Raw genomic sequence first — 57671 nt, 5'->3', positions numbered from 1 at the left:
TCTGTTTGCTGCTCTGCTCGGCGATGGCTGGTGGGATGCGCTGGCCTGGCTTGGCATGGGTATCTCGGCTGTGCTGAGCATCCGTGGCTTGCTGGCGCGCAGCGGTCAAGAACAGCAGAGCAAAGCAAAGATTGCGGACGTGCAGGACGCTGGCTAGTCTGTAGCGCTGTCTCATTCGAGGAGCACCCATGTCCACGCCGACCATGACGTTGTACTTCAACAAAGCCTCACCGTTCGCACGCAAGGTGGTCATCCTGCTGCATGAAACCGGTCAGCTGGACAGAGTCACGCTTCAGGAAACCGTTTTGACCCCCGTCAATCCGGTTGCTGAACTCAACGATGACAACCCTGCGGGCAAGATCCCCGCCTTGCGTCTGGCCGACGGCAATGTGATCCACGATAGCCGGGTGATCCTCGACTACCTCGACCACCAGCACGTGGGTAACCCGTTGATCCCCCGCGACGGTTCGGCACGCTGGCGGCGTCTGACTCTGGCCTCGTTGGCGGATGCGTTATTGGATGCCGCATTGCTGATTCGCTACGAACAGGCGCTGCGTCCTGAAGAGAAACACTGGGATGTGTGGCTGGATAACCAGCAGGAAAAGATCGAACGCACCCTCAACTATTTCGAGCAGGACGCGATCACTGAACTCAGCTCGGCGTTCGACGTGGCCGCCATCAGCGTCGCGTCCGCCCTAGGCTACATCGACTTCCGCCAGCCGGATCTGGCTTGGCGCAGCCGCTACCCGCGCCTGGCTAACTGGTATTTCGAAGTCAGCGAACGCCCGTCCATGCGGGCGACCCAGCCTTCGGTTTAACAGCCGTAGAAGCTGAGTAACCAGCGAATCTGTGGGAGCAAGCTTGCTTGCGAAGGCGGTGCTCCGGGCGCAGATGATGTCTCGCCGCTGATTGCCCCTTCGCGAGCAAGCTCGCTCCCACGGGGGCATGGTTGTATGCACGGGTCTGAATGATCTGCACGATGCTCGTGCGCTCCTACAGGGGATCGCGTCCACCGGCGCCATCGATCACTTTGCGATAAAACGCCCACTCTTTCTCCAGCGCATCGGCCTGGTTCGTTGCCTTGCGGAAGCCGTGGCGTTCGTCGGGGTAGAAGTGGCCTTCAGCGTGGATGCCTCTGGCGCGCAAAGCTGCAAGCATGGCCCGGGTTTGTTCGGGCACGACCACAGCGTCCAGTTCGCCCTGAAAGAAGATAACCGGCACCCGAATCTGCCCCGCATGTAGCAGCGGAGTTCGGGCTTGGTAACGTTCGATGTCCACGACGGGATCGCCAATCAGCCAGTCCAGGTAGTCGCTTTCGAACTTGTGCGTCGCAGCGCCCAGGGCAATCGGGTCGCTGACGCCATACAGGCTGGCACCGGCGCGGAATACATTGTGGAAAGCCAGGGCGCACAAAGTGGTGTAACCGCCAGCGCTACCACCGCGAATGAATGTCTGATCCGGATTGATCAAACCACGCTTGGCCAGATGATCGACCACCGCACAGGCGTCTTCCACATCCGCCACACCCCAATTCAGATGCAGGCTTTGCCGATAAGCACGACCGTAACCGGTGCTGCCGCGATAGTTGAGGTCGGCGACCGCGAAGCCGCGTTGGGTCCAGTATTGAATCTTCGGGTCGAGCACCGGATAGCAGGCGGAGGTCGGGCCGCCGTGGATGAAGACCACCAGCGGTGGCTGTTCAATTCCATTCATCGCGGGATAGAAATAGCCGTGAGCTTCGCCTTCGCCACTTTTATAACGCAGCGTTTGCGGGCGGCTGATGCGCTCTGGTGGGAGCGGCGCGATGCCTCCGGCCAGCACTTGAACGCTGTGATCACTGCGGCTGATCACCAGCACCGCCGAAGGACTCGTCGCTGAAGCCGCGATGCAATAGATGAATTGATCATCGACTGCCAGGCTACGGAAACGGCTGTACTCGCCGCTGAAATCTTCCAGCGTGCCATGGCTGTCACGGATGCCCAGCACGCCGCCGCCGTCTTGCGACCAGGTGGCAAGGTAGGCACCATGCTGCAACGGCACCCAACTACCACCACCCAATTGCCAGGGTGCTGGCGCATGGTCCGCGTCGGCCGCCTTGAGGTGGGTCAGGCCAAACGAGCCTTCAACGCAGGGTTGCCAGTAACCGCCCTGATCGCTCAGGCAGTACAGGCGTCCCGATGCATCGAAACGTGCTTGCTGGATGGATTCTTCTTCTCGGTCGCCTGCCAGACAGCGCGGCTCGGACCAGCCACCGCTGGCCTGGCGTTTGCTGCTCATCAACAACGTGCTGGTCCACGGCTGGTGCGGCTTTTGCCATTCGATCCAGGCCAGACGCTGGCCATCCGGGCTCATGGTGGGCGAAGCATAAAAATCCGCACCTCTGGCCAGCAGCAGGCGCTTGCCATTGGCAGCGTCAATACTGACCAGCTGGTGATTGTCCTTGTCCTCTTCAACCGCGAGGACCTGCCCGTTGGCAAAGACCAGATCCCCGTAGCGTTTTTTGCCTGTGGTGATAGCTTCCGGCAAGCCTTCTTCTTCGAGCTCGTCCCAGATCAGGGGCTGACGATAAAGCTGCTGATCACTTTCGTTGACGAACACCAAGGCATCGTCGGTCAGACAGAAAGATCCGCCGCCGTATTCATAAACCCGGCTGCGCACGCTGAAGCCTTCAGGCGTCAGGCAGGTCTTTTTGTCTTCGAACCAGCGCCAGATTCGGCTCGCGCCATCCTCCGGCCGATATTCATTCCAGAACAAACCCAACGGGCTGACCGCCAGCTCGGCGAAATCAACGCCGGCGGCGACCGCCTGGGCTGCGGTGAAGGTGTCAGGATTTGGCGATGAGGCGCGAGTTTCGGTCATTGCGAAAGGCCAGCTGCTCAATGGTTTGAGTAGCATACTCGGCTTCTTCTCGCGCCTGAACAATCATCCCGTGATGAGGCGATTTGCTGCACACCGGGTCGGCATTCGCGGCATCTCCGGTGAGCATGAACGCCTGGCAACGGCAGCCGCCGAAGTCCTTCTCTTTCTCATCACACGAGCGGCATGGTTCGGGCATCCAGTCATAACCACGGAAGCGGTTGAAGCCGAACGAGTCGTACCAGATGTGCTGCATCGTATGTTCGCGCACATTGGGAAACTGCACCGGCATCTGTCGCGCGCCGTGGCAGGGCAGGGCGGTGCCATCCGGCGTCACGGTGAGGAAGATGCTGCCCCAACCGTTCATGCAGGCTTTCGGGCGCTCTTCGTAATAATCGGGGGTGACGAAGATCAGCTTGCACGGGTGATTGTCGGCAGTGAGTTTGTCGCGGTATTCGTTGGTGACCCGTTCGGCGCGCACCAGTTGGTCTTTGGTGGGCAACAGGCCTTCGCGGTTCAGGTGCGCCCAGCCATAGAACTGACAGGTTGCCAGCTCCACGAAGTCCGCTTCGAGGGCGATGCAAAGCTCGATGATTTTGTCGATCTTGTCGATGTTGTGCCGATGGGTAACGAAGTTCAGGACCATCGGGTAGCCGTGCTTTTTCACCGCGCGAGCCATTTCCAGCTTTTGTGCGAAGGCTTTTTTCGAGCCGGCGAGCATGTTGTTCACTTGCTCGTCGCTGGCCTGGAAGCTGATCTGGATGTGATCGAGACCGGCTTCCTTGAAGTCGATGATTTTCTGTTCGGTGAGGCCGATGCCGGAGGTGATCAGGTTGGTGTAATAACCCAGACGCCGCGCTTCGGCGATCAGCTCGGCCAGGTCCTGACGCACCAGCGGTTCGCCACCGGAAAACCCGATCTGCGCCGCGCCCATCTGCCGGGCTTCGCGCATCACCTTGAACCACTGCTCGGTGGTCAACTCCTGGCCCTGTTTGGCAAAGTCCAAAGGATTGGAGCAATACGGGCATTGCAGCGGGCAGCGATAAGTCAGCTCGGCCAGCAGCCAAAGCGGCAGGCCGACCTCGGGCTTGGGCGGAATCTTTATGGCTGACTCGACAGGCGTCGGCTCAGACAAGGTCGATCCAGTGTTCGGCACGGGCCACCTCCATGAATTGCTCGACGTCTGCGCCGAGTTCGGGGAAACCCGGAAACTGTTCGCTCAACGCCTCAATGATTGCGGCGACGCTGCGCTGGCCATCAATCAGGCCGCCAATGGCGCTGGCGCTCTCGTTGAGTTTGATCATGCCTTCGGGGTAGAGCAGCACATGGCCGTTCTGCGCCGGTTCGAACTGGAAGCGATAGCCGCGGCGCCAGGTCGGGACTGTTTGTCGATCGAAGCTCATAGGGCGATCCCCTTATGCCAGACACGTTGGTCGGTCACGCTGTGATAAGGCGGGCGGTTCAGCTCGTAAGCCATGCTCATGGCATCCAGCATGCTCCACAAAATGTCGAGTTTGAACTGCAGGATTTCCAGCATCCGCTGCTGGCCTTCGTAAGTGGTGTAGTGCTGCAGAGTGATCGCCAGCCCATGCTCTACATCGCGACGGGCCTGACCGAGGCGGGTACGGAAGTATTCGTAACCGGCGGGATCGATCCACGGGTAATGCTGCGGCCAGCTGTCCAGGCGCGACTGGTGGATCTGCGGAGCGAACAGCTCGGTCAGCGAGCTGCTGGCCGCTTCCTGCCAATTGGCGCGGCGGGCGAAGTTCACGTAGGCATCCACGGCAAAACGCACGCCGGGCAGAACCAGCTCTTGAGAGCGCAGCTGATCCGGGTCGAGACCAACGGCCTGACCCAGGCGCAGCCAGGCCTCGATGCCGCCGTCTTCACCGGGGGCGCCGTCGTGATCCAGCAGGCGCTGAATCCATTCCCGACGGATTTCACGATCCGGGCAATTGGCCAGAATCGCCGCATCTTTCAGGGGGATGTTCACCTGATAGTAAAAGCGGTTGGCGACCCAGCCCTGAATCTGCTCGCGGGTCGCACGGCCTTCATACATCGCCACGTGGTACGGGTGATAGATGTGGTAATACGCGCCCTTGGCACGCAAGGCCTGTTCGAATTCAGCGGGGGACAGCGGCGTTGCTTCGCTCATGTCGGCTCCTGGTTAAAATGGCACGGTCCTGTGGGAGCGAGCTTGCTCGCGAAGGGGCCGGTACATTCGACACATTTCTGCGTTTGATACGCCGTCTTCGCGAGCAAGCTCGCTCCCACAGGTAGACATCATTGCTCGCTAAAGCTCAATACTCATCCCATCAAACGCCACTTCGACGTTACGCCGTGCCAGTTCTGCGCGTTCGGGGGAGTCTTCGTCGAGGATCGGGTTGGTGTTGTTGATGTGGATAAGCACCTTGCGCTGCTCGGGCAGGCGTTCCAGCACTTCGAGCATGCCGCCGGGGCCGTTCTGGGCCAGGTGGCCCATTTCCGTGCCGGTGCGAGTGCCGACGCCACGGCGCTGCATTTCGTCGTCGTCCCACATCGTGCCATCCACCAGAAGGCAGTCTGCGGCCACCATCTTCTCCATCAGCGCGTCATCGACCTTGCCCAGCCCTGGCGCATAGAACAGCTTGCCGCCGGTCTTGAGGTCTTCGACCATCAGGCCAATGTTGTCGCCCGGATGCGGGTCGAAACGATGTGGCGAATAGGGCGGTGCGGCGCTGCGCAGCGGGAAGGGCGTGAAACGCAGATTCGGGCAGGCCGGTATCACAAAGCTGCCTTCCAGTTCGATACGGTTCCAGTTCAGGCCGCCGTTCCAGTGCTTGAGCATGGTGAACAGCGGGAAGCCGGTGCTCAGGTCTTCGTGAACCATGTCGGTACACCAGACCTGATGCGGGCAGCCCTCGCGCAGGCTGAGCAAACCCGTGGTGTGATCAATCTGGCTGTCCATCAGGATGATGGCGCTGATCCCGGTATCGCGCAGCGCCCGGCCCGGTTGCATAGGGCCGAAACCCGCGAGTTGCGCACGGATGTCCGGCGAGGCATTGCACAGCACCCAATTGACGCCATCGTCGGAGATCGCGATGGACGACTGGGTCCGCGCGTGGGCGCGCAGGCTGCCGTCACGGAAACCGGCGCAGTTCGCGCAATTGCAGTTCCATTGGGGGAAACCGCCACCTGCGGCGGAACCTAGAATCTGGATATACATGTCAGCTCCAACGGCGAGGCCTGATGCGTGGCGTTCTAAAAAAAAGAAGTGTCATAACCATAAAAAAAGCCCCGGCGAACCGAGGCTTTGCACCGCGTTGTCATCAACGGCTTGCGAAGTACATGGTGACTTCGAAACCGATACGCAGATCAGTGTAAGCAGGTTTAGTCCACATAAAAGACTCCTTCTGGGTGATTGCAGCGGTGAGTGGTAAATCGTTAGTACCCCTGCGAGGCGATACGTTCGATGGTTAGGCAGCTATGTTACTTAATTTAACAATTCCTGACTGTCGGATTCATGAACAAAGCTTTTGCAGCTTTGGTAATGATCACGGGTTCGCCCAAGGGTTTCCAAGGCTGTTGGTCAGGCACAGCCAGCCACCGGCCGCAGTGTTGAGGCTAGCAAGGGCGTTGGATAAATCGGCTGCTTGCAGGCGACCTAGCGCTTGCATCAGGCGGGGCAGATAGTCGGCGTCCCGACCTGCCAGACGCGCCTGCCAGAACAATTCTGCGGCGCTGGCGTTATCCATGCCGTTGGTATCCAGCTGGGCGATCAGCGCTGTGGTTTGCGCGCTGAGATCGGCTTCTTCGAGCAATCTGGGCAGTTCGCCCAGAAACCCTTCAATGTGGCGAACCAGCGCCTCGGCCGACGCACTGGGCGACTGGACGCCAAATAGCAAACCGGACTGCCCGGCAATCTGTCGGAAACCGCTGAACACTGCGTAACCCAATTGAAGCTCGACCCGCAGGCGTTGATAAAACGGCCCTTGCACCAGCTGCGCTAGCAGTCGCCAGATCGCTTCGTCGGCGATGGACGAAGTCGGGGTCGAGCAGAACAGCAGGACTGCGTTTTCCGACGAATCCGAGTGTTCGGCCTGCCAGTGTTTTCCAGCGGCCAAGGTTTTGACCTGCATCGGTCGTGCGTCTGTTACGCCCGGTGTCTTGTTCAGAGCGGCATCGCAGTTCAACGATCCCGAGATGAAGCTTATCCAGCGGGTCGAGGCCCAGAGGCGTGTTATGTCGGTTATTTCTGCGCCCGCTTCGGCACTCAGATAGCGGTCTGGCAGGACTTTAAGCAGCTGGCGTATTGGGATCAGTGGCGGTTCGAAATTGTGCCCGCTCTGGGGCTCATCGTCCGGGCGGTTCAGCAGTGCAAATACATGCTCCAGAATGTCCGGAATGGGGGCTGCAATACCGCATAGCTTCAACTGCCAGTAATTGCCATAAGCCGTGAACGCCAGATCGACCCCTGCTTGTTTTGCATCGGCCGTCAGTTGTCGCAGGCTTTGCTCAATCCTTTGCCACAGGGCGGGTTGTGGATATTGCAGCTGCCAGCGCAGGTACACAGCGCCTTCAGTACCGTCGCTTACTGCGCTGAGGAAGGGATTGGGTTTGGGTAATTGCCAGTCGATCGTTGCCGTTTGCGTTTCGGGTTGCAGATGTTCAAGCAATGCAGTCAGCGCCACGCAGCCTTGGGCGGACAGGCCTAGCGGCAGCGTCCGCGCATAATGATGGGCCAAGTCCAGCGGCCCGGCGGTCTCCAGGCGGCGTTGGGAAAGGCGGTTGTATTCGGTGCGCAGGGTAGGCCAGGTGGTTTTGAAGAATTGGAACCAGTCCAGAATCGGCGTCGACGCTATCGCGGGCAAGCGCGCTCCTACAGAAGCTCGCATTTCATCTGTAGGAGCGCGCTTGCCCGCGATAGCGGTTTTATTGGCGACGCTAATTAAAGCCTGCCCCGCAAACTGATAAACCACCTCGGCCTTCAGCGCCCCAACCCCCTCTGCACGGCTGCCATTGATGGCATGGCACAAAAACGCCACGGCCTCATCAGCACCCGCCGGCAGACCTTCGAATGCAAAAAGATCACATGGCATCACGGACCCGCGCTCAATCAGCCTCGGCGGGCTATCTTGCTCGACCTTCTCCCCCGCAGCGAAATACCCGCCATAACCCGTCGCCAACGCCCGCAATTCTTCCAGCGATTGCGGCCCGGACAGACACAAGGTCATTTGCCCGGCTTGATAAAACCGTTGATAGAAATCCTGCAGAGCCTGCTGAAACGCCTGATCGGGCACTCGCAAGCTATAGCGATTACCCGCATGAAAGCCACGCAAGGGATGGCGGGCTGACAAGCCTTGCAGCCGCTGCGTTTGCTGACGAGAAGCGGCATCTCGCGACCAGGCAATGAACTCGGCGTGCAGCACTTCTCGTTCGCGCAATTGATCGGCGAGCGTCATGCGTGGATGGCTGAGCATGTCGCACAGTCGCTCCAGCCCTTGGGCGAAACTCGCGACGGGCAGCTCGAAAAAGAAGTCGGTGGTCCGCTCCCGGGTGCTGGCATTGATCTGCCCGCCGTGGCGCTGGACGAAGCGCATCAGTTTTTCGTCATCGGCAAAACGCTCGGTACCGAGGAAAAACAAATGCTCAAGAAAGTGCGCCAACCCCGGCCACGCAGCAGGCACATCATGACTTCCCGCCGCCACCCGCAACGACGCCGCACAGCGCTTGAGCCGTGGGGCGTGACACAACACGACGTTCAGACCGTTGGCGAGGGTCAGGTGTTGGGTGGAGGGGCGGGGCATGGGCTTTCCGATTGGAGGAATCAGGTCATGCTAGCGCGCCAGACCCGTGGGAGCGAGCTTGCTCGCGAAGAGGCCATTACATCCGACATATGTCTGTGACCATTGCGCCGCCTTCGCGAGCAAGCTCCCTCCCACGGGTCTAGCGATCACTCAAACCTATATAAAACCCCGGCCTGCGATCATTGAAGTAGGTATTGATCGAGCGTGATTGCTCCATCAGCTGACGATCCAGTGTACCGACGATCAGCGCTTCATCTTGTGCCGCCAAGGCCACGCGGCTGCCGTCCGGGGCGCAGAGGCTGCTCAGACCGCAGTAGTGAATCTCGCCCTCACTGCTGCAGTAATTGGCGTAGGCCACGTAACACTGGTTTTCATAGGCCCGGGCGCGGATGGTGACGTCGGCGACGAAATCGTAAGGCGCCATATTCGCGGTCGGCACCAGAATCAACTCGGCGCCGGCCAGCGCCAGGCGACGGGTATTTTCCGGAAATTCCACGTCGTAGCAGATCAGAAAACCCAGCCGCCAGCCGTTGAGCTCGACAATCGGGAAGCGATCCTCACCCGGCATGAACATCGCCTTGTCCAGCTCGCCATACAGATGGGTCTTGCGGTAATTGCACAAGGTCTGGCCGTGGCTGTCGATCAGTTGGATCGAGTTGTACACCTGCTCGTCGGCGCTCAGTTCGGGGTAGCCGTAGAGGATCGCGATGCCATGGGCCTTGGCAATCGCCGCAATATCGCCAGCGGCAAAACCATCGTTGGGTTGCGCCAGGGCGCGGGCGGCTTCGGCACCTATGTTGTAGCCAGTGAGGAACATTTCCGGGCATACCAACAAATCCGCGCCTTGCGCCGCTGCATCGTGCGCTTGCTGTTCCAGTCGCTGCAGATTGCCGCCGACGTTTAGCGGCAGCGGCGGGCATTGGTACAAAGCGATGCGCATGGTGGTGCCTCTTGTTCAGTCAGCCAGAGCGATAGGGCCGATTTCGTCGAACACATCGCCGGGGCCTGGGTTGTCGGCGTGAGTCTTGCCGCCGAAGTGGGTCATGATGCCCCATACCGCGTTCAATGAGGTCTGCACCGCGCCTTCGACCCAGGCAGGTGTCCAGGAAACATCGTCACCGGCAATGAACATGCCGCGCTGTTCCACGGGCATGTCCTGCTGCATGAAGTGCGCGTACATGCGCTGGTTGTAACGATAGTGGCCCGGCAACGCGCCTTTGAAGGCACCGAGGAAATGCGGGTCCGACTCCCAGGAAACAGTAATAGGGTCGCCGATGATCCGCGCCGCGATATCGACTTTAGGGTAGATCTTTTTCAGAGCGTCGAGCGCCAGCTTCACGCGTTTTTCGATAGGCTGCGGCAGCATCTTCAGGGCGTCGCTCATCCACGAATAGGAAAGGCAGATCACCCCCGGCTTGTCGTCACCGTTATCGAACAGATATGTGCCACGGGTAAGGCGGTCGGTGAGGGTCATACTCATCAGGTCGCGACCGGTTTCCGGGTCTTTGTCTTTCCAGAACGGACGATCAACCATCACGAAGGTTTTCGACGATTGCATATAGCGCGTGCGGTCCAGAGCCATCCACATCTTCTGCGAGAACAGCGACTCTTCGCACTCGATCTGAGTGGTGAGCAACCAGCTCTGACAGGTGGTCAGGACCGCGGCGTAATGGCGTGTATCGCCCCAGTTATCAGTGACAGCCAACCGACCGTCTTCTGCGCGGGCGATGCGTTTGACGCCCGTGCGCGGCGCGCCGTGGTGCAGCGACGACAGGCTGGTGCCTTGCGGCCAGTGAGCGCAGCGCTCCGGTACGTGTCGCCAGATGCCCAGCGGCACTTGCTCGACGCCGCCGACGATCAGGTGCTGGTGATCGTCGCAATTGGTCATGACCACGCGGAAGATTTCCAGCATCGAGTTGGGGAAATCCGAATCCCAGCCACCGGTGCCAAAGCCTACCTGGCCAAACACTTCGCGATGGTAAAACGACAGCTTGGCGAACGCCTTGGAGGTCGCGACGAAATCATAGAAGGTGCGGTCGTCCCACAGCGGCACGAGGGTGTTCCACAATTCCTTGAGGCGCGGCACGTCGCGGTCGCGGATGGCTTGCTGGATGTCTTTGAAGCCCGAACCTTCTTCCAGTGCGTCCGCCCACGCGTCGGCCACCTCTTGGAACATCGCCGGCAAGTCCGAGAGCTGTTGCGCGTAGTAAGTGACACCCTCCAGATCAATTACAGTGCTGCCCGATGCTGCGGTCAGCGGATTAGGGAAGGGTTTGGACTCCAGACCGAGCTTATCGACGTAGTGATAAAACGCCGTGGACGACACCGGAAAGCGCATGCCGCCCAGCTCCGCGACGATGCCATCGGTGCCCTGAAATGCCTGAGAGCGAAGACGGCCGCCCATCTTCGACGCTTCGTAGATCACTGGTTTGAGGCCCAGTTTCATCAGCTCATAAGCGGCGACCAGTCCAGCAATGCCAGCCCCGACGATCGCCACTTCCTGACCATGATTCTCCACCGGAATACTGCCCAGCCCGGCCGGATGCTCGATCCAGTCGTCAAAGGCGAAGGGGAAATCCGGGCCGAAAATCGTGATCGGCTTCTTACCGTCTGCGGGGTGGCGATTGTTTTTCATGACTGACCTGGCTGATGCGCGAAAGGCACAGTCTAGACAGGAGTGAAGACATTAATAAGAAGCAAAGTGTCGTCGATATGGAGTGGTTTTGTGCGATGTGACGACCCTGATGAGCACTTTGACCTGTTGGAGCGAGGCTTGCCCGCGAAGAACGATAACGTGGTGTGACAGGGAAACCGATATGCCTGGTTCGCGGGCAAGCCTCGCTCCAACAGACTGCACGACCCTATACAGGCTGTCCCCGATCAATCTTGCTGCTGAGAATGATCGAGGTAGTGGTCTTCTCAACGCCATCAACGCTACCGATCAGGTCCAGCAATTGATCAAGTTGCTCGGGGGAATCAGTGCGCAGCCAGGCGACGTAGTCGAACTCGCCACTGACAGCACACAGCTGCTGGACTTGCGCCAGACTGCTGAGGCGGCGCAGCACTTCCTTGCCCGAGCGCGGCTGCACGGTGATGCCGACGTAAGCCTGCAATCCACCATCAACCACCCGTTGACTCAAGCGCACGCCATAACCGGTGATCACCTTGGCGCTTTCCAGCCGCGCCAGCCGGGACGTGACCGTGGTACGGGCGATACCCAACTGACGGGCAAGCATGGCCACGCTTTCCCGGGCGTTGAGCTGCAAGGCCGCAATCAGCTGGCGGTCGATTTCATCAAGGACGGGCGGGCGCGTGGTGGACAAGAGCATCTCCTTCAGGGCAGTGGGCATCTTACCTGTGGGCGACGCAAATGGCTTGGCGCGAACTAAAACGAAGCAGGGAGATTCATTGTGGTGCGCGCGGCTGCCAGTCGCTAATCCACTTAATTAGGGCTTTGTCCGTTAAGCGATGTCATCTGTCTTGCCAGCGTTAGAGCGATAAATCATCCGGGCGTAGAGTGGGTGGTGCTGATAACCAAGTTATAAGATTCAACGAAGTGCTAATGCCGTTATTTCGATCTTTGCATCGGAAGTTAAAAGTGTGGGCGCAGGTTTTATTTGGCTAATAGTTGGGGTGTTGTTGGTTAGATGGATTGCTAGCGATTGGCATGGCCCTTGCTGAACAGGTTGTATCGACCACCTGCACAGTGAGGTTTGTTATGAACAGCAAGACGCTTACGCTAGAGCAGCCATTGACCGGTGCGTTCAGCTCCCGCTGGTATCAACTGGTTATTGGTCTGGTTTGTATGATGGCTATCTCCAGCCCGCAATATGTCTGGACTTTATTTACCGGTCCATTGACTCAGAAGTTGGGTGTGTCTCTGGCTCAGGTGCAAATAACTTTTTCACTGTTGATCATCTTGCAGACATTCTTCTCCCCCGCTCAAGGCTGGTTGATTGATCGGTTCGGCTTGCGAAAGCTGATTGCGACCGGCTGCGCGCTTTCGGGGCTTAGCTGGGTATTGGCCAGCCAGGCCAACTCCCTCACCTCGCTGTATCTGAGCTACGGTCTTCTCGGCGGGCTGGGTACCGGCATCGTGTATGTCGGGATTGTCGGGCTGATGGTGCGTTGGTTCCCTGACCGTCGCGGGCTGGCGGCAGGTGCAGTCGCGGCGGGTTACGGTATGGGCGCGATGCTCACCACTTTTCCGATCAGCAATAGCCTTAAAGAGGTTGGCATGGAAGCCACGCTCATGACCTTCGGTGTGATCCTCGGGATCGTCGGCTTGCTGGCCTCGCAGTTCCTGCGCCAGCCACCGGCTCAATTGGCCGCGGCGCCGGTGCCGATTGTGGGCAAGGTTGTCGCTGACATGGCGCCTCGGCAGATGCTCAAGACTCCGATTTTCTGGCTGATGTTTGCCATGTTCACCATGATGTCCACTTCCGGGCTGATGGTGACTTCGCAAATGGCCAGCTTCGCCAAAGACTTCGGCATGACCAATGTGATGGTCATGGGCATGGCGGCGTTGCCGTTGGCATTGACCATAGACCGCATCTGCAATGGCCTGACCCGCCCTCTGTTCGGCTGGATCTCCGACCGTTGGGGCCGGGAAAACACCATGGCCTTTGCCTTCTTCTTCGAAGGCGTCGCCATGACGCTGTGGTTTTTGACGATTGATAACCCGGTGCTGTTCGTGCTGCTTTCCGGGGTTGTATTCCTGGGTTGGGGGGAAATTTTCTCACTGTTCCCGTCGACCCTGACTGACACCTTCGGCGCCAAGAACGCTACAACCAATTACGGCTTTCTTTACATGGCCCAAGGCATCGGCTCAATCTTCGGTGGGCCAGTCGCCGCGCTACTGCATCAGTACACCGACAGCTGGATCCCGGTATTCACCGTGGCGATCAGTTTCGACATCATTACCGCCGCGCTGGCTTTCTTCGTGCTCAAGCGTATGCGCCGCAATTGGCTGGCGAAGAACGCCCATGGCCTGTGAATCAAGGACTCTGCATGCTTAATACAACCCTTGCCGCTCGTGGAATTGCGGTTGCCCCTCATAGCCTTGCCGCTCAGTCGGCTCTGGCAGTCTTGCGCGATGGCGGCAATGCCGTCGAGGCGATGGTCGCCGCTGCGGCTTCGATTGCGGTGGTGTACCCACACATGAATAGCCTGGGGGGCGATGGCTTCTGGCTGATTGTTCCTCCAACAGGTGAGCCGATTGCCATTGATGCCAGTGGCCCGGCTGGGAGTCTCGCGACCCTGGATCGCTATGCAGGTATGACGCGCATTCCGATTCGCGGTGCAGGGGCTGCGTTGACGGTGGCCGGGACGGTGGGCGGATGGCAGGAAGCCTTGCAGGTGTCTGCGGAGCTGGGCGGCCAGTTACCGCTGCCACGTTTATTGGCCGACGCGATTTATTACGCCGAGTCAGGCATCCCGGTCACGCCTTCCCAGCATCTGGCAACGGCCAGCAAAAAGGCCGAGTTGCAGGGTATTCCCGGTTTCGCCGATACCTTTCTGCACAACGGCGAAGCGCCAGCAGCGGGCAGCCTGTTCAAGCAGACCCGACTCGCCACCACTTTGCGCACCTTGGCCGAAGAAGGCTTGGACAGCTTTTATCGCGGCGCCCTGGCGGATTCCATCGCCGAAGATCTGCACACCCTGGGTGCGCCCGTAACGCGAAGCGATCTGGCGAATTACCGAGCCAAACGGGTGCGTGCGTTAACCCTCAAGCACAGCGCGGGGACGGTGTTCAATCTGCCGCCGCCGAGCCAAGGGCTGGTTTCGCAACTGATCCTCGGGGTGGCCGATCATGCCGGGTTGAGCCAATGCACTCCAGACAGCGCCGATCATATTCATACTCTGGTTGAAGCGACCAAGCTGGCGTTCGCGGTGCGCGATGAGCACATCACCGATCCGGAACACATGACTATCGATCCGCAAGCATGCCTTGAGCCGGACTACCTGCATCATCTGGCCCAGCGCATCGACCCTCAACATGCGGCAGTGTGGGGCGAGGGCAAAGGGCCCGGCGATACGATCTGGATGGGCGTCATTGATGACAGCGGCCTCGCCGTCTCGTTTATCCAGAGCATTTATCACGAATTCGGCAGCGGCGTGGTGTTGCCTGGCAGTGGTCTCAACTGGCAAAACCGGGGCGCCTCGTTCAGCCTTGATCCCAGTCACTTGCTGGGCTTGCGGCCGGGCAAGAAGCCTTTTCACACCTTGAATCCGGCAGCGGCTCGCCTGAATGACGGACGACTGCTGGTTTACGGAACCATGGGTGGCGATGGCCAGCCACAGACGCAGGCGGCGGTGTTTAGCCGATACGCCGTGTTTGGTCAGTCGTTGCAGCAGGCGGTCACTGCGCCGCGCTGGTTATTGGGCAGAACATGGGGTGACAGCAGCGACACGCTTAAAGTTGAGTCCCGCATCGCGCCTGAGGTTATCGCCGAGCTGCAACAGCGTGGTCATGAGGTGGAAGTGCTTGGGCCGTTCACCGAGACCATGGGCCATGCGGCAGCGGCAGTACGTCTGCCGAACGGGTCATTTGAGGGGGCCTTCGATCCGCGAAGCAATGGCGCTGCGGCGGGGTATTGATGGGGCGGGCAGGCAATCCTCTGTGGGAGCGAATTCATTCGCGAAAGCGGCTTGTCAGACGATGGATTTCTATCGAATGTACGGGCCTCTTCGCGAATGAATTCGCTCCCACAGGGTAGGGTCGTTTGTATTGGCTACACCTCAATCGCCGGCAACTGCTGCTCAATCACCCCAAGCCAACCCATGCCCGGATAGGTCTCAAACCCCGGTGTCAGGCAATAACCCTGAATCAGGCTATTGGGCAACGTTCGATAGCCGCTGGCCTGCCCGGCTTTGGTCTGCAGATCGACGTTTTGCCCCAGATGACTCTGCGCATCCGAGCTGGCAATGATCTTGTGGTTGGCGTCGACCATCATCACCCGGGTTCGTGAGCGCTCATCGTCGCTCAAACGCACGCCGTTGATGACCGAGTCGGCCTGGTTTTTCCAGTCGAAGAAGATCCCGATGACGCCAATCACGGGCGCTTGTTTACCCGCGTTGGCGCGCACGGCTGCGCTGAAGGCACAGGTCGGTGCGCCGTTGAGCAGCGGCTCTATGGCAACCTCTCCGGCGAAATACTGGTCGCCCGATGAGTGTCGCAGTGCGTGTTTGAACCAAGGCACATCTGCCACATTGGCGCCGAGGACTTTGCCAAAGCTGTCCGGCCTGCCCGACGCAATGACGCGGCCGGTGTTATCGGCCACCCAGATATCGAGGTAGACGGTGTAGCTGTCGAGAATAATCCCCAGGCGTTCGCTCGCATGGGCGCAGGTTTCGAGGCTTTGAGTGGTCAATACATCGACCAGCGAAGCATCTGTTGCCCACCAGCGCACGTCACAGGTGCGCTCATACAAATTGCGGTCGATGATCTCGATCAGGTTCAGCGAAAGATCCGCCAAGCGCTGGCCGCGAACATCGAAACACATGCTTTTGCCCAGCTCGGTGAGTTCGTTGACGGATGCCTGTAAATCCTGAGTCAGGCCACTGGCGATCTTGGAGATGCGCTCAGAGATATCCTTCACCTCTTCGGCGACGACCGAAAAGCCCAGGCCTGCCTTGCCCGCATGTGCAGCTTCGATTAGTGCATTGATTGCCAGTAATCGAGTCTGGCGCGTGATCATTTGTATATCGCTGACACCGCGAGTAGCCAGCGCTTCCACTTCCCGGGAGAGGGTGACGATCCGTTCAGGTTCGATCATTTTCGTTCTGCTTCAAAGGGTTAATGTTTGCGGCAGCTTTCACATCAAATAATGTGACAAAAATAATATAATTCGGGCGCTATTAGTTGCCCCGTTTAATGCGCAAATACCTGAGCTTAAAGTCAACTAAAGTTTGCGAGATGGCATCCTGCCTTTACGCAAGTTAGCGCAGATTTAATGACCTGTCATCTGTGGTTGAAGTCGTACCTTGAAAGATTAAATGCGAGCTGTAAAAACGAAATAAATACGTATTTCTGTGGGAGCGCTTGCGTGGCAGACGCAGCGCTGTCGCGCAGCAAACAATGGGATTGTGGGAGCGACCGGGGTGGCGCTCCACGTTGCTCGCGAAAGCGGTGTTCAGGCTTAAAGGTTCGCTCAGCAATTCTGGCCTCTTCGCGAGCAATGTGGAGCGCCACCCCGGTCGCTCCCACAAAAGCCGACCGCATTCAGTTAGTTATATATTTGCAAGGAGCGCATCACACATCGGCCTTAGAACTTCCAGCGGCGTGAAGTCTTCGCCAATCGCTGCTGCAAGCCATCGATATTGATTGCCAGCTGGGACATCAACAGATGGTAGGCGGTGAGTTCGCTGGGCAGTGCCGCCGCAGGCGTGGGGAGGGTGGTCTCGGACGCGCGCTGCAGTCGCTCGGTGGCGCCGGTCTGCAGAGCGCGGGCCATGCCCACCAGCTGCCGGCGGGTCTGGCGATACTCGGCGTCCAGGCGCTCTTTCCACTCAGGGCCGGCGACATTATCGATATCGGCAGGACGAATGTTGGCGAGGATCTCCAGGGTACTCAGACACATGCGGAAGTGCCCTTGAATGGCGTCGAGCTCAACCATGGAGATTCGCACTTCCTTGGAGACAGAAGGCATCAGCGAACGCAGTTGCAACATGGTGTTGTTGAGGCGAGTCATCAGCTTGCGATGATCATCGGCGGCAGTTACCTGGCCATGGATGATACGGCCATAAACTTTCGCACAGTCGCGTAAGCCACTGGCCAGGTTATAGCGCCAGGAAAAAACGGCGTACAACGGCAGGGCAAAAGAAAACGCCAGCGCCAGGGCGATACCGATCAGGATATCCACGGTGCGCCACAGCCCATCACTGATCGGGTTGTAGCCGTGACCGGCGACGATGAACAGCGTGATCGCCGAGAGCAACGCGGTATACCCGCCCTTGCCAATGGCGTGATATGCAAAGAACCCGCACATCACCGACATCATTGCGTAGGTCAGCAGCGGCATCTGCAGATAACCCTGCTGCACCACCACCAAGAGCCCAAGCCCCGCTCCAATCAACGTTCCGTAAGCTCGCTCGACAGACTTCTTGCGGATATTGCCGTGATGCTGCAGGCCGCCAATCACGATCAACATCGTCACCGATGCCCATTCTCCGTGTGGGAGGTTCAAGCCGGTGGTCAACAGAATCGTCACCAGCAAACCCACCGCAATCCGCGCGGCATGGATCAGACGTGCATGTCGAAAGCGTCGATAAGGGTCCAGCACCGGTCGTAAAACGCGGCGCAACCAGAAAGGCAAACGGAGAGAGCGGGAAGTCATCATGCGTAAAAGACCGCGAGGATTGGGATTTGATCCCGTAAGAGACGAGGGTAGATGTCAGTAAGCCACAGTTAATCGGGGATTTGTGTCAGGTGTTTTGGGTTCACGGCAGCGGGAGAGCTTACGGCATGGAATTGTTTCATCACATGTGAGGTGTTGCTTGTGGCTATTTTTAGGCGTAGCGTGCGTTTCCATCACATGTGATGCCTTGGAGGGCGCTCAGATGGCTCGGAAAACTTCAACCGACTACATGCGTGAAATGCGCGCACGGCTGACGGCTGCCGGGTACGTGAAGAGAGAACTCTACGTGCTTCCTGAAAACGCAGAAGTGCTAAGAAACGTCGAAAAAGTCTTACGCCAACCCTACATGGGTAACCGCATCAAACTGGAGGGATTCATGAGCGAAAATATCAACTGGACAATCGATACGCTCCATTCGGCCTTTGTCGAACTGGATGTGGTGAAAAACAACGAAATCGAATTGACCCTCGTCCAGGGTGCAGAACCAAGCTTGAGTGTGGCGATGAATAACTTCGGCGGTCTGCCGATCATCATCGCGATTGCCGGCGACCAGATCCTGGTGGATTCAGTGCTGGTCTACGCCTCGCAAGTCAAAGACGTGGCGGCCTTCAACGACACCGTGCTGCGCAGCCGGGACATTTTCCCGCTGTCCTCGATCGGTATTGAAACCATGCCTAACGGCGAAACCGTCTACAACATGTTCGGCGCGCTCAGTGCGGCCTCCTCGCTGACGGTCATCGTCCATGAGGTGTTCACCCTGGCGGATAACGTGATTCGCGCCGCTGATGCCTACGAAGATTTTCTAACAGTCGATCCACAGTAATCAGGAGACAGATCAATGAGCCTTTGGAAAAAAATGGTGACCGCTCTCCGTGGTGGCGCCTCGGAAGTTGGCGAGGCAATCGTCGACGCACAAGCACTGCGCATTCTGGATCAGGAGATTCGCGATGCCGATGCCTCGATGCTCGCCGCGCGTAATCAGCTGATTCAGATCAAAGCCAAACACAAGCTGTCCGTACAGCGCGTGGACGAGCACGACAAGAACATTGCGAACTGGGAACAGAAAGCCATCGCTGCCATGAACAAGGGCGAAGAAGGCCTTGCTCTGGAGTGCGCCGAGAAAGTCTCCGAACTAACCGCCTTGCGCGATCAGGAGAAGGCAGCGGCTGATCAGTTCGGGATTCAGGTCACCAAGCTCACCGCTCAGGTCACCAAGGCCGAAAGCCAGATCAAGGGCCTGCGTCAACAGGCTGATATGGCCAAGGCACGTGACAGCGTACAGAAAGCCCAGATCAATGCCGCTGCCGCGACTGGTGGTGCCAATGGCCGACTGGAAACAGCAGTGGGTTCGCTGGCGCGTATCAAGGCACGTCAGGACGAGCAGGATGCCAAGCTCGAAGCCGCTGAAGAACTGGCAGATGCCGCCAATGGCGGTGACCTTGAGCGCCGCCTGCAAGATGCTGGCATTGGTGCGAAAACCGGTGGTGCCGCTGACGTGCTGGCCCGCTTGAAAGCGCAAAACCAGGGTGGCGCGGGTCAGTGATATCCACAGTCAGCTAACAATCCTTGTGGGAGCGAATTCATTCGCGAAAGGGCCGGTGGATTCGATAGAAATGCATCGCCTGTGATGCAGCATTCGCGAATGAATTCGCTCCCACCGGGGCTTGCGTTTTATCCAGGCTGACAAAGTGGGGCAGGCGGATATCCGTTTGCCCCTTTTTTGTCTGGGTTTTGTCCAGCGCCAGGGTGGGGAGGGCTACATGAATATCGGAAATGGACTACGCATTATTCTTGGCCTCGCCGCTTTGATGATCGTGGCGCAGGTGGTTAACTCTCTCACCGCTAACAGCCTGTTACAGCATGGCCTGATCCCTCGGACGCTGGCTGGTCTGCAGGGCATCCTTTTTTCCCCGTTCCTGCATGGCTCGGTGCGTCATTTGCTGAGCAATCTTGTGCCGTTTATTGTGCTGAGCTGGCTGGTGGCGACTGAAGGCGTGCAGCGTTATGTGCGTGTGGCGCTGCTGGTTGGGCTGGTGGGTGGTCTGCTGGTCTGGATAGTCGGCCGACCGACGATTCACGTGGGGGCCAGCGGTCTGATCTTTGGGTTATGGGCTTATCTGTTGGCGCGGGCCTGGTATCAACGCAGCCTGGTCAGCTTCGGCATAGCACTGGTCACGTTGGTGGGGTATAGCGGATTGATTCTGGGCTTCATCCCGGTACCAGGGGTTTCGTTTGAATCGCACCTCGCGGGCGCTGTTGCCGGTATCTTCGTGGCCTGGCTGATGCACTCGAAAACGCTCGTCGAGAACCCGTCGGTATGAGCGTTTCCGGGTTGAACAGCTGTCCGCTCTTCATCCTCCAGCACACATGAAATGGAAGGAAACGCATTATGAGTTGGATCAAACGAGCTTTAGGCCTGGCGCCGCCAAAACCGCCTGCGGGCTCAGTACCCCTAAATGGGGCTGGCTTGCTCACACCATTTGGCCTGGCCACCGGGCGCATGCTGGATCTGGATGACTCGCTGAAGCTGATGCTCGACGGGCACTCGGAACTGGTCGTCCCCGATGAAGAAGTGGTCTGGTCTGTAGGTCATGTTGACCTCGGGCAGTCCATCCGGCTGGTGCGCTTCTACTTCGAAGATGAAGATTACTGGATGCAGGTCATGATGAATGGTCCTGCGGCGGAGGACGTTCAGGACATTATCCTGTTCGGCTACAGCAGCGTCGTGACCATCAACAGCGAGTCTGAATTGAAGCGTCTGGTCGGGCCTGAATCCAGAATCGGACTGCCGCTGTACGAGCACGACGGCTGGGAATACGAGCGTCAGTGGGGTACGGAAGCAGGGCAGACCGAACTGACCCCGATGACCGAAGCTGTCAGCAATCCTGATGGCAGCTACCGTATCGAACACCTGAGCATGCTTTACGCGCGTGACACGGGCTTGATTGATCGCCGCGAGTTTTTGCTGCTGTCGGTTGAAGAGGATGAAGAGGGCGTGGTTTCTCTCACCACTTCGGTTGGCGTCACGCTGCAGTCCACTGACTTCACCGTCATCTAAAAGGAAGTAAAAATGCTTGATGCGCTAAGTTTGTCTCTCAGCTTTCAATCGGTGCTGAGCTTCGTGATTTACATCATTGTGGCGGGTGGCTTGTTCGGCCTGTTCCAGATGGCCTATACACGGCTGACACCGCACAAGGAGTTCGTTCAGATTCGTGAGGGCAATGTCGCTGCGGCGGTTGCACTGGGCGGCGCATTGATTGGCTTCGCACTGCCTGCCAGCAACGTGATTACTTACAGCATCAGTGTGCTGGACGTAGTGATCTGGGCAGTCATCGCAGCCGTCGTGCAATTGTTGGCATTCACCGCTACCAACTTTGTTCTTAAAGACCTCTCGGCTCGCATCACCCGGGGCGAACTGGCCGCTGCCATCTACGCAGCCAGCGTCTCGATCAGTGTCGGCTTCCTCAATTCGGCCTGCATGACGCCGTCGACCTGATTGCCCGTGATCGAAAGGAGTATTCGATGAGACGTAGTTCCTTGAAGCTGGTTCTGGCCAGCACGCTTCCGCTGGCACTCAGTGCATGCGGCAAGTCCGACACCGTGGATGTCAGCGCGCAACAGACGTTCCCGACGGTACAAGCCTGCGTGGATCAGAAGATTCCCGTAGATGTGTGCTCGGACGCCTACATGACTGCCTTGGCAGATCACCGCCGCATCGCACCAACCTACGACAATGCGGCCGCGTGTGAGGCAGACTTTGTTCCCGATTACTGCCAGCAGAACTCGGATGGCAAGTTCACTCCCAAACTGGGCGGTTTTCAGCTGGAGCTTTCCGGCCAGTTGCCCAAATCCCAGGTCGATGCGGCCAACGCTCAGGCCGGTCAGTCCGGTGGTTCAGGTTTCGCCAGCTCAGGCGTCAATGGGTTTCTGATGGGCATGCTGGTGAGCAACATGGTCAGTAATATCGGCGGTGGCGGTCGCTACAACTCTCAGCCGGTCTATCAGGAGCGTGATTCGCGCGGTGGCTATCAGTCCTCGACGCTCTCCCGGCAAATTGAGCGTGGCAAGACCTTCGGTAACTCCACTCAAGCTCGGACCAGCTCAACCGGTGCTTACACCAAGAGCACGCTGGGCCGTAACTCGTCAGTCTCGTCATCGGTTTCCCGTGGCGGGTTTGGCAGCCAGGCGACTGCTCGCAGCGGTTGGGGCGGTAAAAGCAGCGGCTTCGGCGGCTGACAGGAGCGCGTGCGATGAAAAAGATCAATATCGAAGAGCGGCCTGACTGGCGCGAAACCGCCGCGCGTGAGGGCTTCGATTTCCACACCATCGACGGCGAACGATATTGGGATGAGCGGGCTTATTACCAGTTCACTGAAGCTCAGATCACGCAGGATATTGAAGCGCCGACTCAAGAGCTTCATGCCATGTGTATGGATGCCGTTGAGCGGGTGGTGGAAAGTGAGGAGTTGCTGACCCAGTTGGCAATCCCTCCAGCGTTCTTTGATCTGGTCCGCACGTCCTGGAAGGAGGGGCACCCACATCTCTACGGGCGCTTCGACTTCAGCTACGACGGCGTCAATCCGGCGAAGCTGCTGGAAGGCAACATGGATACGCCGACGTCCGCCTATGAGGCCGGCGCCTTTCAGCTCATTTGGCTCGAAGAGCAGATTGCCCGAGGTGTGTTGCCTGCCCATGCCTCGCAGTTCAATTCGCTGGCCGAAGACCTGGTTCGCGCCTTCGCGGCAATCAGAGAGGGCGGACCGTTTTACTTCTCCGCCATGTCAGGTTCCGCCGAAGACCGGGGCACCACCGAATTCCTGCGCAAGATGGCCGATCATGTTGGTATTGAAACCCGACACATCGACATCGAAGACATCGGCTTGAATGCTCAAGGCCGGTTCGTCGATCTCGAGGGCCGCTGGATCGAACGTATCTTCAAGCTCCACGCTTGGGAGCACGTATTCCACGAACCCCATGGTCAGGCAGTCCCGCAGTGCGACACGCAATTCATTGAGCCGGCGTGGAAGTCCATCATCTCCAACAAAGGCATCCTGCCCCTGCTGTGGAAATTCAATGAAGGGCATCCGAATCTGCTGCCGACTTTCGTCGACAAAGACCCAACTGCGCCTGTGCCGAAAGGCTGGGTCCGCAAACCCTACTTCTCCCGCGAAGGCGCCAACATCGAAATCCGCACCCCCGGTGACCAGGTCATTTTCGAAGACGGCCCCTACAACGACGCCCCCTACATCCTGCAAAAGTTCGCCCCGCTGCCGCGTTTTGGCGACAGCTACACGCTCATTGGTTCATGGGTGGTGGGCGACCTGGCTTCAGGCATCGGTATTCGGGAAGACGATAGCCTGATTACCAAGGACAGCAGTCGGTTCTTGCCGCATGTGGTGGTGGATTGATTGTGAAACCGTGGGCAGTCTGGCGTAGGTGTAGTCAGCAGCCAGATCCTGAAGTGATCTTTAATGGTTTCGCTCATCTGTGAGCCGAATAGGGCAGCTATTCGGCTCACCATCCACTTGGCGCGCAATACAGGCGCCAAGCAGGCTGGCTCACTCTAGCCTGCCAGTCGGAGTGATCTGCTTCGGATCTGTAATCAGTTCGATCAGCGCAGCTTTACCTGCTGCTTGAGCGCGACTGAACGCTGCGGGGAAGTCCGACGTGTTATCTACCCGTTCGGCATGCGCACCAAACGCTTTTGCCAAGGAGACGAAGTCGGGGTTGACTAGATCGGTTGCATAAACACGGTTCGGATATTCGCGCTCCTGATGCATGCGGATGGTGCCAAGCATGGAGTTGTTCACCAGAATGACGATTACCGGAGCGCCATATTGCAGTGCCGTCGCCAACTCTTGCGGATACATCATGAAGCAGCCATCTCCGGCCAGGCATACCACGCAGCGCTGCGGGTTGTTCAAACTCGCCGCGATGGCAGCAGGCAGCCCGTAGCCCATGGCACCGTTGGTAGGCGCCAGTTCAGTGGCGGGCTGTCGGTAACGGTAGAAACGGTGAAGCCAAACCGTGTAATTGCCAGCACCATTGGCAAGGATTGCGTCATCAGGCAGGGTCGCGTCCAGGTGAGCAATGACCTGTGCCAGGTCTACACCGACGTTGTCGGGGTAGCGGGCTGGAGGTGTCGAATGGACCAGATAGTCTTGATGAGCGCTCTGAGTCCACTCTGACCAGGGCAGGGTTTCAGGTGCAGGAAGCTGCGCCAGCGCATTGGCAAACGTGCTCAGCGAGGCGTTGATCGGCAGATGCGCCTGATATACACGGCCCAATTCGCCCGGGTCCGGATGAATGTGAATCAGCGTCTGACGCGTCACTGGGCTTTCGAAGAGGGTGTATCCGCCCGAGACGGTTTCAGCCAAGCGAGAGCCGATCACCAGAAGCAAATCTGATTGCTTCGCCCGTTCTGCCAACGCAGGCGAAACCCCTAGCCCCAGCATTCCAACGTAATGTGCATCGCGGTTATCAAACAGATCCTGTCGGCGAAAGGACGCCGCAACCGGCAGATTGTAGGTGTGCACGAACTGACGCAATGCATTGCAGGCTTGAGCATCCCAGCCGGTGCCGCCGACTATCAACAAAGGGCGGCTCGCCTTGCCCAGGCGCTCACGCAGCTCGCTCATGGCCTCAGCTGATGGGGATGCATGGGTGATTCGCACTGCCGGTGCGTCAGCAACTTCGGCGCGCCCAAAAAGAATCTGCTCCGGGAGCGAGACCACCACCGGACCGGGACGGCCCGACATCGCAATGCTGAATGCCTTGGCGACCACTTCAGGTATGCGTTCAATGCTGTCGATTTCGGTTGCCCATTTGGCAAGTCCACCGAATACCTGGCGATAATCCACTTCCTGAAAAGCTTCACGCCCAATGAAAGCACTGTCTACCTGGCCGACAAACAGGATCATTGGCGTGGAATCCTGTTTGGCAGTGTGGACGCCGTTCGCAGCATGCGTCGCCCCCGGCCCCCGCGTGACGAAGCAGATACCGGGTCGGCCAGTCAGCTTGCCATAGGCATCTGCCATGTTTGAAGCGGCACCCTCATGTCGCGTTACGATCGTCCGGATTGATGACTCGTCATGCAGGGCGTCGAGCACCGGTAAAAAACTTTCGCCAGGCACGCAATAGAGCGTATCGACAGCATTGCGGCGCAACGCTTCGACCAGTATCTGGCCGCCGTTGCGAGGTGGGATTGAATCAGGCATGGGCGTTACGTTCCGTAAGTAAGTGGGCATGACCTCGGGAGCGGAGGCATTGCGGGGAATGCCTCCGCGCGCGTCTTCATTCAGACGGGCGAGTCTGGGTCAGGCCCGTGGGCGGGCCATCGATGGCGGTCCAGCCACCATCAACCGACAGACTGCTCCCGGAGATAAAGCTGGCCGCGTCAGAAGCGAGGAAAGCCACCGCAGCCCCAACTTCACTTGGCTGGCCCCAACGATTGAAGACCGTATGTCCGGCGTAGGTCTTGTAGATGTCCTCACGCTCCTTGAGTGGCGCAGTGAGACGCGTCTCGATGATGCTGGGCATCACGGCATTGACTCGCACGCCATAGCTGCCTGTTTCTGCCGCGAAGGCTTTTACCATTTGCTCGATGCCTGCCTTGGTTGCAGCGTAGATGCCCAGCCCGGGTTCGATCGTCACGGCACGCATCGAAGAGCAGAGAATCAGACTGCCAGAGCCCTGTTGCATCATTGGCCGGCCGAAGTGACGCATGAAATGAAAAGCGCCGCGCAGGTTCAGGTTGATCACCTGATCGAACTCTTCTTCACTGTAATCCACGATCAGCTTGCGAATGTTCATGGCCGGTGTGGACACCCCAATGTCCACTTTGCCGTGCTTGTCCAGGGCGTCCTTGGCCAGTGCGGCTATCGCCTCCCCATCGCCGGCGTCGACTTCTCTCCATTCTGCCGAGCCATTGCTGGCGATGTCTTGCGCAGTGCCTCGAGCCCCGCTTAGATCCCGGTCCGCACAGATCACGTGAGCACCCAGGGCGCCCAAGGCGTGAGCAGAGGCTTGGCCAATGCCTGACGCGGCGCCCAGGACGACGGCGACCTTACCTTCCAGGCTGAATAGTTGACGATAATCGATCATAGGAACTCCAGAAGACGGTTACGGAAGCATCCAGGCCAGCGGGCCTGTCTGCAGGAATACCAGGACGGAAAGGGCTGCGAGCATCACCAGGCTGATTCCGATCACTTTTCGAAAAATAACGCCCTCCTGGCCAATGATGCCCACAGCCGCTGCGCCTACCGCCAGGCTCTGGGGCGAAATCATCTTGCCCAGTACCCCACCGGAGGCATTGGCTGCCGCGAGAAGCGCAGGGTTCAGGCCGGTCTCGTGGGCCGCAGCGACCTGAAGCGCGCCGAACAGGGCATTGGCAGAGTTATCCGACCCCGTCACGGCAACACCTATCCAGCCAATGACCGGCGACAGGAATGCGAACGCTGGCCCGGCCTGTGCCAACCATACGCCCAGCGTCACCGTTTGCCCGGAGTAGTTCATGATGAACGCGATTGCCAACACACAAAGTACCGTCGGGATCGCCCAACGCAATTGATGCAGTGTTTCGCCGTAGGTTTTTATCGCTGTATTAAAACGTACGCGCAAGAGCAGAGCGGTCAGCAGTCCGGCCAGCAGTAACAGAGAACCGGTAGCGGAAAGGCTGTTGAGAGTGAACTGGGTTTTAACCGGAGCGCCCTGACCATTAGTGATCTCAAGCCCCGGCCAAGGGAAGCTCAAGGTGCCCACCGACAGCCATTGCTTGACCGTGGGGATCTGAGCAAGCGAAAAGATGATGATAATCAGCAGGTAAGGCAGATAGGCAAGCCACATGTTCCGGCGACTGTGCTTAATGGTGCTGGCGGGCTGAACGTCCATGCCGTCGATTTCCGTGACGGTGGGTGGGGTCCAGATGCGCATGAACACGATCAGCGCGGCGGCTGAGCCCAGTGCTCCAAGCACGTCTGCCAATTCAACGGAGATGTAGGTAGCGCTCAGCCATTGGCTGATACCGAAACCCAAGCCGGCGACCACGGCGGCAGGCCAGACCTGCACCAAACCACGGCGACCGTCCATCAGCGTGATCAGGATCAAGGGCACGAAAGCCGCCAGGATAGGCGTTTGCACACCGACGATGGCCCCCAGCTCGTGAAACGATTGTCCCGAAACCTGGGCCAACGTCGTGATGGGCACTGCCAGGGCACCAAATGCTACCGGTGCAGTGTTGGCAACCAGCGCCAGTACGGCCGCTTTGATGGGTTTGAGCCCGATCGCCAACAGCATCGCGCCGGAGATAGCGATGGGCGTGCCGGCCCCGGCCAGTGCTTCAATCAAAGCACCGAAGCTGAACGCGATGACGATGGCTTGAATGCGCGGATCAGGACTCAGCATCGCGAAACTATCCTTGAGGATCGCAAAGTGCCCGGACTTTACCGTCAGGTTATACAACCATATGGCGTTCAAAATGATCCACAGGACAGTCAGGACGCTGAAAGCCGCCCCGTACAGACCAGCATTGAGCGTGGTGGCTAACGGCATGCCGTAGGCAAATACAGCGACCAAAGCGCAGACGGATAGCGAAACAAGTGCAGACAGATGCGGTGCCAATCGTAACCAACCTAGCAGGACAAACATGGTTACAAGAGGCAGCGCTGCGAACAGGGACGAAAAAAGTAGCGACCCGCCTACGGGGTCATATACCTGCTGAAACATGGCGTTCTCCTTATGTGGAGCTTTTTATTTTTGGGAGAGGTTGCGCTTGGATCGCTGAGCATCAGCTCTCGAAGAAAGGAGTCGCGGTCATCAGCCTATTTTCCTGGCTGATCAGATAACCCGCTTCAGCACTCACCACCAGATACTTCGCCCAGGCTGGATCTTTTTGCAAAGCCTGGCGTTTGGCGTCGCGGTCGGCGGCGCTGTCGTATACCCAGATATGCATGTAAGTGTTGATATTGCCGCTTTCGGTCTGCAAGTACGCCAACGGTTTGCCGAGGTAGCGACTTTGGGTCGGGTAACCATGCTCAGCATAAAGTGCGAGGTGTTTTTTGATGGTGCCTGGGCGGCAGGTATAGGTGCGAACGTCGTAAAGCATGGTGGAACCTCAGTTTATTAGTTCTATTGAACAGGGTTATTGGTTGCCAGGAACGCAAGCGCTAGCCCGCAGCGGGCGCAAGCACGTTCAGTAGATAAAGGAGCGAGGAGGGCGCAAAGAGGCTGTCAACACACGGGTTGACGTGGCCTCCACTGAATTATTCGTGGGCCACTGGCGATGGTGGTACGCCGGGAGACGGCGGCAGGAACTGGCGGTTTTATTATTGTATTGGTCATGCGTTGAGCCCGTTTGTTATCACGTAGGACATGAAACGACTCTACGGATTCGTACTGAGCACGCGTTAGGACAGTTTGGAGAATGTTTTGTACTTTTTTGTAATCAGTCGAAAGGTCGGGAGTATTTTTGCCTGAACAGGCCGGGGGTGTGGTCAGTGAGTTTCTTGAAGAAACGGGTGAAATAGGCCGGGTCGTCGAAATTGAGCTGGAAGGCAATCTCGGCTGTGCTCAATGTGGTGTTGCTCAACAGGCGTTTGGCCTCTAACGCGACGCGCTCCTGGATAAGCCGGCTGGCCGTATGACCCACAGTGGCCTTGAGCACGTCGTTGAGTTGACGCTCCGTGACGTTCAGCGCGTCGGCGTATTGCCGGATGGTGGTGAAGTCGAGGTAGCGTTCTTCAATCAACAGCGTGACGCGTCGGGCCATCGAGTAATTCGGATCTGAGCGGGAGATGCCTTTATCCACAGGATAAAGCCGGCGCAGTTGGGTCAGCAGAATCAGCAGGTAAGACCGCACAATATCGAATCGGCCAATATCGCGACTCAGACACTCACGCTCGATATGCTGCACCAACGGCAACAGTTCGTCGTGCTGGTCCGGGGTTAGGTAAATGGCGGGCGTACCACCGTTGATGTGAAAGAACGGAAACTTGGCGATATCGTCCGCATGCGGAAACATATGCGTGAAGAACTCAGCGCTGACATTGATCACATACCCGCGAGGCTGAATGGTCGAGGTCCAGGCGTGCAGCTGTCCGGGCGAAATGAAAAATACCGAACGCGGCTGCACCTCAAATGTTTCGAAATCCACTCGGTGGGTGCCCTGCGCCTCGGTCATCCATAGCAGGTGGTAGTAACTATGCCGATGCGGGAAACCTCTGGGGATATCCTGACGATCGTCCATTCGCGCCAAGTCGAAGTAGAAGTCATTGTCGCCGGCGAAATCCGATGACTCGAACGTCGGGAATGTCGCTTTGGGCTCGCCACTCTTCAAGGTCTATCTCCAGAATGCTTTGCCCGGACTATAAAGGAGTCTGCTCATAGCAGAGTAGTCCCGCGCCCCGGCAAGCGTCAGTGATGGCCGGCTTTACGGCGTTCTCCAGTCAGGTGGGTTGCGTGCTGGGGTGTCGATACGTGTTTTGAAACGCCAGCTGCAAACGTGACACGCTTAGACGCTTTCAGCCGGGCCGGGACGTCTCGCTGTTCAGCAGGCAGGGGCTCGCCCCAAAAACAAAAAAACCGCGCAATGCGCGGTTTTTCAAAGATGGTGGGCCCACACGGACTCGAACCGTGGACCAAGGGATTATGAGTCCCCTGCTCTAACCAACTGAGCTATAGGCCCTCAGTAGGCCGCGGATTATAACGGCGGTTTGGCTGGTGTGCTATCCGAAAAGTCCGAAAGAGTTGTACGAAGAAACTTCGCGCTGAATTCCTCCGGGCGTTGCGGCAGGCTGACGATGTAGCCCTGGATTTGTTCGCAACCCTCGTCGGCGAGGAACTGCTGTTGTTCCAGGGTTTCCACGCCTTCGGCAATGACGGTCAGTTGCATGCTGCGGCCCAGGGCGATGATGGCCCGGACGATGGCGGCGTCATGGGTGTCATCGGGCAGGCCGCGTACGAAGGACTGGTCAATTTTCAGGATGTCCAGAGGCAGGCGCTTGAGGTAGCTCAGGGATGAGTAGCCGGTGCCGAAGTCATCGATCGCCAATTGCACACCAAGGCGTTTGAGCCGGTACAGGACGGCAAGTGCTTCTTCGGCTTGGCTCATGATGAAGTTTTCGGTGATTTCCAGCTGCAGGCATTCGGGCGCCAGTTGGTAGTCCGCTAACAGCTGTTCGATTCGTGCCAGCAGTTTTGGCTGGCGCAGTTGCGCCCCGGCCAGGTTGACGGACAGCGCGCCGAACGGCTGGTAGATTTTGTTCCATTCATACATCTGCATGCAGGCATGTTCCAACACCCAGTCGCCGATCTGCAGAATCATGCCGTTCTCTTCGGCCAGCGCGATGAAATGTTCGGGTGGGACTTCGCCGAGCGTAGGGTGCGTCCAGCGAATCAGGGCTTCGGCACCCACCACTTGCTGATTGAGCAGGCTGATCTTGGGCTGGTAGCTGAGGCTGAATTCGTTGCGTTCCATGGCTCTGCGCAATTCGTGTTCGAGGGCTATCCGCGCGCTGGCCTGAGAGGTGAGGTCCCGGGTATAGCTTTCGACGCGGTTGCGGCCCTTGGCCTTGGAGCGATACATCGCGGCATCGGCGTTTTTGACCACGGTGGCGACGTCTGTGCCGTCAGTAGGGAACAAACAGCTGCCGATGCTGGAGCTGATGAAGAACTCGTGCTCACCCGCCTGGAAAGGCGCGGCGAAGGACGCGAGCAGCTTGTTGGCAATGGATTCTGCATCGTTGGGGTGAAGCAGGCCGGGCAGCAGGATGATGAACTCGTCGCCGCCCAGTCGCGCGACGGTGTCGATATCCCTCAGGTTTTCTTTCAGGCGTTGGGCGATCCCTTTGAGCAGCAGGTCGCCCACTGGATGGCCGAGGCTGTCGTTGATGTGCTTGAATCGATCCAGGTCGAGGAACAGGACCGCGCCGAGGCTGTTGGATTCCAGGCTGTGGTTGAGTGCTGCCTGCAGACGGCTTTCAAACAGCGTGCGATTTGGCAGTCCGGTCAATGGGTCGTGATGCGCCTGATAGTCGAGCCGCGCCTGGGCGTGCTTGAGGCTGGAAATATCGGCGAACACCGCGACGAAGTGGGTGATGAACTGGTCTCGGTTGCGTACGGCGCTGATCGTCAGCCAGCTTGGATAGACTTCGCCATTCTTGCGGCGGTTGCTGATTTCTCCCTGCCAATGGCCCTCGGCGGTCAGCTGATACCACATGGCGGCGTAGAACGCGCTGTCGTGCAAGCCGGAGGCGAGCAATCTAGGTGTACCGGCCATGGCCTCCTGCTCGCTGTAGCCGGTTATTTCGCTGAATGCGCGGTTCACGGCGGTGATTCGCTGGCGGGTGTCGGTGATCAGTACGCCTTCCGCCGTACTTTCGAAAACGGTAGCGGCAAGTTGCAGCTTTTCCTGCATCTGATGCCGTTCAGTAATATCCCTGGCGATGGTCAGCATGCAGTCTTCGCCGCCTATCAGGAGTGGCCGTGACGATATTTCGCACAACCGAATCTGTCCGTTCTTATGGCGTATGTGGCTACGGAAATCGCGAACGAATCCATCCCGGCTCAGTTGCTCAAGCAATCGCTCGCGCTCGTGCAGGTTGGCCCAAATGCCGAGGGTGAGGGTCGACTCGTCCTTCATCAGATGGTCGTCGTAGCCAGTCAGACGGGTGAAGCCATCGTTCATTTCCACCAGCAACCCATCGCTCTGCCGGGTGATGACCATGCCGTCCGGAGAGGAGTGGAAAGACTTGGCGAATTTCTCCTCGGACAGTTGCAACTGTTGCTGGGCCTGTTTGAGTTGGGTGATGTCGCGCACCACGACCACCACGGCCTTTGTGGAATCCAGATCGAAAGGTTCAGCGGAGAGCAGGCCGGCGAAGGTGCGGCCGTCCTTGCGTCGAAAAGGCATTTCCAGGTTGCGGATACTGCCTGACTGCAGACGATGCAACATACCAGGGCCTACGCCGGGCACGCCCCATATGTTGAGTTCGGACGGTGTTCTGCCTATGACCTCTTCTGCAGCCAAGCCGATTTGTTCGGTGAAGGCCCTGTTGGCTTCCAGCAAAGTGCCATCGGCCAGGCTGGCAATGATCAGAATGTCCGGGCACTGAGCAAACACCGAGGCAAATTTACCTTCAGAAAGTCGCAGTGCTTCTTCGGTTTGCTTGGTTTCGGTGATATCAATCATCAGGCCGCGCATCAGGGGGTGGCGCCCTTGGCGTATCAGGCTGATGATGTCGCGCACCCAGAGCGTCTTGCCGTCTGCACTGACGACCCGATAATCGATGCTGTGGTCCCGGCCGCTGGCTGTTTCTCGCTGACAGAAGGCCTCAGCATGCGGTAGATCCATGGGATGCACGATGCTGCGCCAGAACCCCGGCTCTTTCCATTGGCGCAGTGGATAGCCCAACAAGTGCTCAGCCTGGGGCGACACGTAGTTGTAGCTGTAATCCTCTGTATTGGCTTCCCAGGCGATGGCAGAGAGGCCTTCAATCAGGCCGCGGTAATGATATTCGCTGCTGCGAAGCTCAAGCTCGAGTTCGACCCTGCGGGTGATTTCCGAACTCAGTTGCCGGTTGACCCGTATCACGATCACCAGGACGGTGGACAGCAATAACAGGCCTGGCAACCCGTACAACAGAAATTTTTCCCACATCCCTGGTAGTTCTCTCTCGTTATTATCCCGTTGTCTCAGGCCTGATAAACGTTCAGGTCCGTTTCTGTACGCCGGTGAATCATCTGCTTGGCCGCTGCCTGATATAAAACCATCGGCTGTTTGCGAGGTTCCTGAAGGAAGCCTGCACAGGCTGGTGCTTTAACGAAAATATCCAGGGTGCTGGTGATCACCGATGAGTACGGATAATGGGCAAGGATGACAGTTGGCAGTCTCAACGTGTCAGCCCCGTAATGGGACGAGTGTAGCCGTACTGAGAAAAGCGTGGTCCTCAGGTTAAAAACTTATAAGCCATAACGCAAAAACCCCGGCAAGGCCGGGGTTTTTGTGGTTTTGACAAGTGCTAGCGTGCTTGCTTACTCGTCCAGGAACGAGCGCAAATGCTCGCTTCGGGTCGGGTGACGCAGCTTGCGCAGAGCCTTGGCTTCGATCTGACGAATCCGCTCGCGGGTTACATCAAACTGCTTGCCGACTTCTTCCAGCGTGTGGTCGGTATTCATATCGATACCGAAACGCATGCGCAGGACCTTGGCTTCACGGGCGGTGAGGCCTGACAGCACTTCGCGAGTCGCCTCTTTCAAGCTTTCGACTGTAGCGACATCGATTGGCGACTGCATGGTCGAGTCTTCGATGAAGTCGCCCAAGTGCGAATCTTCGTCATCACCGATCGGGGTTTCCATGGAGATCGGCTCTTTGGCGATCTTCAGTACCTTACGGATCTTGTCCTCAGGCATTTCCATGCGTTCGCCCAGCTCTTCCGGGGTCGGCTCGCGACCCATTTCCTGCAACATCTGCCGGGAAATGCGGTTGAGTTTGTTGATCGTCTCGATCATGTGCACCGGAATACGGATGGTGCGTGCCTGGTCGGCAATCGAGCGAGTGATCGCCTGACGGATCCACCATGTGGCGTAAGTCGAGAACTTGTAACCGCGACGGTATTCGAACTTGTCCACGGCTTTCATCAAGCCGATGTTGCCTTCCTGGATCAGATCGAGGAATTGCAGGCCACGGTTGGTGTACTTCTTGGCAATCGAGATCACCAGACGCAAGTTCGCTTCAACCATCTCTTTCTTCGCGCGACGGGCCTTGGCCTCGCCGATCGACATGCGACGGTTGATGTCCTTGATTTCAGCAACGGTCAGACCGGTTTCGTTCTGCAGTGCGATCAGCTTCTGCTGGCAGCGCTGGATATCCGGCTGCAGGCGACCGATGGCTTCGGCGTATTTGCCTTTGCCTTTGGCCAGTGCGTCGGACCAGCTTTCGTCAACTTCATTGCCTGGGAACTGGCGAAGGAAGTCGGCACGAGGCATACGAGCATCACGTACACACAGCTGCATGATGGCGCGCTCCTGAGCACGAAGACGCTCAAGTGCACCGCGAACACGCTCAACCAGACCTTCAAACTGCTTAGGAACCAGTTTGATCGGCATGAACAGCTCAGCCAGGGCAACCAGCTCGGCAATCGCCTGCTTGCTGTCACGGCCATGCTTCTTCAGGGCTTTGCGGGTAATTTCCATTTGATCGGAAACTGCACCGAAGCGCTGCTGGGCAATGACTGGGTCAGGACCGCTTTCGACTTCTTCTTCGTCGTCAGTGGCGTCGTCCTTCTCTTCCTCGTCGTCATCACCTTCGGCAGCCTTGGCTGTTTTAGGGTCGACAGGCGGCGGGACTTCGGCTGGCGGCGCAATGCCGTCATCCGGGTCGATATAACCGCTCAGGACGTCAGAGAGGCGACCGCCTTCCGTCGTGACACGTGTGTACTCGGAAAGAATATGGTCAACCGTGCCAGGGAAGTGCGCGATTGCGCTCATCACTTCACGAATGCCTTCTTCGATACGCTTGGCGATTTCAATTTCGCCTTCACGGGTCAGAAGTTCGACCGTACCCATTTCACGCATATACATGCGCACGGGGTCAGTGGTGCGACCAATGTCGGTTTCAACCGCTGCCAACGCTGCGGCCGCTTCTTCTGCGGCTGCCTCATCGGTATCGGCGTCGGCCAGCATAAGGGCGTCCGCATCCGGGGCACTCTCGTGTACCGGGATCCCCATGTCATTAATCATGCGGATGATGTCTTCCACCTGCTCGGGATCTGAAATATCCTCAGGCAGGTGGTCGTTGACCTCTGCGTAAGTCAGATACTTCTGCTCACGACCCAGGGTAATCAACTCTTTGATACGAGACTGCTGTTGCGCTTTTCCGGACATAACACCCTATCCACTGAAGGTCTTGGCGGGCAAAAAACAAGCCGAGGATTATACCCGAGCTATGACCTCACGCGCCAGTTGAGGTCGGGGTTTGTGCAGGAACATTCCGATTTAACAGCTTCAAAAGCAGAAGTTTTTCATCTGCGTCCAAACCTGTCTGGCGTTCCTTCCTGATTAGTTGCTCCAGGCTGCGCTCGCGTTGGCGGGCGGATAACCTAGTTATAGTGTCGAAAAACTGTTGTTCAAGGTTATCGGCCGATATCAGCCATTCCTTCTCCGCTAATGCACGCAGTAATCGGCCCTGTTCGGTACCGTGCCAGCGAGCAATCAGCTGCAACGAGCGCATTTTTGGATTCTTTTGCAAAGCTTCCAGCAAAGAAACCAGTAATTGCGCCTGAGTATTGTCTTCTGCAGCCAGGTGACTTGCCTCTTCTACTTTCTCGGCCAGCTCCGGGTGATGCAAAAGTGTTCTTAATGCGGTGAGCGTTGGTGGTTCGACGCTCGTAGGTGTGCGTGGGGCACGTGGTTCGAAGTCAGGACGCTTGCCTTTTTTGTCCCATGGCTTCTTTTCCCACTTTTTCTGGCCCTGAGCACCCGCCTTTTTAGGCGTCCACTCCTGCTGAGTTTCGTACCCACCCTGTTGCTGATAATCAGCGTAGTCAGGCATGGCGTCGTAATCGAAGCCGGGGTCGTAACTGGGTGGCGCTTCAGTGGGTGCGTTTTGCACCAACTGACTAACGGTCTCGCTGTTCAGGCCGGTAATTTCGGTCAGGCGCTGACGCATCAGGGTGCGCAAGTTTGCCCCTGGGACCTTGTCGATCAGCGGCGCTGCCAGCGTGGCCATGTGGGCCTTGCCTTCCAGGGAGCGCGGGTCGGCTTCCTTGGTCAGTTGCTCAAAAAAATAATCGGCCAGCGGTTGCGCGTGCTGGTTGATCCTCGCCTTGAATGCGTCGGTGCCTTCAGCGCGGACCAGCGTATCCGGGTCTTCGCCTTCAGGTAGAAACAGAAACCGGGCGCGTCGCCCGTCCTGCAGGCTCGACAGCGTTGCTTCCAATGCGCGCCAGGCTGCATTTCGGCCTGCCTGATCGCCGTCGAAGCAGAACAGCACATTCGGCACAACCCGGAACAGGCGTTTCAAATGCTCTTCACTGGTGGCAGTGCCCAGCGTCGCCACGGCATTGCGCAGGCCTTGTTGGGCCAGCGCGATGACGTCCATGTAACCTTCAACCACGATGATTTCATCGAGGCTGCGATTGAATTTTCGGGCTTCAAATAGCCCATAAAGCTCCTGACCCTTGTGAAAAACCGGAGTTTCCGGTGAGTTCAGGTATTTGGGCTTGTCGTCACCCAGTACGCGTCCGCCAAAGGCAATCACGCGGCCACGGCTGTCACGGATCGGAAACATCACGCGGTCACGGAAGCGGTCGTAACGCTTGCCGGTTTCGGCATTTTCGATCAGCAGGCCGGCATCGATCATGGCTTTTTGCTGAAGCGTGTCGCTGCTCAAGTGTTTGTGCAGGTTGTCCCAGCCCGGCGGTGCAAAGCCTAGACCGAAGTCCCGGGCAATTTCACCTGAAAGGCCGCGACCCTTGAGGTAGTCCACTGCCGCTCGGCGTGTAGGATGACTCTTCAGGGCCTGTCGGTAGAACTCGGCTGCCGCTGTCAGTAGTGGATACAGTGGCGAGTCGGTGGGCTGTCGTGGCTTGTTGCCTTTGACGCCCTGTTCTCGTGGGACTTCCATGCCCGCGGCTTTCGCCAGATCCTCGACGGCCTGGACGAAATCCAGGTTGTCGTGGTCCATGATGAAGCCGAGGGCGTTGCCGCCCGCGCCGCAACCAAAGCAGTAGTAGAACTGTTTGTCAGGGCTGACGCTGAACGACGGGGTCTTTTCTTTGTGGAACGGACAGCAGGCGCTGAAGTTCTTCCCGGTTTTCTTCAATTGCAGACGTGAGCTGACAACATCGACGATGTCGGTGCGGTTCAGGAGGTCGTCAATGAAGCCTTGGGGAATCAGCCCGGCCATGTTGTTCTCACATCAAGTCAAGCGTCTCGCCAGGAAGATCGTGGCGAATCCAGGATGTAACGGCTGCTGCGGGTCTTTCTGTAATGCCGGGAGGCATGCACAGGTTGATCGCCATGTGGCTGCTCATCAATATCTGGAATGGTAGCTGGCAGCTAATCCACCCGCAGCCCTCTGAGCAAATCAGGGCATGGGCCAGAATAGTGGCGGCTTTCAAGCGTATAGGCTGTGTATAGCAAATCGAATGCCGGATTACGGTTTCGGTTTTCGCTCAGCGTGCGAGGGTGACGCTGCCTTGGCTGAGCTTCTTGCGAAGATCATCAAGGCATACTCGTCATTCACTTTGATGCAGGCGCCGTAATAGCGTGATCAACGTGGCCTGAATCTCAGGCTGGACGTGCTTGACGAAGTGACCAATGCGCATGTGCGCAGTGAGTTGCTTCTTCAATGTAGCTTATGCGTTGCCTTAACTGCCGCTAGCCCGGCTTTGAGGCCGGGCATTGCAGAAGCTTGCGACAGACGTCTGTAAATTAATACAGACGAACGGCGCGGCGCTGTTCGCGCTGAACTTTCTTGGCGTGACGCTTAACAGCGGCTGCTGCTTTACGCTTACGCTCAGAAGTAGGCTTCTCGTAAAATTCGCGGCTACGAACTTCAGCCAGAACACCGGCTTTTTCGCAGGAGCGCTTGAAACGACGCAGAGCTACGTCGAAGGGTTCGTTCTCTTTAACTTTGACGGCTGGCATCCAGAGCTACCTTCATTCATTACCGGGGTCAACGTCTCGTGCAAAGACTGCACATAAGTACGTCGGTTTTTAAGGGTTGCGGATGTTAACCCCTCATTGAGAGGAATGCAAAGCCTCTGATCGAAAACCGCTGGTCGGGGCATCGGGTGGCGACTATTATGCGCGCCTTCGAATTCAGCCTCTACAAGGCGCAAACCCATGCTAGTACTGGGATTAGAAACTTCTTGCGATGAAACCGGCGTCGCGCTCTACGACAGCGAACGCGGTCTGCTGGCTGATGCTTTGTTCAGCCAGATCGACCTGCACCGGGCCTACGGCGGGGTGGTGCCAGAGCTGGCTTCCCGTGATCACGTCAAGCGCATGCTGCCCTTGATCCGTCAGGTCATGGCGGATGCCGGGACCGTCGCGGCGGACATCGATGCCATCGCATACACAGCAGGGCCGGGGCTTGTAGGCGCTTTGCTGGTCGGCGCCTCCTGCGCTCAGGCGCTGGCATTCGCCTGGGATATTCCGGCCTTGGGTGTGCATCACATGGAAGGCCATCTACTGGCTCCAATGCTGGAGGCGCAGCCGCCGGAGTTCCCGTTCGTCGCTTTGTTGGTTTCTGGTGGTCATACGCAGCTGGTTCGCGTTGATGGCATCGGTCTTTACGAGCTGCTCGGTGAAACGCTGGATGACGCCGCGGGCGAAGCTTTCGACAAAACCGCGAAAATGATGGGCATGCAATACCCCGGTGGCCCTGAGATCGCTGCGTTAGCGACCAAAGGTGTAGTGGGGCGGTTTGTATTCCCTCGGCCGATGACCGACCGCCCAGGTCTGGAATTCAGCTTCAGCGGTCTGAAAACCTCGGCTTTGAATACCTGGCAGCAATGCCAAAGTGCTGGGGACGACAGCGAGCAAACCCGTTGCGACATCTCGCTGGCCTTCCAGCAGGCGGTGGTAGAGACTTTGACCATCAAGTGCAAGCGAGCCCTGAAGCAGACCGGCCTCAAGCGGCTGGTGATTGCCGGTGGGGTCAGCGCCAACAAGTCATTGCGTCTGTCGCTGGAAAAAATGCTCGGCGATCTCAAAGGCAACGTGTTCTACGCCCGTCCTGAATTCTGTACCGATAACGGCGCGATGATCGCCTTTGCCGGTTGCCAGCGTTTGCTGGCAGGCCAGAAGGAAGACTTGAGCATCAGCGTCCAGGCGCGCTGGCCGATGGAGCAGTTGAAGGGGTTGCACGACGCGACGTGAGGCAGACTCATCGTCGCTCGTTAAAAATGCCGTTCGCGCCCGGCAAACAGGTCGCGTAGATTGCTCCGATGGCGCCACACGATCAGTACGGTGAGCAGGCTCATCGGCAGTAGCGCTCGGGGCTCCTGCCAGGCGAGTAAGGGCAGGGTCAGCGGAGTGGCGATCAGTGCGGCGAGTGAGCTGGTGCGGGTCATGTAGAACACCAACGCCCAGGCACAGACCGCAAGGGCTGCTGCAGGCGGATACAAACCCAGTAACATGCCTGCCGCGGTCGCAACGCCTTTGCCGCCACGGAAGCGGAAGTACAGCGGGAACAAGTGGCCCAGAACTGCGTATAGCCCAATCCAGGCTTGCGCTCTGGGGTCCAGGCCGCAGAGGTTGGCAATCAGCACCGGCAGCAGGCCTTTGCAGAGGTCGCCGAGCAGTGTGAGTATCGCGAGTTTTTTTCCGGCCAGACGCAGCATGTTGGTCGCGCCCGCATTGCCAGAACCACTGGCGCGCGGGTCCGGGCTACCTGTAAGGCGGCTGAGCAATATGGCGAAGGACAGTGAGCCAAGCAGGTAGGCGAAGATCGCCAGTAACCAAAACATGCTAACTATTCCGGGCTGGGAAGCCCTGATTCTAACGGCGCATCGCGCCCTTGTCGTGCAGTGGAGAGTGGTGCTTGGACAGAGTGTTCATTGAGGGTCTGGAAGTGGATACCGTTATCGGCGCCTACGACTGGGAGCGGGGCATTCGCCAGTGCCTGCGTCTGGACCTGAGTTTTGCCTGGGACAACCGACCTGCCGCAGCCGGGGATGACCTGAGCAAGGCGCTCGACTACGCCAGCGTGTCCACACGCATCCTGGAATTTGCTGACAAGGCGCAGTTTCAGTTGGTGGAAACCTTTGCCGAGCGTCTGGCTGAAGTGCTGATGAGCGAGTTTCAAATCCCATGGTTGCACCTGAAGCTGACCAAGCCTGGTGCCGTTGCAGCCGCTAAGGGTGTGGGCGTGGAGATCGAGCGCGGATGTCGCTGACAAGGGTTTACCTCGGCCTGGGCAGCAACATAGAGCGCGAAAAGCATCTGGTTGCAGGGCTCGAAGCGCTGGACGGGTTCGTCAGTGAAATGACGTGCTCGGCGGTGTTCGAGAGCCAGCCGGTCGGGATCAAGAGTGGTCTTTTCTTCAATCTGGTAGTGACCGGTTACACCGAGCTGCCGTTGATGGAGCTGGATCGCCGCCTGAAATTCATCGAGGCCGATAACGGCCGCTACGCGCCCGACCGCAAGGGTCTGCCACTGGATATCGATGTGTTGCTGTATGGCGAGCAGGTCGGCAACTTCGACGGGCTGATCCTGCCCCGCGCCGAGATTCTCAAGAATGCTTTCGTATTGTGGCCTCTGTCGCTGATCGCGCCGGATCGGGTGCATCCTGAGGCGGGGGTTTCTTTCGAGAAGTTATGGGCGGATGCGCAGATTGGACAGCTGCTGTGGCCGGTTGCGTTCGAGTGGCGGGGGATGCAGCTGACGCCTCAAGACTTACTACGGGCTTGGCCGCGGAAGACGCACTAGTCCTTTGTGGGAGCGAATTCATTCGCGAATAGGCCAGTACTTTCAACGCATATTTGTCGTTAGGAATACCGTTTTCGCGAATGAATTCGCTCCCACAGGGGCATCAATCCGGGTTGAGCCCTGCACTCAGCTGTTGTACTGCGCCTTGTAGATTTTCAACGCATCAAGACGTTCGACTTTGAGTGCCTCGCCCAGCGCCATGCCTTGCAGACCTTTCTCGATCAGTGGCTGAACCGATACCGCCTTGGCGGCTTCGGCGGCGCCGCGCAGGTAGTCAGCCTGGGGATAGTCACGCTGTTCAAAGCCCTCTCGGCCTCGGGCGTCCATTTCGCAGGCGATGATGAAATCTTCGAAGCGCTGCGGACGGCGATATACGTCAAAGCTATGCAGTAGCTCAAGCACGGTGGACGGCTTCAATTCCAGGGCCCTGTGGCCATGGGTGTGGTACTGACCCACCAGCAAAGCTAATTCCTGACAATCCCTTGGCACCTTGAAGCGGCTGTTCACCGCCTTGATCAAGGGCAGGCCCGTATGCTCGTGGGCAATGTGCCGGGGCCAATCGGCCTCCGGCGTCAGGCCCTTGCCCAGATCATGCAGCAGGCAGGCCCAGCGCACGCTCAGCGGTTGCTGATGGATGGCAGCCTGTTGCAGAACACTCAAGACATGCACGCCGGTATCGATTTCGGGATGATGCGCGGGGGGCTGTGGGACACCGAAAAGAGCGTCCACTTCAGGCAGCATTTCCTTGAGTGCGCCGCAGTCGCGCAACACCTGAATGAACACCTGAGGATGACTTTCCATGAGCGCGCGGGAGATTTCCTTCCAGCTGCGCTCCGGTGTCAGGGCATCCAGTTCGCCCGATTCGCTCAGTTGACGCATCAGCTCCAGGGTCTCTGGGGCGACGGTGAAACCCTCCGGTGCGTAGCGAGCCGCAAACCGCGCAACCCGTAGCACTCGGAGTGGATCTTCGGCGAACGCCGGTGATACGTGACGTAAAACGCGTGCTTCCAGATCGTGCTGGCCGCCATAAGGGTCGGTGAGATTACCCTCTTTGTCTTCAGCCATCGCGTTAATGGTCAGGTCGCGGCGGATCAGGTCTTCCTCGAGGGTGACTTCGGGGCTGGCGTGGAAAACAAAGCCGCCGTAGCCGCGCCCGCTCTTGCGTTCAGTGCGGGCCAGGGCGTATTCCTCGCCGGTCAGCGGATGAAGAAATACCGGGAAGTCGGTACCGACAGGGCGATAGCCTTTGATCAGCATTTCTTCAGTGGTCGCGCCGACGACAACCCAATCGACATCAGTCACCGGTTTACCCAAGAGACGATCGCGCACAGCGCCACCGACTTTATAAATCTGCATAAAAAACCTCCGTAAGCGCGACAGGATAAACCTTTGTCGCCCTAACGGAGGCAAAACCGATTTGGATGGGCGTGAGCGGTAGAGAAATACCGCTTCACGGTCTGCGTTTAGAGGTGAACCACGGAGAGGTCAAGTCGGGGATATTCTCCGTCGGGATGGTCACTTTTGGGGGGGACGTGATGGGTCTTCATCACCTGATCCCCTTGCAGGGTTTCCAGGTGAATATCAAAGCCCCACAAGCGATGCAGGTGTTTGAGGACTTCGTCGGTGGATTCCCCCAAAGGTTTACGGTCGTGCTGTTGGTGGCGCAGGGTCAGCGAGCGGTCGCCTCGGCGGTCGATGCTGTAAATCTGCACGTTAGGTTCGCGATTACCCAGGTTGTACTGAGCGGCCAGGGTTTCCCGGATGATCCGGTAGCCCGGTTCGTCATGGATTGCCGGGACCAGCAAATCATCTTTCTGATCGTCATCCATGATGCTGAACAGCTTCAGATCGCGGATCACTTTCGGTGACAGATATTGCAGGATGAAGCTTTCGTCCTTGAAGCTGCTCATGGCGAATTTCACGGCGGTGAGCCAGTCTGTGCCGGCAATTTCGGGGAACCAGTGGCGATCTTCGTCGGTAGGCTCTTCGCACATACGGCGGATGTCGCGGTACATGGCAAAGCCCAGCGTGTAGGGATTAATGCCGCTGTAGTAGGGGCTGTCGAAACCGGGTTGATAGACCACGCTGGTGTGAGAGGTCAGGAATTCCATCATGAAACCGTCAGTTACCAGCCCTTCGTCATACAGGTCATTCATCAAGGTGTAGTGCCAGAAGGTGGCCCAGCCTTCGTTCATCACTTGCGTTTGGCGCTGAGGGTAAAAGTACTGGGCGATCTTGCGCACGATCCGCACCACTTCACGTTGCCAAGGCTCCAGTAGAGGCGCGTGTTTTTCGATGAAGTACAGGATGTTTTCCTGAGGCTCGGCCGGGAAGCGGGCATTGTCTTCCTTGCTGTTCTTGTCGGCATTCTTAGGGATGGTGCGCCACAGATCATTGATCTGTTTCTGCAGGTGTTCCTCCCGGTCCTTCTGCCGGCGTCGCTCTTCTTCGGCAGAAATGGGATACGGACGCTTGTAGCGGTCGACGCCGTAGTTCATCAGCGCATGGCAGGAATCGAGCAAGTCCTCCACGGCGTCGATGCCATGGCGTTCTTCGCATTGCATGATGTATTGCTTGGCGAACACCAGGTAATCAATGATCGAGCTGGCATCGGTCCAGGTGCGGAACAGGTAGTTGCCCTTGAAGAAGCTGTTGTGCCCGTAGCAGGCGTGGGCCACGACCAGTGCTTGCATGCAGATGGTGTTTTCTTCCATCAGATAGGCGATACACGGATCGGAGTTGATAACGATTTCGTAGGCCAGACCCATCTGACCACGGGTGTAGGATTTTTCGGTGCTCAGGAAGTGCTTGCCGTAGGACCAGTGGTGATAGCCCAGCGGCATGCCTACCGAAGCATAAGCATCCATCATCTGTTCAGCGGTAATGACTTCAATCTGGTTGGGGTAGGTATCCAATGCATAACGCGCCGCGATACGGCTGATTTCGCGGTCGTAGGCCTGGATCAGTTCGAACGTCCACTCTGAGCCCGTGGATAAGGGTTGGCGCTTCTGCTCTCTAGCGGTCATGTCACTAACCTGCGCTGGAAGAGTTCACGGAATACCGGATAGATATCACCGGCAGAGACCAGCTGCTGCTGGGCAAACGTGTCGGCAAAGGCCTCACCGATGCGTTCGTATTCAAACCACAAGGCCTGATGTTCCCGTGGGGTAATTTCCACGTAAGTGTAGTACTGCACGAACGGCATGATTTGTTTGATCAGGATATCGCGGCAGATCGGTGAATCGTCATTCCAGTTATCACCGTCAGACGCCTGCGCGGCGTAGATATTCCACTCGTTGGTGGGATAGCGCTCAGCCATGATTTCCTGCATCAGCTTCAGGGCGCTGGAAACGATGGTGCCGCCGGTTTCCCGCGAATAAAAGAACTCTTCCTCGTCTACTTCCCGGGCGCTGGTGTGGTGACGGATGAACACCACTTCGATCTTGTCGTAGTTCCGTTTGAGGAACAGGTACAGCAGGATGAAGAAGCGTTTGGCGATGTCCTTGGTGGCTTGGGTCATGGAACCGGAAACGTCCATGAGGCAGAACATCACCGCCTTGGAGCTGGGGTTGGGCTGTTTGACCAGCAGGTTGTATTTAAGGTCGAAGGTGTCCAGATACGGCACGCGACGAATTCGGGCCTTGAGTCTGTCGATTTCGACTTCCAGATCCTGAATATCACCGAAGTTATCCGGCTCTTCGCGTTTGAGCCGGTCCAGTTCGCTGACCGCTTCCTTGAGTTTGGCGCGGCTGCTGCCGGACAGGGCAATGCGACGCGCGTGCGCGGAACGCAGGGTGCGGATGATGTTGATGCGTGAGGGATTGCCTTCGTTACTGATGCCAGCGCGAACGGTTTTGAAGGTATCGGTACCGGTCAGGTTACGTTTGACCAGATTAGGCAGCTCCAGATCTTCGAACATGAATTCCAGAAACTCTTCCTGAGTGATCTGAAATACAAACTCGTCCATGCCTTCGCCAGAGTTACTGGCTTTGCCGGGTCCTTTGCCACCGCCGCCGCCTTGAGGGCGAGCGATGTGCTCACCGGTGGTGAATTCTTTGTTGCCTGGGTGAACCACGGTCTGCTTGCCGCCACGACCGTGATGGAGCACCGGCTCGTCGATATCGCGACCGGGAATGCTGATTTGTTCGCCATGCTCCATATCAGTAATGGAGCGGCGGCTGACGGCTTCTTCGACTGCTTTCTTGATGTGATCACGGTAGCGCCGCAAAAACCGCTGACGGTTTACCGTGCTCTTGTTCTTGCCATTGAGACGTCGGTCGATCACATAGCTCATCTGGAGCCCTCCGGGCAGCTTCAAGTTGTGAGCTGCAAGCTGCAAGCGAGTGCGCATCAACTCCCGAGCCGGGACTCAACCGCTTTTCTCTTGCAGCTTGAAGCTTGTAGCTTGCGGCTGCTCTACTGCGACTTCCGGACCCGTAGGTACCATTCGGAAAGAAGCCGTACCTGTTTGTCGGTGTAGCCCCGCTCGACCATCCTGGTGACAAAGTCGTTGTGCTTCTGTTGATCCTCTTTGCTGGCTTTGGCGTTGAAGCTGATAACCGGAAGCAGGTCCTCGGTGTTGGAGAACATTTTCTTCTCGATAACCACACGCAGCTTCTCGTAACTGAGCCAGGTCGGGTTCTTACCATTGTTGTTGGCTCGGGCACGCAGTACGAAGTTGACGATTTCGTTGCGGAAATCTTTCGGATTGCTGATGCCTGCCGGTTTTTCGATCTTCTCGAGTTCTTCGTTCAGTGCCACACGGTTGAGGATTTCGCCGGTTTCCGGATCGCGATATTCCTGATCCTGAATCCAGAAATCCGCGTACAGCACGTAGCGGTCGAAGATGTTCTGACCGTATTCGCTGTAGGACTCCAGGTACGCCGTCTGGATCTCCTTGCCGATGAACTCGATATAGCGCGGTGCCAGGTATTCCTTGATGAACCGCAGATAACGCTCGCGGGTTTCGGCCTGGAACTGCTCCTGCTCGATCTGTTGCTCCAGCACATACAGCAGGTGCACAGGGTTGGCAGCGATCTCGTGAGGGTCGAAGTTGAACACTTTGGACAGAATCTTGAACGCGAACCGTGTGGACAGCCCGTTCATGCCTTCGTCTACGCCCGCACTGTCGCGGTATTCCTGAATCGACTTGGCTTTCGGATCGGTATCCTTGAGGTTCTCACCGTCATACACGCGCATCTTGGAGTAGATGTTGGAGTTTTCCGGCTCTTTGAGGCGCGACAGGGTGGTGAACTGCGCCAGCATCTTCAACGTATCAGGCGCGCAATGGGCTTTGGACAGGGAGCTGTTGAACAGCAACTTGTCGTAAATCTTGATTTCATCGCTCACGCGCAGGCAGTACGGTACCTTCACGATGTAGATCCGGTCGATGAAAGCCTCGTTGTTCTTGTTATTGCGGAAGCTGTGCCATTCCGATTCGTTGGAGTGGGCCAGCAAAATACCGGTAAACGGAATCGCGCCCAAGCCCTCGGTACTGTTGTAGTTCCCTTCCTGAGTGGCAGTGAGCAATGGGTGCAGCACCTTGATGGGCGCCTTGAACATCTCGACGAATTCCATCAGACCCTGGTTGGCCCGGCACAGCGCGCCAGAGTAGCTATAAGCGTCGGCGTCGTTCTGTGGGTATTCCTCGAGTTTACGAATATCGACCTTACCCACCAGCGCTGAAATGTCCTGGTTGTTTTCATCACCCGGCTCGGTTTTCGCGACGGCGATCTGGTTGAGGATCGATGGATAGAGTTTGACCACTTTGAACTGGCTGATATCGCCCCCGAACTCAGCCAGACGTTTGGTCGCCCACGGCGACATGATGGTGCTCAGGTAGCGACGCGGGATGCCGAAGTCTTCTTCGAGAATTGCACCGTCTTCGGTGGCATTGAACAAGCCGAGGGGCGATTCAAAAACCGGAGAGCCTTTGATCGCGTAGAACGGGACTTTTTCGATCAGTTGTTTGAGTTTTTCAGCCAGCGATGACTTGCCGCCACCGACCGGGCCGAGCAGGTAAAGGATCTGTTTCTTCTCTTCCAGGCCCTGAGCGGCATGGCGGAAGTAGGAGACGATCTGGTCAATGCATTCTTCCATCCCATGAAAGTCTGCAAAGGCCGGGTAGCGGCGAATGACCTTATTGGAAAAGATCCTCGATAACCGGGAATTGGTCGAGGTATCAACCAGCTCCGGCTCGCCGATAGCAAGCAACAGTCTTTCTGCCGCAGACGCGTAGGCGCTGCGATCCTGCTTACAGAGCTCTAGATACTCCTGTAGGGAGAGCTCCTCCTGCCGTGTCGATTCAAAGCGTTGTTGGAAGTGGCTAAAAATACTCATGACGTCACCTCGCTCGATACGTAGAGCCGGCGGCGGATCGTCAGTCGATGTTGGCAGCAGCTGAGTATCCAGCCGCCATTGAACCCCCCAAACACCATAAAAGTAGCTACCGATGACCCACGCGCCGGTGTACCGGCTCTCCCCTGATTACGGATGGCCTGAGGCTAAGGATAGTTCGGAATCGGAAAGATAAAGAAGTGAAGAGCAGAAAGTCAGGCAGACCGTTCGTCAGTTAGGGCGCGAACCCGCGCAGCACGCGGGATCAACTGAAATAAAAATATTTTTCGTCAGCCTTGCGAGATTTCGTTCGGAAAGGTGCTGCGCCACAGCTCGAAACCACCGTCCATGCTGTAGACGTCGGAGAAGCCCTGGCTCACGAGGTAAGCAGCGGCGCTTTGGCTGGAGTTGCCGTGATAACAAACCACGACCACTGGCTTGTCCAGGTCCGCGTTGCGGATAAAGTCGGCGATGGAGTGGTTATCCAGATGTTGAGCGTCAGGGATGTGATTGCTGGCGAAAGTCTGGGGGTCGCGAACATCCACCAGCACCGCGCCTTGCTCACGCAGGGTCTGAGCCTGTTCTGGGGGAATGCGTTTGAATTCGGTCATGGTTGGCTCCTTGAAGATTCTGTTGAACAAGGTCTGTGGGGATTCTGTGTTGTGCCACAAACATATCTCTCGCAGGAGAAACGCGATCTCATGTGGGAGCGGTGCTTGCCCGAGATGAATGATACGCGGTGTGTCAGATGGTTGGCATTGTCTCCATCGCGGGCAAGCACCGCTCCCACAGAGTGTTGCGTTGTCCTGTTGAGGTCTTGATTTTAGCGCCTGATCACGCCAGCGGGGTTGTGCAGAATGGTTCTGGTCGCTCCGGTTTGTGCATTGCCGTGGTCGTCGCAATCGCACAGATGCCGCTCAAGCGTATCGACATTGAGCATCGTCATCGCAGAGCCCCACACGCAGCCGGTATCCAGCGCGTACACATTGGGCTCGTCACAGCGGCCTTCCAGTGCAGCCCAGTGACCGAAGATGATTTTCACTTCGCTGGTCTTGCGGTCCTTGTGCTCGAACCATGGCGCATAGCCCGGCAGGGCGGTGTCGGCGCCTTCCTTGCCTTTGAGGTCAAGCTTGCCATCGCTGGTGCAGAAGCGCATCCGGGTGAAGTAGTTGGTGATGACCCTCAGGCGAGTCACGCCGCGCAAATCACTGTCCCATTTACTGGGCTCATTACCGTACATGCCATCCAGGAACGGCTGATAGAGCGCGTCATCGTGCAGAGCGTTTTCCACCTCGGCGGCGCACTTCAGGGCTTTCTTCAGCGACCATTGAGGAGGTATCCCGGCATGGACCATCGCCACGTTGCGCTCGGCGTCGTAGTGCAGCATTTTTTGCTGACGCACCCATTGCAGCAGGTCGTTGCAATCCGGCGCCTCAAGAATCTCGCGCAGGGTGTCACCCTTCTTCAGGCGCTCAATGTTGCGTGAGGCAGCGAGCAAGTGCAGGTCGTGGTTGCCGAGTACGCAGACCACCGATTCGCGGATGCGGTACAGAAAACGCAGGGTTTCCAGAGACTGGGGGCCACGGTTGACCAAGTCTCCCACTAGCCAGAGGCGATCCTTGGCTGGATCGAATCTCACATGTTCCAGTAGGCATTGCAGTGGTTCGAGGCAGCCTTGCAGGTCGCCGACGGCATACACCGCCATTAGTGAAGGGACCCCGGAACTGCCAGGCGAAATGGTGCGATGACAGCGTCGAAGCGTTTACCGTCTTCGGCGAGCATTTGATAAGTGCCCTGCATGTTGCCAACTTTGGTGGTCATGACCGTGCCGCTGCTGTAGGTGTGGCTTTGGCCTGCATCGATCAACGGCTGTTGGCCGACCACGCCTTCACCACGGACTTCTTCCACGTGGCCGTCACCATCGGTGATCACCCAATGCCTTGAAAGGAGCTTGGCAGGCAGCTCGCCGCTGTTGTGCACCGTAACGGTGTAGGCAAAGGCAAAGCGATTGTGCTCGGGCTGGGATTGCTCTGCGAGGAAGCGAGTGACGACGCTGACGTCGACCTGATATCGGGAATCGGACATGCAGAAGGCCTTGGAAGCGAATGCGGATAAAACCGGAAAGCCCGGTGGAATCAGTCTAGGACATGTAGACGATAACAGACGAGCTGTACTTTGATCGTCCACATGTCCCGCAAGGTCATGCCTGGGCGGGTTTTTCGCTGAGTTTATCCGCCAGACGGACGAACGCGGCGAGGTCAAGCTGCTCAGGACGCAAGCTGCCATCAACGCCGGCGGCCTCGATATCATCGTTGCTGAGCAGCAGTTTCAATGTATTGCGCAGGGTTTTACGGCGCTGATTGAAGGCTTCCCGCACCACGCGCTCAAGCACACGGTGGTCCTTGGCGGGATGGGGCAGTGTTTCGTGGGGTACCAGGCGGACAATGGCGGAATCGACTTTCGGCGGCGGATTGAAAGCGCCGGGGCCGACATTGAACAGATATTCGACCCGGCAGTGGTACTGAACCATGATCGACAGTCGGCCATAATCACCGCCGCCTGGCGCTGCTGCCATGCGCTGAACCACCTCTTTCTGCAACATGAAGTGCATGTCGCGGATCAGATTGGCGTTCTGCAACAGATGGAAAATCAGCGGCGTGGAGATGTTGTAAGGCAGGTTGCCCACCACCCGCAGACTGGCAGCGGGTGCATTGAGGCTGGTGAAGTCGAACTTCAGCGCGTCGCCCTGATGCAGGTTGAAGTTGGGTTTGGTGCCGAACTGGTGGATCAGGATCGGGATCAGGTCCTTGTCCAGCTCGACGACGTCCAGTTGTGCGCCACTGCCCAGCAAGCCTTGGGTCAGAGCACCCTGGCCCGGGCCGATTTCCAGCAGGCGCTCTTCCGGGCGGGCATGGATGGCGCGCAGGATTTTGTCGATCACGCCCGCGTCATGCAGGAAGTTTTGTCCAAAACGCTTGCGCGCCTTGTGTTGGAATTGCTCGGTCATGTAGGGGTCTCGGCCATCTGATAGGCGGTTTGCAGGGCCACTTGCAGGCTGCCGGTGTCGATCTTGCCGCTGCCTGCCAGATCCAGGGCCGTGCCATGGTCAACAGAGGTGCGAACAATAGGCAGGCCCAGCGTCACGTTGACCGCGGCACCGAAGCCTTTGTATTTCAGCACCGGCAGGCCTTGGTCGTGGTACATCGCCAGCACCGCGTCGCAGTGCTCCAGATATTTGGGGGTAAATAGAGTGTCGGCAGGCAGTGGGCCACGTAGATTCATGCCCTCGCTGCGCAGGCGCTCCAGAGTGGGTTCGATGATGTCGATTTCTTCGCGGCCCAGATGCCCGCTTTCTCCGGCATGTGGGTTGAGCCCGCAAACCAGGATGCGTGGCTGGGCAATACCGAATTTGCTGACCAGATCCGCGTGCAGAATCCGGGTTACCCGCTCAAGTCGCTCTGCGGTGATGGCATCGGCCACATCGCGCAGCGGCAGGTGAGTGGTCACCAGCGCAACCCGCAGGTCGCCGGTCGCCAGCATCATGACCACTTGCTCGGTGTTGGTCAGCTCGGCGAGAAACTCGGTATGCCCGGAAAAGGCATTGCCGCCTTCATTGATCACGCCCTTGTGTACGGGGGCCGTAATCATCCCGGCAAAGCTGCCGTTCATGCAGCCTTGTCCGGCGCGTGCCAGGGTTTCCAGCACGAACGCGCCGTTGGCTTTGTTCAACTGGCCGGTGACGACGGGAGCTTGTAGGGGCGTATCCCAGACATACAGGCTGCCAGCAGGCGCGGGCAGGTCGGGGAGAGCATCAGGGTTTACACGAATCAGGTCGACAACCACACCCAGCTGGACGGCCCGCTCGGAGAGCAGGTCGCAGCTGGTAATGGCAATAAGGGGGTGCGGCTGAGGCTGGGTGGCGAGTAGCAGGCAAAGGTCAGGACCAATGCCGGCCGGCTCGCCGGGTGTCAGTGCGAAACGCTTTGGTTTCACTGTGCAGCCTTGTCAGCGCCAGGCAGTTTGATTTCAACATAGGCTTCGTCACGGATCTGACGCAGCCATGTTTGCAGCTCTTCGTCGTACTTGCGGTTACGCAGTGCGAGAAGTGCCTGTTGATCGCGGGCCTGGTCGGTGGCGTCAGTGGAGCGACGGCCGAGAACTTCCAGCACGTGCCAGCCGTAAGCGGTTTTGAACGGTTTGGACAAGGTGCCTTGCGGTGTCTCGTTCATGACCTGACGGAATTCCGGAACCAACGAGTTAGGATCAACCCAGTTCAGATCGCCACCGTTGAGTGCTGAACCCGGATCTTCCGAGAAGCTCTTGGCCAGGGTGGCGAAATCATCGCCGTCCTTAATGCGGTCGTAGATTTTCTGCGCCAGACGTTTGGTTTCTTCTTCGCTGCGGATCTCGCTTGGCTTGATCAGGATGTGACGCACGTGAACTTCATCGCGCATCTGTGCCTGACCCTGACCGCCGCGTTTTTCCAGCAGTTTGAGGATGATGAAACCGCCTGGGGTCCGAGCTGGAGGGGTGATATCGCCAACCGGCATGGAACCCAGCATGTCACCGAATGGAGGTGGCAACTGAGCAGCTTTACGCCAGCCCATGTCGCCGCCTTCCAGCGCGCTTTCGCTTGCTGAGTTGGCGATCGCTGCCTGACCGAAGTCAGCACCTTGCTTGAGTTTGCCGTACAAATCCTGAGCCTTGCGCGCAGCGGCCTGGATCTGGTCCGACGATGCGCTGTCAGGTGTTGCGATCAGGATGTTGGCGAGGTGGAACTCTTCGGACAGCTGAGCCTTGCCCTGGCCTGAAGCCAGGAAGTTCTTCACTTCCTGTTCGGAAACCTGAATACGCTCCGCAACCCGGCGCTGACGCACCCGGCTGATGATCATTTCCCGGCGAACCTGCTCGCGAGCATCGTTGAAGGAGAGACCGTCATGAGCCAACGCGGCGCGGAATTGCTCCACGCTCATGTTGTTGCGCTCGGCAATGGTACCAATCGCCTGGTTCAGCTCTTCGTCTGTGATGCGAATGCCAGAGCGCTCGCCCATCTGCAACTGAAGGTTTTCCAGGATCAGACGATCCAGAACCTGCGGTTGCAGTGCTTCGGCAGGCGGAACGCCCGAACCGCGTTTGGCGATGGTCTGTTGGACCTCGCGGACACGCTGGTCCATCTGACTCTTCATGATCACGTCGTTATCGACGATGGCAACCACGCTGTCGAGCGGTTGAACCGCAGCTTGCGCTGCGGTCCCCAGGAGTAACGCGCCCAGCATCAGCGGGCGCAGACAATCAGAAAGCTTGGTCTTCACGTTCACGGTAACCTTGAATGCCTTTGTCGAGGAAACTCTCTACTTTGGCGCCGGTAACGCCACCAAGTCCCTTCAACACGATTTGTAGGAATACGCCGCGGTCGCCTTTTTCGTTCTGAGGGGCTTCCTGGCTGAACTCGTCGTAGTCAACCCAGTAACGGCTGATCAGGCGCAGCTTCCAGCAGCAACTGTCATATTCGAAACCACCGAAGGCTTCGAGTGTGCGGTTGCGGTTGTAATCGAACTGCCAGCGGCTGATCGCGCTCCATTGCGGCACGATTGGCCAGATGACCGAGAAATCGTGCTGCTGGATCTTGTAGTAGTCCTTCACGTAGCCCGGTTGCCCTGGCGTGCCGTAGTCACCACCACCCACGCTCCAGCGACCGGTATTCTGGTCGTAGCGGACCAGGTCATTGCGGTAGCGGTAGCCGAGGTTGACGATCTTGTTCGGATTGTCTTCAGGCTGGTAGCGGAACATCGCGCTGCCCGAACGGGTGCTGCGGCTGTCCGGGTCCCAGTTGAAGTCCGAATTAACACGCCAGTCGCGGTTGAAGCGGTATTCGTATTCCAGTGCGTATGGCGAGACGTTCGCTTGTGCGTCGTCGCGATCCTTGAACACTACGCCCGGCAGTTGCACTTCACGATCCTTGAAGTACAGCGCCTGACCAATGCTGAAGCGTTGGCGTTCAAAACCGTTGTCTTCGATCCAGCGGTTGGTCACGCCCAGCGACAGTTTGTTTTCGTCGCCGATACGGTCGGAGCCGACGAAACGGTTGTCGCGGAACAGCGAGCTGTAGTTGAAGGTGGTTTCAGCGCTGTCGAATACCGGGATGTCGGTCTGATCTTTCTCAGGAACATAGAGATAGAACAGGCGTGGTTCCAGGGTCTGGCGATAGTCCTTGCCGAACCAGTTGGTATTGCGGTCGAAGTACAGACCGCTGTCTACGCTGAAGATCGGCACGCTGCGGCTTTGGCTGCTGCTGTACTCTTCGTCGGCAAGCAGGGACGTTTTGCCCTTGCTGTCCAGATCCAGATCGTACTGGGTGTAGACGTATTTCAGCTTCGGCGTCAGGAAACCGTAGCTCCAGTTCATCGGCAGACTGACCGATGGAGCCAGGTTCAGACGGTCACCGTTGGCGCGGGCCAGGCCTGCAACGTTGTTGTCTAGGCGCGGCGAAACGTTGCCGTCCTGGTCAACATAGCTGCCGTTGCGCAGGTCCCGGTCAAAGCGGACCGCTTCGGTCTGGTAATCGAACTGCAGACCACTCGGGTTGTACGGCAGAGAACCATTGAAGGTGATCTGCGGCAGGCGGTTGTACGGTGTGATGTTGGAAACCGTCGCCAGCTTATAGGACTGCGCGTTCAATACGGCGGCGAAGGTGTCGCCACGGTACGTCAGGGAGCCCTGCTGGTTCAGGAAGTCATTGGTTTTTACGCCGACCTGATCGGTTTCCAGATCCTGGAAGTAATACGGATCGCTGATGTCGGTGTAGTCGACCTGTGTCAGCCAGCGCGAATCCAGGCCGCCCTTGTGCTGCCAGTTCATCATCCAGCGAGTGTCTTTATAGTCACTCTGCCGGCTGCGCTCGTCATCGTCGTCGTTGAGGTATGCGCCGCCAAACTGACCTTCGCTGCTTTTGGTCAGGTAACGGAATTCGCCTTCCATCAACAGGCCGCGCTTGCTCATGTAACGAGGATAGAGCGTGGCGTCGTAGTTCGGTGCGAGGTTGAAGTAGTACGGCGTGACCAGCATCAGGCCGGTATCGCTGCTGGTGCCAATGGATGGCGGCAGGAAACCGGATTGGCGACGGTCATCGATCGGGAAGTAGATATACGGCGTGTAGAGTACCGGTATGTCTTTGACCCGAAGGGTTGCGTTGGTCGCAGTGCCGAAACCGGTAGCCGGGTTCAGCGTGATGTTGTTGCCCTTGAGTGTCCACGCATTGCTGTTGGGTTCGCACGTGGTGTACGTGCCGTCCTTCAGACGAATGATCGCGTTCTCGGCACGCTTGGCGTACAGGGCGTTACCGCGGATGTTCGATTTGTGCAGGACGTATTCCGCGTTGTCGATCTGGGCTTCGCCGGTATCGAGCTGTATTTCGGCGTGGTCGCCGACGATAAGGGCGTCGTTGTCGCGCAGACGGACGTCACCGTTGAGCGTGCCACGGTTCTCGGCCTGATAGAGACTCGCTTCCTGAGCCTGGACCTGCCTGCTGCCCTGACGCATGACGACGTCACCGGCCAGGGAGGCAACCTGTTGCTCCTGCTCGTAACGCGATGCCTTGGCGCCGATAAACATCGGCGCGTCTTTCATCGGCGTCTTGTCGTCCATGCCCGGACGAATCGGCTCGACATAGGCACCCGAGCAGTACGGGCCTGTTTCGGCCAGTTGCGCAGGAGTCAGCTGTTCGCGAGGAACCCAGTCGAGGTGGCTGTAGTCAGCACTACGCGACTTCAGGCCACGGCCTTTGGCTTCGGTAACCAGCTTGGCCGCAGGAGCAGACGGTTCACTGGCGGTGGAACTGCTGTCCGAAGTGACCGTGCCGTTCGAGCTGACCGACGTCGTGCTATGCACGGGACGTGGCGGCAACTGGGCGGCATTGGTTTTTGGAGCACAATTCCAGGCGCCCGAAGCAGACACTGAACAGTCATACTGTTCCGCTGCGACCGCGAACGGAGTGGCTAGAGGTTGCATCGCCAGCAAACTGCCGGTTATGAGCAACGGAAATTTTCTACGAAACGCGGGGGATTTCAATGCCATCTTATTAATCCGGGCTTCCTGCGCGCCATCTGCCCGCGGGGGGGCCGCACGCCTCTCGATGGGCTGAAAAAGATGTCGGATAATAAAGCATGACCCGCTTGACGGCTAGCGCCGTCGGAGACCCTAGCAATGCCAGATCAAGATGTACGCCTGCAACACCTCAAACTTTGGCTCGATGAGCAACTGCCAGCGCTCTTCGCCGCTCAAGGCTGGGGCGCGATACCCCCGGCCACGTTGACTGCGGCCAGTAGCGATGCAAGTTTCCGCCGTTACTTCCGCTGGGAGGGCGGTGAGCAAACTTTTATTGTCATGGATGCGCCACCGCCCCAGGAAAACTGCAAACCGTTCGTGGATATCGCTCGTTTGCTGAAAAAAACCGGCATTAACGTTCCGCAAATTTATGCCGAAGACCTTGAACGAGGCTTTTTGCTGCTCAACGACCTGGGCCGCAAAACCTATCTCGATGTGATCGACGCAGAGAATGCAGATCAATTATTCGCCGATGCCTTCGATGCGCTGCTGGCCTATCAGCAATTGCCTATGGATGCGCCATTGCCCAGTTATGACGTGGCGTTGCTGCGACGGGAGCTGGAATTGTTTCCAGAGTGGTACGTGCGTAAGCACCTGGGTATCGAGATGGACGCGCAACAGCTGGGCCTTTGGCAGCAAGTCAGCGCTCAACTGATCGACAGTGCATTGGCGCAACCCAAAGTATTGGTGCACCGCGACTACATGCCGCGCAATCTGATGCTCAGCGAACCCAATCCCGGTGTGCTGGATTTTCAGGATGCGGTATACGGGCCTGTCACTTACGACGTGACGTGTCTGTTCAAGGACGCCTTTCTCAGTTGGCCTGAAGAACGGGTGCATGCGTGGCTGGAAACTTATTGGGGCAAGGCGCGTGCGCTGGGGATCCCCGTGCAGGATGAGTTCGCCGAGTTTCTGCGCGCCAGTGACTTGATGGGCGTACAGCGGCATTTGAAAGTGATCGGTATTTTCGCGCGCATTTGCCATCGCGATGGCAAGCCGCGTTATCTGAGCGACGTGCCGCGCTTCTTTGCTTATATAGAGGCCGTATTGGCCCGGCGTCCGGAATTGTCAGTGCTTGGGCAGTTGCTGAGCAGCCTGCAGCAGCCGACGAGCGAGGCAGTGTGAATCCCCCGGCGATATGAAGGTCATCATTAAAATAAGGCTATTGATTGTGTTGACGAGGCATGTATGAAAGCGATGATTCTCGCTGCTGGAAAAGGCGAGCGGATGCGCCCGTTGACCCTGCACACCCCCAAACCGCTGGTTCGGGCCGGTGGCGTGCCATTGATTGAATACCATGTGCGCGCCTTGCAAGAGGCGGGGTTCCATGAGGTGGTGATCAACCACGCCTGGCTCGGCCAGCAGATCGAGGATTACCTGGGTGACGGAGAGCGCTTCGGGCTGCGTATTGAGTATTCGCCGGAGGGTGAGCCTCTCGAAACCGGTGGCGGCATATTCCGTGCGTTGCCGTTGCTGGGGGATCAGCCTTTCATGGTGGTGAATGGCGATATCTGGACCGACTACAACTTCAGGGCCTTGCGCATGCCGCTGGCGGCTCTGGCGCATCTGGTGCTGATCAAAAATCCTGCGCATCACCCAGACGGCGACTTTTCCTTGATCGACGGGCAGGTGCGTGACTCTCGGGATGCAGGCACGCGGCTGACCTACAGCGGCATTGCCGTGCTGCATCCGAAGCTGTTTGCCGGTTGCCGGGATGGCGCATTCAAGCTGGCACCGCTGTTGCGTGCCGCCATGGATCAGGGGCAGGTCACGGGCGAGCATTTCACCGGACGTTGGGTCGATGTCGGCACTCACGAACGGCTGGCCGAAGTCGAGCGCTTGCTCGTGGCGGGTCGCTGAATGCTTTGGCCAGGTACGGTACTAGGCGCTGGCGCTGGATTTGCCATCGCCAGCATTCCCGGCGCTCTGCTGGGTGCCTTGCTGGGACAGGCCCTTGATCGACGGCTGGCGCTGCAAAACTGGGCGCAATTGCGTGAGTGTCTCGGCGGTCGAGCAATGCCCAGGGATGACGAGCTGCTATTTGTGCTGCTGGGGCGTCTGGCGAAAAGCAATGGGCGGGTGGTGGAGCAACATATTCAACAGGCCCGGGTAGAAATGGGCCGTATGGACATGAGCGAATCCGCGCAGCGTCGAGCCATCGCAGCATTTAATCGCGGCAAGGACGGGCGGGACAGCTTGCGAAGGTTTTTGAGCTCCCGCAAAACCCAGCCCCACGCCGCCGAAGGCCTGCTTCGTGCCTGCTGGCGCATGGCATGGGCCAATGGCAAGCCATCTCGTGGCGAGCGGGAGTTGATTGTGCTGTGGGGCAAGTGGCTGGGCTGGTCGGCTGCGAAGGTCGAAGCCCTGGCGGCCGAGCATGAGCCAGCAAGAAACCACTTGGCCAACAATAGCGGTAGTTATCAACAGGCGCTGAAGTTATTAGGTGTACAGACTGACAGTGAGCCGGCGCACATCAAGCGTGCTTACCGCCGCCTGCTCAGTCGTCATCATCCGGACAAAATCGCTGGCTCCGGCGCGAGCCAGATGCAGGTTCGCGATGCCACTGACCGGACACAGGATCTGCATAACGCCTACAAAGTGATCAAAAGCCGACGTGGATTTTGAGAGTAGCGCGACGCTCTGTAGGAGCTGCCGCTGGCTGCGAAGGGGTATTTCTGAAAGACCGCTTTCGCAGCCTTCGGCAGCTCCTACGGATTGCATCCAGTAATACCGAGTAAACGTTTTTCGCGGGCAAGCCCGGCTCCAACAGGTTGGTGATTGTTTGTGGGAGATTCTATGT

50 protein-coding genes, 1 tRNA gene and 1 pseudogene (1 of these 52 running past the window's edge) are annotated in these 57671 nt (G+C 57.9%); 17 read left to right on the top strand and 35 right to left on the bottom strand.

The genetic code is table 11. The features are described from left to right. Positions 1 to 157: the 3' portion of a hypothetical protein gene (locus tag IV01_RS0125150; protein WP_032629108.1), read on the top strand. It extends 68 nt beyond the left edge of the window; 157 of the gene's 225 nt are visible here — the last part of the coding sequence; its start codon lies off the left edge, out of view; it ends in the stop codon at positions 155 to 157. Between the two features lie 31 nt (positions 158 to 188). After that, positions 189 to 818, top strand: a complete 630-nt coding sequence (locus tag IV01_RS11075; RefSeq protein WP_032629105.1) for a glutathione S-transferase family protein — start codon at positions 189 to 191, stop codon at positions 816 to 818. A 175-nt stretch (positions 819 to 993) separates the two neighbouring features. On the opposite strand, the gene IV01_RS11080 is transcribed toward IV01_RS11075, so the two are convergent. The 10 genes from IV01_RS11080 to IV01_RS11120 form a co-directional block, all read right to left on the bottom strand. Further along, positions 994 to 2859: an alpha/beta hydrolase family protein gene (locus IV01_RS11080; RefSeq protein WP_032629104.1), complete on the bottom strand. Its 1866-nt coding sequence runs from the start codon at positions 2857 to 2859 to the stop codon at positions 994 to 996. After that, positions 2825 to 4012, bottom strand: a complete 1188-nt coding sequence (gene pqqE, locus IV01_RS11085) for a pyrroloquinoline quinone biosynthesis protein PqqE (protein ID WP_418903537.1) — start codon at positions 4010 to 4012, stop codon at positions 2825 to 2827. Before pqqE ends, IV01_RS11080 begins: the two co-directional genes overlap by 35 nt. Then, entirely contained in the window at positions 3984 to 4259 is a 276-nt protein-coding gene (gene pqqD / locus IV01_RS11090; protein WP_032629101.1) for a pyrroloquinoline quinone biosynthesis peptide chaperone PqqD, read from the bottom strand. Before pqqD ends, pqqE begins: the two co-directional genes overlap by 29 nt. Next, on the bottom strand, positions 4256 to 5011 hold the full coding sequence (pqqC, locus tag IV01_RS11095) for a pyrroloquinoline-quinone synthase PqqC (RefSeq protein WP_032629099.1): 756 nt from the start codon (positions 5009 to 5011) through the stop codon (positions 4256 to 4258). Before pqqC ends, pqqD begins: the two co-directional genes overlap by 4 nt. 138 nt (positions 5012 to 5149) lie before the next feature. Next, positions 5150 to 6061, bottom strand: coding sequence for a pyrroloquinoline quinone biosynthesis protein PqqB (gene pqqB / locus IV01_RS11100; RefSeq protein ID WP_032629097.1), 912 nt, complete (start codon positions 6059 to 6061; stop codon positions 5150 to 5152). Between the two features lie 103 nt (positions 6062 to 6164). Then, positions 6165 to 6236 (bottom strand): pyrroloquinoline quinone precursor peptide PqqA, encoded by a 72-nt coding sequence (pqqA, locus tag IV01_RS26365; RefSeq protein WP_008365141.1) that lies wholly within the window; start codon positions 6234 to 6236, stop codon positions 6165 to 6167. A gap of 153 nt (positions 6237 to 6389) precedes the next feature. Further along, complete coding sequence (gene pqqF / locus IV01_RS11105; RefSeq protein ID WP_032629096.1) at positions 6390 to 8642, bottom strand: pyrroloquinoline quinone biosynthesis protein PqqF; 2253 nt, start codon at positions 8640 to 8642, stop codon at positions 6390 to 6392. Positions 8643 to 8781: 139 nt separating this feature from the next. Next, a complete protein-coding gene (locus tag IV01_RS11110) occupies positions 8782 to 9582 on the bottom strand; it encodes a carbon-nitrogen hydrolase family protein (protein ID WP_032629095.1) in 801 nt (266 codons plus the stop codon). Between the two features lie 15 nt (positions 9583 to 9597). Then, on the bottom strand, positions 9598 to 11277 hold the full coding sequence (locus IV01_RS11115; protein ID WP_032629094.1) for a flavin monoamine oxidase family protein: 1680 nt from the start codon (positions 11275 to 11277) through the stop codon (positions 9598 to 9600). Positions 11278 to 11503: 226 nt separating this feature from the next. Beyond that, positions 11504 to 11965 carry an Lrp/AsnC family transcriptional regulator gene (locus IV01_RS11120; protein ID WP_122730862.1) on the bottom strand — a complete coding sequence of 154 codons (462 nt, stop codon included), beginning with the start codon at positions 11963 to 11965 and terminating at the stop codon, positions 11504 to 11506. A gap of 395 nt (positions 11966 to 12360) precedes the next feature. Between IV01_RS11120 and oxlT the strand changes: the two genes are divergently transcribed. After that, positions 12361 to 13638: an oxalate/formate MFS antiporter gene (gene oxlT, locus IV01_RS11125; RefSeq protein ID WP_032629090.1), complete on the top strand. Its 1278-nt coding sequence runs from the start codon at positions 12361 to 12363 to the stop codon at positions 13636 to 13638. Positions 13639 to 13652: 14 nt separating this feature from the next. Continuing rightward, entirely contained in the window at positions 13653 to 15242 is a 1590-nt protein-coding gene (locus IV01_RS11130) for a gamma-glutamyltransferase family protein (RefSeq protein ID WP_032629089.1), read from the top strand. A 134-nt stretch (positions 15243 to 15376) separates the two neighbouring features. On the opposite strand, the gene IV01_RS27240 is transcribed toward IV01_RS11130, so the two are convergent. Further along, on the bottom strand, positions 15377 to 16420 hold the full coding sequence (locus IV01_RS27240; RefSeq protein ID WP_032629087.1) for a methyl-accepting chemotaxis protein: 1044 nt from the start codon (positions 16418 to 16420) through the stop codon (positions 15377 to 15379). Positions 16421 to 16909: 489 nt separating this feature from the next. Next, positions 16910 to 17983 carry an FUSC family protein gene (locus IV01_RS11140; RefSeq protein ID WP_032629085.1) on the bottom strand — a complete coding sequence of 358 codons (1074 nt, stop codon included), beginning with the start codon at positions 17981 to 17983 and terminating at the stop codon, positions 16910 to 16912. A 220-nt stretch (positions 17984 to 18203) separates the two neighbouring features. Here IV01_RS11140 and IV01_RS11145 point away from each other — a divergent pair, with 220 nt between their 5' ends. The 7 genes from IV01_RS11145 (at position 18204) to IV01_RS11175 (ending at position 23409) form a co-directional block, all read left to right on the top strand. Beyond that, a complete protein-coding gene (locus tag IV01_RS11145) occupies positions 18204 to 18824 on the top strand; it encodes a YjfI family protein (protein ID WP_050507654.1) in 621 nt (206 codons plus the stop codon). Positions 18825 to 18839: 15 nt separating this feature from the next. Next, positions 18840 to 19544 carry a PspA/IM30 family protein gene (locus tag IV01_RS11150; protein ID WP_032629081.1) on the top strand — a complete coding sequence of 235 codons (705 nt, stop codon included), beginning with the start codon at positions 18840 to 18842 and terminating at the stop codon, positions 19542 to 19544. A 217-nt stretch (positions 19545 to 19761) separates the two neighbouring features. Continuing rightward, complete coding sequence (locus tag IV01_RS11155) at positions 19762 to 20322, top strand: rhomboid family intramembrane serine protease (protein ID WP_032629127.1); 561 nt, start codon at positions 19762 to 19764, stop codon at positions 20320 to 20322. Between the two features lie 68 nt (positions 20323 to 20390). Continuing rightward, positions 20391 to 21059, top strand: a complete 669-nt coding sequence (locus IV01_RS11160) for a DUF2491 family protein (RefSeq protein ID WP_032629078.1) — start codon at positions 20391 to 20393, stop codon at positions 21057 to 21059. Between the two features lie 12 nt (positions 21060 to 21071). Continuing rightward, positions 21072 to 21497 (top strand): DUF350 domain-containing protein, encoded by a 426-nt coding sequence (locus IV01_RS11165; protein WP_032629074.1) that lies wholly within the window; start codon positions 21072 to 21074, stop codon positions 21495 to 21497. 26 nt (positions 21498 to 21523) lie between these two features. Beyond that, complete coding sequence (locus IV01_RS11170; protein ID WP_032629071.1) at positions 21524 to 22237, top strand: DUF1190 domain-containing protein; 714 nt, start codon at positions 21524 to 21526, stop codon at positions 22235 to 22237. A 14-nt stretch (positions 22238 to 22251) separates the two neighbouring features. Then, positions 22252 to 23409, top strand: coding sequence for a glutathionylspermidine synthase family protein (locus IV01_RS11175; RefSeq protein WP_032629070.1), 1158 nt, complete (start codon positions 22252 to 22254; stop codon positions 23407 to 23409). Positions 23410 to 23559: 150 nt separating this feature from the next. Here the strand turns inward: IV01_RS11175 and IV01_RS11180 are convergent, their stop codons facing one another. From IV01_RS11180 to rpsU, 11 genes and pseudogenes are all read right to left on the bottom strand, one after another. After that, a complete protein-coding gene (locus tag IV01_RS11180) occupies positions 23560 to 25218 on the bottom strand; it encodes a thiamine pyrophosphate-binding protein (RefSeq protein WP_032629068.1) in 1659 nt (552 codons plus the stop codon). A 76-nt stretch (positions 25219 to 25294) separates the two neighbouring features. Beyond that, positions 25295 to 26104 (bottom strand): SDR family NAD(P)-dependent oxidoreductase, encoded by an 810-nt coding sequence (locus IV01_RS11185; protein ID WP_032629066.1) that lies wholly within the window; start codon positions 26102 to 26104, stop codon positions 25295 to 25297. An 18-nt stretch (positions 26105 to 26122) separates the two neighbouring features. Continuing rightward, on the bottom strand, positions 26123 to 27724 hold the full coding sequence (locus IV01_RS11190) for an L-lactate permease (RefSeq protein WP_032629064.1): 1602 nt from the start codon (positions 27722 to 27724) through the stop codon (positions 26123 to 26125). Positions 27725 to 27785: 61 nt separating this feature from the next. Next, positions 27786 to 28103, bottom strand: coding sequence for an NIPSNAP family protein (locus tag IV01_RS11195; RefSeq protein WP_032629062.1), 318 nt, complete (start codon positions 28101 to 28103; stop codon positions 27786 to 27788). Positions 28104 to 28442: 339 nt separating this feature from the next. Next, complete coding sequence (locus IV01_RS11200; protein WP_032629060.1) at positions 28443 to 29333, bottom strand: helix-turn-helix domain-containing protein; 891 nt, start codon at positions 29331 to 29333, stop codon at positions 28443 to 28445. Between the two features lie 271 nt (positions 29334 to 29604). Next, positions 29605 to 29681, bottom strand: a tRNA-Ile gene (locus IV01_RS11205). A 15-nt stretch (positions 29682 to 29696) separates the two neighbouring features. Continuing rightward, positions 29697 to 32651, bottom strand: a pseudogene (locus IV01_RS11210) (EAL and GGDEF domain-containing protein); the annotation flags it as partial. 38 nt (positions 32652 to 32689) lie between these two features. Next, positions 32690 to 32890, bottom strand: coding sequence for a hypothetical protein (locus tag IV01_RS11215; RefSeq protein ID WP_032629058.1), 201 nt, complete (start codon positions 32888 to 32890; stop codon positions 32690 to 32692). A gap of 138 nt (positions 32891 to 33028) precedes the next feature. Further along, the gene (gene rpoD, locus IV01_RS11220; protein WP_032629057.1) at positions 33029 to 34879 is read right to left on the bottom strand and encodes an RNA polymerase sigma factor RpoD; all 1851 of its coding nucleotides are present in this window, start codon (positions 34877 to 34879) and stop codon (positions 33029 to 33031) included. A 67-nt stretch (positions 34880 to 34946) separates the two neighbouring features. Then, positions 34947 to 36902, bottom strand: a complete 1956-nt coding sequence (dnaG, locus tag IV01_RS11225) for a DNA primase (protein WP_032629055.1) — start codon at positions 36900 to 36902, stop codon at positions 34947 to 34949. 527 nt (positions 36903 to 37429) lie between these two features. Further along, positions 37430 to 37645: a 30S ribosomal protein S21 gene (gene rpsU / locus IV01_RS11230; RefSeq protein WP_002551877.1), complete on the bottom strand. Its 216-nt coding sequence runs from the start codon at positions 37643 to 37645 to the stop codon at positions 37430 to 37432. A gap of 198 nt (positions 37646 to 37843) precedes the next feature. Here rpsU and tsaD point away from each other — a divergent pair, with 198 nt between their 5' ends. After that, positions 37844 to 38881, top strand: coding sequence for a tRNA (adenosine(37)-N6)-threonylcarbamoyltransferase complex transferase subunit TsaD (tsaD, locus tag IV01_RS11235; RefSeq protein ID WP_032629054.1), 1038 nt, complete (start codon positions 37844 to 37846; stop codon positions 38879 to 38881). A gap of 20 nt (positions 38882 to 38901) precedes the next feature. Here the strand turns inward: tsaD and plsY are convergent, their stop codons facing one another. Then, positions 38902 to 39471, bottom strand: a complete 570-nt coding sequence (plsY, locus tag IV01_RS11240) for a glycerol-3-phosphate 1-O-acyltransferase PlsY (protein ID WP_032629053.1) — start codon at positions 39469 to 39471, stop codon at positions 38902 to 38904. Positions 39472 to 39545: 74 nt separating this feature from the next. Between plsY and folB the strand changes: the two genes are divergently transcribed. Continuing rightward, positions 39546 to 39899 carry a dihydroneopterin aldolase gene (gene folB, locus IV01_RS11245; protein WP_032629052.1) on the top strand — a complete coding sequence of 118 codons (354 nt, stop codon included), beginning with the start codon at positions 39546 to 39548 and terminating at the stop codon, positions 39897 to 39899. Beyond that, positions 39890 to 40432 (top strand): 2-amino-4-hydroxy-6-hydroxymethyldihydropteridine diphosphokinase, encoded by a 543-nt coding sequence (gene folK / locus IV01_RS11250; RefSeq protein ID WP_032629050.1) that lies wholly within the window; start codon positions 39890 to 39892, stop codon positions 40430 to 40432. Before folB ends, folK begins: the two co-directional genes overlap by 10 nt. Before the next feature lie 126 nt (positions 40433 to 40558). Here the strand turns inward: folK and IV01_RS11255 are convergent, their stop codons facing one another. The 11 genes from IV01_RS11255 to IV01_RS11305 form a co-directional block, all read right to left on the bottom strand. Further along, on the bottom strand, positions 40559 to 41788 hold the full coding sequence (locus tag IV01_RS11255) for a multifunctional CCA addition/repair protein (protein WP_032629049.1): 1230 nt from the start codon (positions 41786 to 41788) through the stop codon (positions 40559 to 40561). Positions 41789 to 41895: 107 nt separating this feature from the next. Further along, a complete protein-coding gene (locus tag IV01_RS11260; protein WP_032629047.1) occupies positions 41896 to 43458 on the bottom strand; it encodes a SpoVR family protein in 1563 nt (520 codons plus the stop codon). Beyond that, entirely contained in the window at positions 43455 to 44726 is a 1272-nt protein-coding gene (locus tag IV01_RS11265) for a YeaH/YhbH family protein (RefSeq protein ID WP_032629045.1), read from the bottom strand. Before IV01_RS11265 ends, IV01_RS11260 begins: the two co-directional genes overlap by 4 nt. Positions 44727 to 44848: 122 nt before the next feature. Further along, the gene (locus IV01_RS11270; protein WP_032629043.1) at positions 44849 to 46771 is read right to left on the bottom strand and encodes a PrkA family serine protein kinase; all 1923 of its coding nucleotides are present in this window, start codon (positions 46769 to 46771) and stop codon (positions 44849 to 44851) included. A 287-nt stretch (positions 46772 to 47058) separates the two neighbouring features. Beyond that, complete coding sequence (glpE, locus tag IV01_RS11275; RefSeq protein ID WP_032629042.1) at positions 47059 to 47379, bottom strand: thiosulfate sulfurtransferase GlpE; 321 nt, start codon at positions 47377 to 47379, stop codon at positions 47059 to 47061. A gap of 212 nt (positions 47380 to 47591) precedes the next feature. Continuing rightward, positions 47592 to 48473, bottom strand: a complete 882-nt coding sequence (locus IV01_RS11280) for a symmetrical bis(5'-nucleosyl)-tetraphosphatase (protein ID WP_032629041.1) — start codon at positions 48471 to 48473, stop codon at positions 47592 to 47594. After that, positions 48473 to 48853: a Co2+/Mg2+ efflux protein ApaG gene (apaG, locus tag IV01_RS11285; protein ID WP_032629039.1), complete on the bottom strand. Its 381-nt coding sequence runs from the start codon at positions 48851 to 48853 to the stop codon at positions 48473 to 48475. Before apaG ends, IV01_RS11280 begins: the two co-directional genes overlap by 1 nt. Before the next feature lie 115 nt (positions 48854 to 48968). Further along, a complete protein-coding gene (gene rsmA / locus IV01_RS11290; protein ID WP_032629038.1) occupies positions 48969 to 49775 on the bottom strand; it encodes a 16S rRNA (adenine(1518)-N(6)/adenine(1519)-N(6))-dimethyltransferase RsmA in 807 nt (268 codons plus the stop codon). After that, on the bottom strand, positions 49772 to 50761 hold the full coding sequence (gene pdxA, locus IV01_RS11295; protein ID WP_032629036.1) for a 4-hydroxythreonine-4-phosphate dehydrogenase PdxA: 990 nt from the start codon (positions 50759 to 50761) through the stop codon (positions 49772 to 49774). The genes rsmA and pdxA overlap by 4 nt, the downstream gene beginning before the upstream one ends. After that, positions 50758 to 52080 (bottom strand): peptidylprolyl isomerase, encoded by a 1323-nt coding sequence (locus IV01_RS11300; RefSeq protein WP_032629125.1) that lies wholly within the window; start codon positions 52078 to 52080, stop codon positions 50758 to 50760. The genes pdxA and IV01_RS11300 overlap by 4 nt, the downstream gene beginning before the upstream one ends. Continuing rightward, positions 52061 to 54841 carry an LPS-assembly protein LptD gene (locus tag IV01_RS11305; RefSeq protein ID WP_032629034.1) on the bottom strand — a complete coding sequence of 927 codons (2781 nt, stop codon included), beginning with the start codon at positions 54839 to 54841 and terminating at the stop codon, positions 52061 to 52063. Before IV01_RS11305 ends, IV01_RS11300 begins: the two co-directional genes overlap by 20 nt. 129 nt (positions 54842 to 54970) lie before the next feature. Between IV01_RS11305 and IV01_RS11310 the strand changes: the two genes are divergently transcribed. The 3 genes from IV01_RS11310 to IV01_RS11320 all read left to right on the top strand — a co-directional run bounded on the left by IV01_RS11310 (position 54971) and on the right by IV01_RS11320 (position 57496). After that, positions 54971 to 55996 carry an aminoglycoside phosphotransferase family protein gene (locus IV01_RS11310; RefSeq protein WP_032629032.1) on the top strand — a complete coding sequence of 342 codons (1026 nt, stop codon included), beginning with the start codon at positions 54971 to 54973 and terminating at the stop codon, positions 55994 to 55996. A gap of 63 nt (positions 55997 to 56059) precedes the next feature. Next, positions 56060 to 56731: an N-acetylmuramate alpha-1-phosphate uridylyltransferase MurU gene (gene murU / locus IV01_RS11315; RefSeq protein ID WP_032629031.1), complete on the top strand. Its 672-nt coding sequence runs from the start codon at positions 56060 to 56062 to the stop codon at positions 56729 to 56731. After that, positions 56732 to 57496, top strand: coding sequence for a DnaJ domain-containing protein (locus IV01_RS11320; protein ID WP_032629029.1), 765 nt, complete (start codon positions 56732 to 56734; stop codon positions 57494 to 57496). The last annotated feature ends 175 nt before the right edge of the window (positions 57497 to 57671 follow it).

Origin of the sequence: Pseudomonas syringae, assembly GCF_000737245.1 — a bacterium.
In the GTDB taxonomy this organism is placed as follows: domain Bacteria; phylum Pseudomonadota; class Gammaproteobacteria; order Pseudomonadales; family Pseudomonadaceae; genus Aquipseudomonas; species Aquipseudomonas syringae_J.
Note: the sequence above shows the minus strand (reverse complement) of the source record. Positions and strands in the feature narration are given on the sequence as shown.

Excerpts from the sequence above, each read along its gene's own strand:
- IV01_RS11130 (WP_032629089.1), top strand. The coding sequence starts at position 13,653 with ATGCTTAATACAACCCTTGCCGCTCGTGGAATTGCGGTTGCCCCTCAT.
- IV01_RS11115 (WP_032629094.1), bottom strand. The coding sequence starts at position 11,277 with ATGAAAAACAATCGCCACCCCGCAGACGGTAAGAAGCCGATCACGATT.
- IV01_RS11320 (WP_032629029.1), top strand. The coding sequence starts at position 56,732 with ATGCTTTGGCCAGGTACGGTACTAGGCGCTGGCGCTGGATTTGCCATC.
- IV01_RS11075 (WP_032629105.1), top strand. The coding sequence starts at position 189 with ATGTCCACGCCGACCATGACGTTGTACTTCAACAAAGCCTCACCGTTC.
- IV01_RS11160 (WP_032629078.1), top strand. The coding sequence starts at position 20,391 with ATGAGTTGGATCAAACGAGCTTTAGGCCTGGCGCCGCCAAAACCGCCT.
- IV01_RS11270 (WP_032629043.1), bottom strand. The coding sequence starts at position 46,771 with ATGAGTATTTTTAGCCACTTCCAACAACGCTTTGAATCGACACGGCAG.
- IV01_RS11150 (WP_032629081.1), top strand. The coding sequence starts at position 18,840 with ATGAGCCTTTGGAAAAAAATGGTGACCGCTCTCCGTGGTGGCGCCTCG.
- IV01_RS27240 (WP_032629087.1), bottom strand. The coding sequence starts at position 16,420 with ATGATCGAACCTGAACGGATCGTCACCCTCTCCCGGGAAGTGGAAGCG.
- IV01_RS11280 (WP_032629041.1), bottom strand. The coding sequence starts at position 48,473 with ATGGCGGTGTATGCCGTCGGCGACCTGCAAGGCTGCCTCGAACCACTG.
- IV01_RS11110 (WP_032629095.1), bottom strand. The coding sequence starts at position 9,582 with ATGCGCATCGCTTTGTACCAATGCCCGCCGCTGCCGCTAAACGTCGGC.
- IV01_RS11310 (WP_032629032.1), top strand. The coding sequence starts at position 54,971 with ATGCCAGATCAAGATGTACGCCTGCAACACCTCAAACTTTGGCTCGAT.
- plsY (WP_032629053.1), bottom strand. The coding sequence starts at position 39,471 with ATGTTTTGGTTACTGGCGATCTTCGCCTACCTGCTTGGCTCACTGTCC.
- IV01_RS11155 (WP_032629127.1), top strand. The coding sequence starts at position 19,762 with ATGAATATCGGAAATGGACTACGCATTATTCTTGGCCTCGCCGCTTTG.
- IV01_RS11170 (WP_032629071.1), top strand. The coding sequence starts at position 21,524 with ATGAGACGTAGTTCCTTGAAGCTGGTTCTGGCCAGCACGCTTCCGCTG.
- IV01_RS11190 (WP_032629064.1), bottom strand. The coding sequence starts at position 27,724 with ATGTTTCAGCAGGTATATGACCCCGTAGGCGGGTCGCTACTTTTTTCG.
- oxlT (WP_032629090.1), top strand. The coding sequence starts at position 12,361 with ATGAACAGCAAGACGCTTACGCTAGAGCAGCCATTGACCGGTGCGTTC.
- IV01_RS11260 (WP_032629047.1), bottom strand. The coding sequence starts at position 43,458 with ATGACCGCTAGAGAGCAGAAGCGCCAACCCTTATCCACGGGCTCAGAG.
- pqqF (WP_032629096.1), bottom strand. The coding sequence starts at position 8,642 with ATGCCCCGCCCCTCCACCCAACACCTGACCCTCGCCAACGGTCTGAAC.
- IV01_RS11195 (WP_032629062.1), bottom strand. The coding sequence starts at position 28,103 with ATGCTTTACGACGTTCGCACCTATACCTGCCGCCCAGGCACCATCAAA.
- pqqC (WP_032629099.1), bottom strand. The coding sequence starts at position 5,011 with ATGAGCGAAGCAACGCCGCTGTCCCCCGCTGAATTCGAACAGGCCTTG.
- IV01_RS11180 (WP_032629068.1), bottom strand. The coding sequence starts at position 25,218 with ATGCCTGATTCAATCCCACCTCGCAACGGCGGCCAGATACTGGTCGAA.
- IV01_RS11080 (WP_032629104.1), bottom strand. The coding sequence starts at position 2,859 with ATGACCGAAACTCGCGCCTCATCGCCAAATCCTGACACCTTCACCGCA.
- IV01_RS11265 (WP_032629045.1), bottom strand. The coding sequence starts at position 44,726 with ATGAGCTATGTGATCGACCGACGTCTCAATGGCAAGAACAAGAGCACG.
- apaG (WP_032629039.1), bottom strand. The coding sequence starts at position 48,853 with ATGTCCGATTCCCGATATCAGGTCGACGTCAGCGTCGTCACTCGCTTC.
- IV01_RS11175 (WP_032629070.1), top strand. The coding sequence starts at position 22,252 with ATGAAAAAGATCAATATCGAAGAGCGGCCTGACTGGCGCGAAACCGCC.
- IV01_RS11140 (WP_032629085.1), bottom strand. The coding sequence starts at position 17,983 with ATGATGACTTCCCGCTCTCTCCGTTTGCCTTTCTGGTTGCGCCGCGTT.
- dnaG (WP_032629055.1), bottom strand. The coding sequence starts at position 36,902 with ATGGCCGGGCTGATTCCCCAAGGCTTCATTGACGACCTCCTGAACCGC.
- IV01_RS11255 (WP_032629049.1), bottom strand. The coding sequence starts at position 41,788 with ATGCAGATTTATAAAGTCGGTGGCGCTGTGCGCGATCGTCTCTTGGGT.
- folK (WP_032629050.1), top strand. The coding sequence starts at position 39,890 with ATGTCGCTGACAAGGGTTTACCTCGGCCTGGGCAGCAACATAGAGCGC.
- rpoD (WP_032629057.1), bottom strand. The coding sequence starts at position 34,879 with ATGTCCGGAAAAGCGCAACAGCAGTCTCGTATCAAAGAGTTGATTACC.
- rsmA (WP_032629038.1), bottom strand. The coding sequence starts at position 49,775 with ATGACCGAGCAATTCCAACACAAGGCGCGCAAGCGTTTTGGACAAAAC.
- IV01_RS11165 (WP_032629074.1), top strand. The coding sequence starts at position 21,072 with ATGCTTGATGCGCTAAGTTTGTCTCTCAGCTTTCAATCGGTGCTGAGC.
- rpsU (WP_002551877.1), bottom strand. The coding sequence starts at position 37,645 with ATGCCAGCCGTCAAAGTTAAAGAGAACGAACCCTTCGACGTAGCTCTG.
- tsaD (WP_032629054.1), top strand. The coding sequence starts at position 37,844 with ATGCTAGTACTGGGATTAGAAACTTCTTGCGATGAAACCGGCGTCGCG.
- glpE (WP_032629042.1), bottom strand. The coding sequence starts at position 47,379 with ATGACCGAATTCAAACGCATTCCCCCAGAACAGGCTCAGACCCTGCGT.
- pqqB (WP_032629097.1), bottom strand. The coding sequence starts at position 6,061 with ATGTATATCCAGATTCTAGGTTCCGCCGCAGGTGGCGGTTTCCCCCAA.
- IV01_RS11145 (WP_050507654.1), top strand. The coding sequence starts at position 18,204 with ATGGCTCGGAAAACTTCAACCGACTACATGCGTGAAATGCGCGCACGG.
- murU (WP_032629031.1), top strand. The coding sequence starts at position 56,060 with ATGAAAGCGATGATTCTCGCTGCTGGAAAAGGCGAGCGGATGCGCCCG.
- pqqD (WP_032629101.1), bottom strand. The coding sequence starts at position 4,259 with ATGAGCTTCGATCGACAAACAGTCCCGACCTGGCGCCGCGGCTATCGC.
- IV01_RS11305 (WP_032629034.1), bottom strand. The coding sequence starts at position 54,841 with ATGGCATTGAAATCCCCCGCGTTTCGTAGAAAATTTCCGTTGCTCATA.
- IV01_RS11185 (WP_032629066.1), bottom strand. The coding sequence starts at position 26,104 with ATGATCGATTATCGTCAACTATTCAGCCTGGAAGGTAAGGTCGCCGTC.